The sequence below is a fragment of the Atopomonas sediminilitoris genome (genome assembly GCF_022601735.1).
In the GTDB taxonomy this organism is placed as follows: domain Bacteria; phylum Pseudomonadota; class Gammaproteobacteria; order Pseudomonadales; family Pseudomonadaceae; genus Atopomonas; species Atopomonas sediminilitoris.
Genome location: NZ_JAKUMM010000001.1, coordinates 413,161 through 469,540, shown reverse-complemented (window position 1 = coordinate 469,540; position 56,380 = coordinate 413,161). Strand labels below are relative to the sequence as shown.

Genomic DNA, 56,380 nt, shown 5'->3' with positions numbered 1-56,380 from the left:
GACATTGTGCTCGGCGTGGGTGCTGCCCAGCGCCTGCGGGTCGCTCGGCTCGCCGACTAGGCGAATGGTCTGGCGTGGCACGCCCAAACCGATGCCGACTTCTGGGCAGACCGGCTCGTAGTCGAAGTATTCACTCAGCTCACGGCTGCACAGGCGCGACTCTTTATGACCACCGTTAAAGCGCACTTCTTGGCCGAGCAAGCAGCCGCTGATGGCGACTTTGATCTTGCCCAATTGCTCAAAACTGTCTTGGAAGCTGTTTTGCTGGCGGGTGGTCATCATGGTTGCTCCTTTGGGTGTACGGAAAGTTAATCTTGTACAACCTTGAGGGTTAAATTAGCCGAATAAGTGCTCCATGTAAAACTTTTTGTATAACTTATTGAGCGATAACGTAGAGGTTTTTTATTGCCAGCCTTGTCGCCAAGCCTGCTCGTCGAGCAAGTCCTGCCAGTGCTTAGTCAGCTGGCGCTTGCTCAGCACGGCCTCTAGCACCACTTGTCGCACGGGCGGCTTTTGCGCTGGGTTGGGGGTGTTTGCGGCCTGATCGTCGCGCAGTAGCTGCACCACCAAGAAGTGCTTTTCGCGGTTAATCACCGGCTGAGCTGTCCATTTGCTGAGCAGCAGTTTTTCCGGATTCAGTTGTCTGGCCATGTTTAATGACCTTGCTCAAGCAGTAAGCGCGCCGCTTCACGCCCAGATAACCAAGCGCCTTCGACCCGACCGCCGTTGCACCAGTCACCGCAGGCATACAGGCCCATAGCGGGGTCAGCCAAGGCGCCGTGATCGTGGCTATGTTCTGGGCGGGCATACAGCCAGCGGTGCGCAAGCTGCCAAGTGGGGGCGGGCACCGTGCAGCCTAAGACCTCGGCCAGTGCGCCGCGCAGGTGCTCGCAAATCTCGTCAGGGCTGAGCTCAAGGTGCGCGGCGCTCCACGCACTGCTGCCATGCCCTATCCACACATCACCGCTGTGCTCGCGCCCGGGCTTACTTTGACTGCGCGCGATCCAGTCCAGCGGATTGTGTTGCACAAAGCACGCTTCAACCGGCGTGGCCAGCGGCGCGGCAAACTGCAGTGCCACGGCCCACGTGGGGAGCATGGCGACGGCCGCCGCGGCTTGGCTCAAGCTTTGGCTGGCGGCCAGTAGCGGTACTGCTTGCGGGGCGGGGGTGGCGACGATGACATGACTGAACGGGCCATGCGGCTGGCCTTCGCTGTCATGCAATAACCAGCCTTGTGGGGTGTTTTCTAGGGTGCTGATGCGGGTGGCAAATTGACAGTCGATGCCGGCGCACAGGCTGCGGGTGAGAGCGCTCATGCGTGGTGTGCCAACAAAGCGCTGCTGTTCATCGGCGGAGTAACTGAGTACGCCGTGACGACTTTGGTACAGATGCGGCTGCCAGCTGTCGACTAAGCCGAGTTCGCGCCAAACCTGGACTTGCGTGCTGAAGTGGCGTTCGCGGGCGGTGAAGTACTGCGCACCCAAGTCTAGGTTGCCCACTTCGCTGCGTTTGCTGGATAGGCGGCCGCCACTGCCGCGGCTCTTATCAAACACGATCACCTTGCGGCGTGAGGCGCGCAGTGCTTGCGCGGCGGCGAGGCCGGCTATTCCGGCGCCAATAATGGCAATGGTCTTAGGCATGGGCCACAATCCTTCTGCTACTGATTAATAACGTTAGCACCGATAAAAACTTGTACATGCGGCCCATTGTGTACACTATGGCTTTCTTGTACAAGTTTAAGGGAGTGTGAACATGCATATTCTCATCACCGGCGGCACAGGCTTGATCGGTCGTGCCTTGTGTCAGCACTGGTTAGACGCAGGCCATGAGGTGTATGTGCTGTCCCGTCGTCCCCATGACGTGCCTGAGCTGTGCGGTGAAAGCGTGCACGGCCTGTCTCGGCTCAGCGATTACCCCGCAGAGTTGGCGTTGGATGCCGTGGTTAATCTGGCGGGCGAACCAATAGCCGATAAACCCTGGACGGCCGCGCGGCGCAAAGTGCTGTGGGACAGTCGTGTGAGCTTGACGGAGCAATTAATTGATTGGCTGGCCACGCGTGAGCAGAAGCCCGAAGTGCTGATCAGTGGTTCCGCCGTGGGTTGGTACGGTGACACCGGCGACGCGCAGGTGGATGAAAAAAGCGCCCCCCACAGCGAAGATTTCGCTCAGCAGCTGTGTACCGCGTGGGAGCTGGCCGCCAGTCGTGCGCAAACGCTGGGTATGCGCGTGGTGTTGCTGCGCACCGGCTTAGTGTTGGCGCCTCATGGCGGGGTTTTAGCCCGTTTGTTGCTGCCCTTTAAATTGGGCTTGGGCGGGCCAATCGGCTCGGGTCAGCAGTACATGCCGTGGATCCATCTTGACGATGAAGTGGCGCTGATTGACACCCTGATCAATAAAACCGACGCTCACGGCCCTTACAATGCCTGTGCGCCCAATCCAGTGACCAATCAAGTGTTCAGTCGCAGCTTGGCACGCGTGCTGGGGCGACCGGCCTTTTTACGGGTGCCGGCTTTTGCCTTACGCACCTTGCTGGGTGAGCTCAGCGTATTAATGCTCGGTGGTCAGCGTGTGCAGCCAGCTAAAGCGCAAGCGTTGGGCTACACCTTTAAACATACCGATTGTGAGCAAGCGTTAAAGCAGCTGCTTACCTGATAGGCAACTATCCCTTGTTGGATTAAGAGAGAAAGCATGACACGACGCGCCCTGTTGCTGGTCAACCTGGGTTCGCCCGCCTCGCCGGAAGTGGCCGATGTGCGCCGTTACCTCAATGAATTCCTGATGGACCCGCACGTGGTCGATCTGCCTTGGCCGCTGCGCCGCTTGCTGGTGTCGCTGATATTGATCAAGCGGCCAGAGGCCAGCGCGCATGCCTATAAAAGTATCTGGTGGCCGCAAGGCTCACCCTTGGTGGAAATCACCCGTCGCCTGCAACAAGCGGTGGTGCCCGCTTGGCCGCATGGGCCGGTGGAAATGGCCATGCGCTACGGCGAGCCGAGCGTCGCCAGCGCCTTGCGCCGCTTGGCCGAGCAGAAAGTGCGTGAAGTGGTGTTTGTGCCTTTGTATCCGCAGTTTGCCGACAGCACAGTGACCACCTGCATCGAGCAAGCGCAGCGCCTGATTACCGAGCAAGGCTTACCGCTTAGCCTAAACGTGGTACCGCCGTTCTTTAATCAGCCGGCTTACCACCATGCCTTGGCCAGTACCGTGCAGCCGCATGTGGCCGAAGGCTTTGACCATTTGCTGTTCAGCTATCACGGCTTGCCCGAGCGCCATCTGCATAAAACCGACCCGAGCAAAACGCACTGTCTCAAAGGGGCTGACTGTTGCCAGCAAGCCTCAGGGCCCGTGCTCGACAGCTGTTACCGCGCGCAGTGCTACGCCACGACGGAAGCGTTGGCCAAGCGCTTGGGGTTAGCGAAAGAATTTTACTCCGTGGCCTTTCAGTCGCGCTTGGGGCGCGCCAAGTGGATCGAGCCTTACACGGAGGAGGCCATCGACGCGTTGGCCAAGCGTGGCGTCAAGCGCTTGCTGGTGATGTGCCCTGCGTTTGTGGCCGATTGCTTGGAGACCTTAGAGGAAATCGGCGACCGCGCCCGAGAGCAATTCCTCGCCGCCGGCGGCGAAGAGTTCCGCCTGATTCCCTGTCTCAATGACCACCCGGCTTGGGTTGATGCCTTGGTCAAAATTGCCGGCTACCGCGTCGAATAAGCGATGCGATAGGCCGTTAAAAACCTTCTGCAGGATGACCGCCGTCATCGGCAGAAGGTTTTTTATTGACCGTCGGCAAGGTTGGCTATGCAGCGGCTGGTTAGTCTGTGTTGGGCTTTTCTGCGTGGACTTCCCCTTGCGGGTTTGGGGCTAAACCGCTGGTCAGATCGAGCGGTAAATGGCCCGCCAAATACAGGATCAATCTAGAAGCTAAAGCCTATATAGGGTTAGCATTGCCCAGCATTTGACTATATCTAGTGTTTTTCGGGTTGTGAGCGGCATTTATGCGCCGCGCAACCCCCTCGCGGCAGCATCGTTCTGCCACCGAGTAACTAATCATCAGGAGTGAGGCATGAATCAACCGGCCAACGTAAAGCCGCTGCGCGAGGGCGTGGACCAAATACCGCTGCAATCGGCATCGGAGGATATTTGGGACAAAAAGTACCGGTTGAAAAGCAAAGACGGCCAGCCGATTGATCAAGACGTTGATAGCACCTATCAGCGCGTGGCCCGTGCCTTGGCAGACGTTGAAAACAAAAAGCAGCGCGAACATTGGTACGAGCAGTTTTTGTGGGCTTTGCGCCATGGCGCGATCCCTGCTGGGCGAATCACTTCCAACGCGGGCGCGTGGGAACACAAGCCGGCAACCTCGACCATCAACTGCACCGTCTCGGCGACCATCGGCGATTCGATGGACGACATCCTCGCCAAGTTGCATGAGGCCGGCCTGACCTTAAAAGCCGGTTGCGGCATCGGCTACGAGTTCTCCACGCTGCGCCCTAAGGGCGCGTATGTCTCGGGCGCGGGGGCCTATACCTCTGGCCCGCTGTCGTTCATGGATATCTACGACAAGATGTGCTTCACCGTGTCATCCGCCGGTGGTCGTCGTGGCGCACAAATGGCGACGTTCGATGTCGGCCATCCCGATGTGTTGGACTTTATTCGCGCCAAACGCGAAGGCGGCCGTCTGCGTCAGTTCAACCTGTCGCTGCTGATCACCGAAGGCTTTATGCAAGCGGTGGAAGCCGATGGCGACTGGCCGCTGGTCTTCCCGCTGACTGCCGAAGAAGCCGCGGCGGACATGATCGACGTCAACGACCCTGCGCAAGTGCTGTGGCGCGACTGGGCCGAACGTGATGGCTATCTGAGTCGTGAAGACGGCATGGTCGCCTGCCGTATCTTCCGTACGGTTAAAGCGCGTCGGGTGTGGGATGTGATCATGTCCTCGACCTATGATTTTGCCGAGCCCGGTTTCATCCTCATCGATCGCGTCAATGCGATGAACAACAACTGGTTCTGCGAAGAAATCCGCGCCACCAACCCCTGTGGCGAGCAGCCGCTGCCACCGCACGGTGCGTGCTTGCTGGGATCAGTGAACCTGACCTTGTTTGTGCGTGACCCGTTCACCGAGAAGGCGCGCTTTGATTGGGACGCCTACCGCAAGGTGGTCGCGATCTTCACCCGCATGTTGGACAACGTGGTGGAAATCAACGGTCTGCCGCTGGAAGAGCAGCGCCAAGAGATTTACCGCAAGCGCCGCCATGGCATGGGCTTCTTGGGCTTAGGCTCGACCATGACCATGCTGTGCATGAAGTACGGCGAAGCGCAGTCGCTGGCCTTTACCGAGCAAGTTTCGCAAGAAATGGCGCTGCAAGGTTGGCGCACCGGCCTTGAGCTGGCGGCCGAAAAAGGCGCCGCGCCGATCATGCTCGAAGAGTTCGAAGTCAGCGAAAAGATGCTCGCTCAGCGCCCCGCCATGCGCGCCGATGGCTACAAGGTGGGCGATAAAGTGGCCGGCCGCGTGCTGTGGGCACGTTACAGCCACTACATGCAGCAAGTGGCTGAAATTGAGCCAGAGCTGGTCGCACAACTGGCCGAGCAGGGCGCTCGTTTTACTCACCACACCTCGATTGCGCCGACCGGCACCATCTCACTGTCGCTGGCCAATAATGCCTCCAACGGCATTGAGCCAAGCTTTGCTCATCACTATTTCCGCAATGTGATTCGCGAAGGCAAAAAGAGTAAAGAAAAAGTCGATGTCTTCAGTTTTGAACTGCTGGCCTACCGTCAGCTGATCAATGCGGAGGCTTTGCCGAGCATGGATGCCGCTAAGCGCAACCTGCCCGACTACTTCATCGCCGCCGATGACGTGACCCCCATGCAGCACGTTGATGTGCAAGCGGCGGCGCAAAAGTGGGTCGACTCGTCGATCTCCAAAACCGCCAACGTGCCGACTGACTACGCCTATGACAGCTTTAAAGACATCTACATGTACGCGTGGAAGCAAGGGCTAAAAGGCTGCACCACCTTCCGCTTTAACCCCGAGGCGTTCCAAGGTGTGCTGGTCAAAGAAGAAGACTTGGCCAACACCACGTACCGCTTCAAGCTGGATGATGGCAGCGTGATCGAAGCCAAAGGCGGTGATGAGATTGAATACGACGGTGAACTGCACACCGCAGCCAATCTCTACGACGCCTTGAAAGAAGGTTATTACGGCAAGTTTTAACGCCCCCTTATTGATGCGGCGGCGCACGGCGCGGCCAGCAGCTAATGTTTTAGGACACAGATATGGCTATCAAAATCGCGAGCAAAATTGTCGGCTATGAAGTTGCCAAGCCCGATGCTCCCGCGCCTGTAGAGGCGCCCACCACCCAAGCGGTGGAAGAAATGCACGAAAAAATTAAGCGCCCGGAAAACCTCGAAGGCGCAACGTACAAGATCAAAACCCCGCATTCCGAGCATGCGCTGTACGTCACGATCAATGACGTGGTGCTTAACCCCGGTAGCGACCATGAGGTGCGCCGGCCGTTCGAGATTTTCATTAACTCCAAGAACATGGAGCACTACCAGTGGATTTCAGCCCTGACGCTGATTATCTCGGCGGTGTTTCGTAAGGGCGGCGATTGCACCTTCTTGGTCGAAGAGCTGCGCAGCGTGTTCGACCCCAAGGGCGGTTACATGAAACGCGGCGGTCGCTGGATGCCGTCATTGGTCGCCGAAATCGGCGACGTGCTGGAATTGCACATGAAAAAGATCGGTTTGCTCAAGGATGAAATCGACGAGCACCAAAAAGCCTATCTGGCGCAAAAACGCGCTGAGTTTGTGCAAAACACCCAGCCAGCCCCTGCACCCGAAGCCGACGCCCAGTGCGACGACAGCACCCAGCAATACCCAGAAGGCGCGCAACTGTGCGGCAAGTGCCATACCAAAGCGATGATCCAAATGGATGGCTGCTTGACCTGTCTCAGCTGTGGCGACAGTAAGTGCGGCTAACGCAGGCGTGACGCAATAAAAACCAGCACAGACGCTGGTTTTTTATTGCGCTAAAACGGGCTTATACCTCGACCACCACTTTGCCGATGGCTTGGCCGCTGCTGAGGCGCTGGTAGGCGTCGCCGACGTTATCGAGGCTGAAGCGCTGTGTGTCCAGTAGTGGCTTAAGCGCGCCGGCTTCGGCGATTTTGCTCAGTTCGGTCAATATGGCGCCGTGAGCTTCGCGCTGATGGTTGTGCAGCATGGGGATCAACATAAACACCACATGCAGTGACAGACCTTTGAAATGCGCCGGAGTTAAGTCGATATTCAGCATGGCCACCGTGCTGGCCACCTGACCATTTAAGGCGGCGGCAGTGAAAGAGTGGCTCATGTTGGCGCCGCCTACTGAGTCAAAAACCACCTCAAAACCTGCGCCTTGGGTGTGTTGGGCGACGTAGTCAGCCACGCTTTCGCGCTGATAATCGATGGCCGTGGCGCCATAGCCTTCCACAATGTTGCGCGCCGCGTCGCCGCTGCAGGTGCTAAAAACCTCTGCGCCGAAATGCTTTGCTAGTTGCACCGCGACATGGCCAACACCGCCGGTACCGCCGTGCACGAGCACGCGTTGTCCCGCTTTGACTTGGGCACGCTGCAATCCTTCGTAGGCGGTGATCCCCACTAAGGGCAGGGCGGCGGCTTCGCGCATGCTGAGGTTGCGCGGTTTGTGCGCGAGTAAGCGTGCATCGGCCAGCATGTACTCCGCCAGCGCACCTTGCAGATCAGCCAAACCACCGGCGCAGCCAAAAACCTCATCGCCGACGGCAAAGGCCGTCACGCCATCACCCACCGCAGCTACGGTGCCGGCAAAGTCCATCCCTAAAACCGCAGGTAAGTTGGGAGCGAGCGGGAGCTGTTCTTGGCCCATGCGACGAATCATGGTGTCGACGGTATTGACGCTGCTGGCGGCAACACGAACCAAGACGTGCCCAGCGCTGACCGCCGGTTTGGCCAGTTCAGTGGACTGAAACTCGGCGTTGTCGCCGTAGCGGTTGAGAATCATGGCTTTCATCGGGCATACCCTGTGTTTGAAGAAGTCAGCTTGCACCTTAGCTTGTTTAAAAACCGTATAAAGCCAGTAGAAATTGATTCAGTTTATTGTCTGTAAAGATAATTCGGTTGGGGTCCGCGCTTTAACGCGTCCAGCTGGGCGAGCTGCCGATTTTTTCCAGTAGGAAGTCGATAAACACCCGCACTTTAGCGGTGAGGACGTTGGACTTGGGGTACACCAGCCAAATTGCGGATTGGTCTTCGATTTCGTAGTCGGGCAGCACTCGCACGAGGGAGCCGCGATCCAGCTCTTCCTGCACACTCCAGCACGAGTTCATCGAAATACCGACGCCGGCCTGGGTGGCAATGCGCATGCTGGCGCCGTCATCGCATACCACGCGCTTTTTGGCCCCGGGCGGCGGAAAGCTGCTGCTGGGGCGCTCATCGTTGGCGCGCAAGGTGCGCGCGCCGCTGCCGTGAAAGACCAACAGCTGGTGTTGGCTCAGCTCTTCAGGCGTTTTCGGTACGCCATGTTGGGCGAGATACGCCGGCGCGGCGCACAGGATGCGTTGATCATCGGCCAGCTTGCGTGCGCGTAAGCTGCTGTCTTCGATGGCGTAGTTGCGCAAGGCCAGATCAAAGCCGCCTTCGATCAGATCCACCAAAGTGTCGGACAGGCGCAGCTCAAGGTTCACTGCCGGAAACCGCTGCAAAAATTCGGGCAGGATTGGCGCAATATAACGTTGGGCAAAGGTGCTAGATGCGGAAAACCGCAGCGTGCCTGAAACCTCTTTGCTGGCGTGGCCAAGGGCTGCCAAGGCGGCGTCTTGTTGCGCCAGTATCTCGCGGGCAAAGGGTAGAAACTCAGCCCCTTCCATCGAGAGCGACACTTTGCGTGTCGAGCGGTGCAGTAAATCGGCGCCTACTTGCTGCTCTAATTTGGCCAGACGCGCACTGGCCACTGCCGGGGCTAAGTCCAGCTGTCGGCCTGCCGCGCTGATATTGAGTAAATCAGCGGCGATGACAAATAAACGGATGGCGTCGGTGTCCATGGGCGCGGCTCACGAGGTCTTTTGTATTGATAATCAAAAAACTGTAGCGCTTTTTGATGGCTTTAACTTGTGTTTGATAAAAATAAAGTGAGTTCTCAACGATCGCCAAACGCTGGATGCGCACGGGTTCGACCCGTTAGTACGGGCTTTGCTTGGGCTGATGAGCAGGGCGCGCAATGGGATATCAACAATCAGCGTCGTTGGCCTGACCTGTTGGTGAGCATTCAAGACATCAACGACTAAAGCCGAAGGCTAGACACAACAAACCCGGCACTGGGCCGGGTTTGTTGTGAGCACGCTAAGCGGTGGGCTTAGCGGCGGCGGAACAGTGGCTGCGGTTGGTCGACCGCGCTTTGATAGACCTCGCTGAAATCATTCAGGCTGGCCAGGGCATCTTCAGTGTCACGGTCAGCGCGAATCACAAAGCTGTTAAAGCCGCAGCGCTGATAGAAAAACAGCTGGTCACGCAGCACATCGCCAATGGCGCGCAACTCGCCTTGATAGCCAAAACGCTCGCGCAGCAGGCGGGCGTTGGAGTAGTTGCGGCCATCGTTGAAGTTGGGGAAGTTCAGCGCGATGACGGCAAAGTGCTGAAGATCGTCGGCGATGTCTTCGGCTTGTTCGTCGCTATCGAGCCAGACACCCAGTTTGCCGTCACGTGCCTTCAGCGCATGCGCGTGCTCGGCCCACAGGGCGTAGGGCACTATCAAGTCGTCGCTGTTGGGCAGGCCGTCGAGGGTGGCGTCTTTAGCGAGCAGGTGCCAATTGTCTTCGCACACTGCGCCGTTTTTAATGATTCGCTGCATATACGCGCTCCTTAAAGGGGGCCATGCCGATGCGGCGGAAGGTGTCGATAAACATCTCGTCTTCGCTGCGCTGCTCGACAAACACGTCGATGATTTTGCTGATCACATCGGGCATGTCGTCCTGAGCGAACGAGGGGCCGAGGATCTGGCCAAGGCTGGCGTCACGGCTGGCCGAGCCGCCGAGGGACACCTGATAGAACTCCTGACCTTTCTTGTCCACACCCAAAATGCCGATGTGGCCGACGTGGTGGTGGCCACAGGCGTTCATGCAGCCGGAAATGTTGAGGTCGATATCGCCGAGGTCGAACAGGTAGTCCAAGTCGGCAAAGCGACGCTGTATGGCGTCGGCCACCGGAATTGATTTCGCGTTGGCCAGCGAGCAGAAGTCGCCGCCGGGGCAGCAAATCATATCGGTCAGCAGGCCAATGTTGGGCGTGGCAAAGCCCAGTTCACGCAGCTCAGCCCACAGGCTCAGCAGTTGTGCTTGTTCGACATCAGCCAGAATCAAGTTTTGCTCGTGCGATGAGCGCACTTCGCCAAAGCTGTAGCGATCGGCCAAGTCGGCCACGGCGTCGAGCTGCTTGTCGGTGATATCCCCTGGGGCGTAGCCCGAGGCTTTCAGCGACAGTGTGACGGCGGCATAGCCGGTTTTCTTGTGGGCTACCACGTTGCGCGCCAACCAACGGGCAAAGCCCGGATGCTCAGCTTGTTGCGCCTCAAGCAAGGCGCTTTGGTCTTGCAGGGTTTGATAGGCTGGATCGACAAAGTGGTTGGCGATGCGGTGCACTTCGGCTTCGGTCAGCGTGCTGGTGCCATCTTTCAGGTGCGCCCACTCAGCGTCGACTTTTTCTGCGAACACGGAGGGGGTGAGGGCCTTAACCAGAATTTTGATGCGCGCTTTGTACTTGTTGTCGCGACGACCATAGCGGTTGTACACCCGCAGGATCGCTTCCAGGTAGCTCAGCAGGTGCTGCCACGGCAGGAATTCGTTAATGAATGCGCCGACGATCGGCGTACGGCCTAGTCCGCCGCCAACCAAAATGCGGAAACCCAGTTCGCCAGCCGCGTTTTTCACCGGCTCAACGCCGATATCGTGCACTTCAATGGCAGCACGGTCGCTTTGAGCGCCGTTGACGGCAAACTTAAACTTACGCGGCAAGTAGGCGAATTCCGGATGGAAGGTCGCCCACTGACGAATAATTTCGCACCACGGGCGTGGGTCGATCAGCTCGTCCACCGCCACACCAGCGAACTGGTCGGTGGTGACGTTACGAATACAGTTGCCGCTGGTTTGAATGGCGTGCATCTGTACTTCGGCCAGCTCGGCCAAGATGTCCGGCACTTCTTCAAGGGCTGGCCAGTTGAACTGTACGTTTTGACGAGTACTGATGTGCGCGTAGCCTTTGTCGTAATGACGGGCGACGTGTGCCAGCTTGCGCAGCTGCCGTGATGACATCAAGCCATAGGGCACGCACACGCGCAGCATGGGCGCGTAGCGCTGCACGTACAGGCCATTTTGCAGGCGCAGCGGGCGGAACTCTTCTTCGCTGAGTTCACCGGCCAAATAGCGGCGGGTCTGATCGCGGTACTGCTTGACGCGGTCCTCGATGATCCGTTGATCGTACTCGTCGTAAACGTACATGTAGGGTCCTGTCTCGGGCTAATCAAAGACTGCGCCCACGGCGGCGCACTCCCTTTTAGAGTGGGTGGGGAAGATAGCAGCTCGCAGTTATGCGCAAAAGTAATGTTTGATCATATATTGATAAGTATTTGATCTAAAAAATACGTTTTCCATAACCCATTCTGGCAAGCTTTGCCGGTCTCGACTTAACTCATAGGGCAAGCTTGCCTGATCAGGTGAGCCATTCAATCGATATAAGATGAGTGGGGGCGATATGTCAGAAGTGACCACGGGTGATTCGAAAATAGATGCTTTGGCTGCGGTAGGCCTGATTTTGTTGGTTGTAGCGACAGCCATTTTTTGGGTCAGTGGCCAATAGCGCTACACAGCCCATCAGCGTGCTCGTTTGGAGGTTGTCGTGCTGAGTGTATTCAACAGGCTGCAAGGATTGCTTTGCGGCCTGTGTTTTTTATGCGCCGTTGCGCTGCCGGCGGCGGCTGCGCCGATCAAGGTCAGCTTTCTTAATCCGGGGGCTAGCCATGAGCTGTTTTGGCTCAGTGTTAGTCAGTTTATGCAGGCAGCGGCCGATGATTTAGACCTGAGCTTGACGGTGCATTACGCCGAGCGTGACCATGCGCGCATGATTGCTCAGGCGCGTGAGGTGCTCGCGCAAGCGGATCCGCCGGATTATCTGGTGATCGTCAATGAGGCGTTTGCCGGCCCAGAGTTGCTGCGTTTGAGTCAGGAGCGTGGGGTTAAGGTGTTCATGTTGCTCAACAGCCTGACCGACACGCAACGCCAGCAATTGGGCACTGCCCGTGAGCGTTTTCCTAACTGGATTGGTGCCTTAGTGCCGGACAACGTCGTGGCTGGGCGCTTAATGGCCACGCGCTTAATCGAACAAGCACGCGCCAGGGGTTGGCCTGCGCCGATTGAGTTATTGGCGCTAGGCGGTGATAACCGCACCCCGGCGGCGCTGGAGCGTGAGCAAGGCTTGCATGAGGCGTTGGCGCAGGCGGCGGATGTTCGCTTGAAGCAATTGGTCTACGCCCGCTGGGATCGCGGCATGGCCAAGCGTAAAACCCTGTTATTGCTCAAGCGACACCCAGATGCGCGGCTCATCTGGGCGGCGAACGATCAGATGGCTTTCGGTGCGTTGGATGCCATTGATCAATGGCCGAGCACCGAGCGTGGGCAGTTTTTGGTGTCGGCGTTGAATAACTCCGACGAGGCGTTTACCGCGCGCATTGACGATGACTTTGCCGTGCTGCTGGGCGGGCATTTCACCGCCGGCGGCTGGGCCATGGTGATGCTGTATGACTACGCCCATGGCCATGACTTTGCTGAGCGCGGCGGTGTCGAGCAACGGCATGCCTTATTCAGTGAGATCAGCCCCGACATGGCGCGCCAGTTAAAAGGGCAGCTGAAGCCGCAAGGCTTTGCCGCGGTTGATTTTAAGGTGCTGACAGCGACGCAAAATCCTGCACTTAAGGCGTATGACTTCAGCTTAAAGCACCTATTGCCTTAGCTCACACCCGCTAAGGCGAGCACGCCTTTGACCACGGCGATCAGTAATAAGACGAACAGTACGGTGGCAAGCAAGCCGACGATGATGAATTGCTTGGGACTGCCTTGGCGAAAGTCGCGTTGCCGTGTTTTATCGCTTTGCACGCCAAAGGCTGCCGCCAGTACGCTCAAGATCACTTGCCATAGGCTGAGTTTGTTATCGCTCATGCTGCCTCCTTGCGGTTGGGCCGTTGGGCCGTGCTCAGCGGGCACGGGTAAGCACTCGCTTGAGCATCACTATAGTCGGATATGCACCCACTGCCGGCGCTGCCACAAGATGCTAAACGCCAGCGAGGCCACCACGCGCTGCACAATCTGCATGCACCAGATGGCTAATAAGCCGCCGCCTAACAGCGGCCCTACCAAATAGGCGCTGGGCAAGAAGAACAGCCATTGGTTGCTCAGCGTCACCAGCATTACCGTGCGGCTGGCGCCGGCGCCAAGCAAGGCTTGGGTCAGCACAATGGCGGTGGCATCCAGCGCCATGCCAAGGCCGGTTAAGCGCAGTGGTAATTCGCCAAGCGCCAATAGCGTGGCGTCGTGAATAAATAAGCCCAACACCCAATGCGGGACAAGCCAGAACGGCATGCCCAGCACGAACAAGCCGAGTGCGGCGACACGAACCACCTCCCAGCCCCAGCGATGAGCTTCTACCGGGTTTTGTGCGCCCAGACTTTGGCTGACCAAGGTGGTGGCGGCCATGCCCATGCCAATGCCGGGCAAAATCAAAAACAGCGCAAGGTTGATCAGTACGTGGGCTACCGCCAGTTCAGCGGTGCCGACTTGGCCGATGATCCAGAACAGCGTGGTGATGCCCAAGGCAAAGAAAAATTGCTGCAACGAGTTGGCCATCGACAAACGCATCAGCGGTTGCAAACCGTCGACGATATTCAGCTTGTGCAGGAAGCCTTGTGGCCGCGCCACCCGCCATGTCTGCACGCCATACATCAGCGTGCCGAACCACAACGCTAAAGAGGTGCCTAAACCGGTGCCCGCCGCGCCCATGGCGGGCAAGCCGAACAGGCCGTGAATCAAGCAGTAACTCAGCGGCACGTTGAGCACATGCATCACAACTAAGGTGCGCATGTAGACGCCCGAGCGATGGGTGCCATTCCAGTAACCGCGAAATGAGAAGTTGGCTCCCACGGCGACCACCGCTAGGCAGCGCCAGAAGAAATAATCCACCCCCGTGCTTTGTACGGCAGGGTCGTCACTTAAGAAGGCGATAATCGGCTCGGCTAACGCCCAACACAGCAGGGTGATTGGCAGCCCCAGCGCCAATGACAACAGCAAACCAGCGTTCAGCGGGGCGGCAAGTTGATCACTACGGCCTTCGCCACGCCGACGCGCCACCAACGCCTGCACGCCAGCGCCCAAGCCCATCACCAGCGACACCGCGACAAAGTTGGCGTAACTGCCTACGCCCACGCCAGCCAGCGCCGTGGCGCCTAGCTCGCCGACCATCGCGGCATCCACCAGATTGAGCAGGCTTTGACTGAGCATGCCGCCAATAATCGGCAGGCCCAGCAGAAGGATTTGTTGGAGACGCTGACGCTCGACCATGCTCACTCGCGTTCGGATAACAGTGAGCGGCTAGGGTAAGCGTCGGCATACCGTTAGGTAAACCGGTGCGTTTATTATTTGCGCGCGATCAGCCGATGGTTTGCTTTAGATCAGCTCGCGGCGCAGCGGCTTGATGCGCTCGGGCTTGTCGGCGCGGGCGCGCAGTTGACCGCAGCCGCCGTCGATGTCTTGCCCGGCGCTGTTACGTACTTTGGTGAGTACGCCGCGGCTGTGCAGGTAGCGCACGATCTGCACGATCCGTTCACCGCTAGGGCGCTGATATTCGTCGTTGGGCAAGCTGTTGTAGGGGATCAGGTTCAGCACGGCGTACTTGCCCTTAAACAGCGCTAACAGGCGGTCGATCTCGTGCTGGCCATCGTTGATTCCAGCCAGCAAGGTGTACTGGTATTGAATCGGATAGCCGGTGGCACGGGCATACACTTCACCCAGGGCCATTAACTCGGCCGGGTCATAGTGCGGCGCACGCGGCAGCAGTTGCGCGCGCAAGGCGGCGTCGGTGGTGTGCAGGGATAAGGCCAGTGCCGGTTTCACCCGTGATTGCGGTAAGCGCTCGAACACCCGTGGGTCGCCCACCGTGGAGAACACCAAGTTCTTGTGGCCAATGCCGCCCTCGGTGCCCAGTAGGTCGATGGCATCGAGTACGTTGTCGAGGTTGTGCGCCGGTTCGCCCATGCCCATAAACACGACTTTCTTGACCGCGCGCTCGCGGCGGGCGAGGGCCACTTGGGCGACGATCTCGGCGCTGCCGACTTGGCGAATCAGCCCGCTTTTACCGGTCATGCAGAACACACAGCCGACCGCGCAGCCGACTTGGGTGGAAACGCATAACCCATCGCGCGGCAGCAGCACGCTCTCTACCAGTTGGCCGTCGTGCAGCTTGACCAGCAGTCGGGCCGAGCCGTCGGCGGCGGGGTGGCGCTCGGTCACCACGGCGAGTTGTTCTAGCTCATCGCTCAGCTGCGGCAAGGCGTGACGCACGCTCAGCGGTAAAAAGTCTTCAGTCTTTTGATGCCGCGTGCCGGTATCCAATGGCTTGCCGTTAAGCCACGCACGCACGACCCGGCCGCTATGGACAGGCTTGGCGCCGAATTCGGCAAGGCGAGTGTGCAGGTCGGAGATACGCATGGGGCGCGGATGCTACCACTGCCCTTCGGTGCAAGCTACGCCCAGCAGATGACCTGTGTCGCGCCTGCTGTCGGTCGCCGCGATGCTGTGGATAAAGCCCGTCTGATCATCAAGGCGGCGCATTATCAAAATATTTTTGAAAGACCATCTTCTGCTGGCGGGTTTTTCAATCATTGGCGCACAGTAATAATGCGGCCACAGCATTGAGACGGCGCGGATGTAACCCGCACCTCGCTAAGCCAGTGCTGGCCTTACCTAGGCTGATGTGTGCCACCCTACTTTGCCCCGCCCGCGTTTGCTCTGATAACAGCGTGCGCTAGGAGATGTGATGAAAGCCGTTGCTTATTACCAGTCCCTGCCAATTGATCATGCCGATGCCTTGCAGGACATCACCCTGCCCGTGCCTGAGGTGGGCGCGCATGACCTGTTAGTGGCCGTGCGGGCGATTTCGGTCAACCCAGTCGATACCAAAATACGCGCCAACGTGGCCCCTGAGTCGGGTCAAGCCAAGGTGCTGGGCTGGGATGTGGCCGGTGTGGTGCAACAGGTTGGCAGTGCGGTCAGCTTGTTTAAGCCCGGTGATGAAGTGTTTTACGCCGGCGCCATCAACCGTGCTGGTGCCAACAGCGAGCTGCACGTGGTGGATGAGCGCATTGTTGGGCGTAAACCGGCGAGCTTGAGCTTTGCCGAAGCGGCGGCGCTGCCGCTGACCGCGATCACCGCGTGGGAGCTACTGTTCGATCGGCTAAAAGTGGCGCAAGGGCAGGCCGCTGACGGCCATCTGTTAATTGTCGGGGCGGGCGGTGGCGTGGGTTCGATCCTCACCCAGTTGGCGCGTCAGCTCAGTGGCGTGCAGGTGATTGGCACCGCGTCGCGCGCGGAAACCCGTGACTGGGTGAGCGCGCTGGGGGCGCATGCGGTGATTGACCACAGCCAACCGCTGTTGGCGCAACTCAAGGCGCAGGGTATCGAGGCGGTGCAACGTGTCGCCAGTCTGACGCACACCGATCAGCATGTGCCGCAGTTGGTCGAGGTGCTCGCCCCGCAAGGGCAGCTGGCGCTGATTGATGACCCGGTGCAGCTGGATATCCGCGCGCTCAAGCAAAAGAGCCTGTCGCTGCACTGGGAGTTTATGTATACCCGCTCGTTGTTTGGCACCGCCGATATGATCGAGCAGCACCACTTGCTCAATCGCGTCGCGGAGCTGATCGACGCCGGCACCTTGCGCACCACCCTTGGCGAGCACTTCGGCCAGATCAATGCGGCCAATCTGCGCAAGGCCCATGCGCTGCTGGAAAGTGGCAAGTCGCGCGGCAAGATTGTCTTAGAAGGCTTTTAACTCAGGCGGCGCTTTGCCCTGAGTGCAGGCGCGTTTGCGGGGGCAGGGGAATAGGCAGCGCGTGGCTTTCGCGTGTTGCCGGCTAACTTGCTACCCTGTGCGCGTTTTGCAGCCGCATGTAGCCAAAGAGTTGTGTATGAAGTTTATTCACCAGCGCGAGCATCTCAGTCAGGGTGACTGGGTCATCATCGAAAGCTCGCAGGCGTGCAACATCCGCCTGATGACCGATGGCAACTTCCGCAGCTTTAAAAACGGCGGCCGGCATACCTACCACGGCGGCGCGTTTGATCGCTTTCCCGCCAAAATCCAAGTGCCCAGTACCGGCTATTGGAATATCACCCTCGATACGGTAACCCGCCGCGCCATCAGCGTGACGCGTAAGCCAAGCATGCAGTATTCGATTCGCTTTAAGCGCGGTTAACAACACCGAGGCCCGTCATCGCGGGCCTCGGTGTATAGCGTGCTTAGGCTTTAGTTGTCATAGCCCAAGTTGGGTGACAGCCAGCGCTCGCTGATGCTGACTTCTTGGCCCTTACGCTTGCTGTACACCTCGATCTGGTCGCGGTCGACTTTGCCAACGGCAAAGTATTGCGCTTCAGGATGCGCGAAGTACCAGCCAGAGACCGCCGCGGCGGGGAACATGGCGAAGTGCTCGGTGAGGAACACGCCGCTGTTGCCGGCCTTGCCGATGTCAGCTGCGGGGTCGAGCAAGTCAAACAGGGTGGCTTTCTCGGTGTGGTCGGGGCAGGCGGGGTAGCCAGGCGCTGGGCGAATCCCTTGGTATTGCTCTTTGATCAGGGCGTCGTTATCCAGTGCTTCGTCTTTGTCGTAACCCCAGTACTCTTTACGCACACGCTCGTGCAGCCATTCGGCGCACGCTTCGGCCAAGCGATCAGCAAGGGCCTTGACCATGATGGCGTTGTAGTCGTCGCCTTTGGCTTCGTACTGCTTGGCCAGCTCTTCAGCGCCGATGCCGGCGGTGGTGATAAAGCCGCCGACGTAGTCGGTGATGCCGGTTTCTTTGGGTGCGACAAAGTCGGCCAAGCACAGGTTCGGCTTGCTGTCCGGTTTGATGGTTTGCTGGCGCAGGTGGTGCAGGGTGGCGAGGGGCTTGCCGTTGTCGCCGTACACTTCAATGTCATCAAATTTGACTTGGTTGGCCGGCCAGAAGCCAAACACCGCGCGGGCTTGGATTTGCCGCTGCGCAATCATCTGCGTGAGCAGCGCTTGCGCATCGTTGAACAGGCTGGTTGCTGCTTCGCCGACGACCTCATCGCTGAGAATGCGCGGGTATTTGCCGGCTAAGTCCCAGCTGATGAAGAACGGTGTCCAGTCGATGTAGGGCACCAACTCGTTGAGGTCGATGTCTTCGAGCACTTTGACGCCAGTGAAACTGGGCTTGGGGGGCTGGTAGCCTTGCCAGTCAAAATCCAACTTATTGGCGATGGCGTCGCTGTAGGGCAAGCGTTCGGTGCGTGCGCTGCGGTTGGCCGTGCGCTCGCGCACGATGGCGTATTCGTCGCGGGTTTTGTCGACAAACGCAGGCTTTAATTCTTTCGACAGCAAGCTGGTGGCCACGCCGACCGCGCGTGAGGCGTCGGTGACGTAGACCACGGCATCGTTGCTGTACTGCGGGTCAATTTTGACCGCCGTATGCGCCTTAGAGGTGGTGGCGCCGCCAATCATCAGGGGCAGGTTAAAGCCTTGGCGCTGCATCTCTTTGGCCACGTGGACCATTTCATCCAGCGACGGGGTGATCAGGCCGGACAAGCCGATGATGTCGCATTTTTCATCTTTGGCGGTTTGCAGGATTTTCTCTGCCGGCACCATCACGCCCATGTCGACGATGTCGTAGCCGTTACAGCCGAGCACCACGCCGACGATGTTTTTACCGATGTCGTGCACGTCGCCTTTGACCGTGGCCATAAGGATTTTGCCCTTGGCCTCGGGCTTGTCGCCTTTTTCCGCCTCAATAAAGGGGATCAGGTGCGCCACGGCTTGCTTCATCACACGGGCGGATTTGACCACCTGCGGGAGGAACATTTTGCCGGCGCCGAACAAGTCGCCGACGATGTTCATGCCGCTCATCAAGGGGCCTTCGATCACCTCAATCGGGCGTGCGCATTGCTGGCGGCACTCTTCGGTGTCCTCCACGATAAAGGCGGTGATGCCTTTGACCAGCGCATGCTCCAAGCGCTTATCCACGGGATAACTGCGCCACTCTTCGCTTTCGGCTTCTTTTACCGTGCCGTCGCCACGGTAGTTGTCGGCAATCGCCAGCAGCGCTTCGGTGCCGCCGGCGTTCTTGTTCAAGACAACGTCTTCAACCTTGTCGCGCAGCGCCTTGGGGATTTGGTCGTAAATCTCCAACTGGCCGGCGTTGACGATACCCATGCTGAGGCCGTTTTGAATGGCGTAGTAGAGGAATACCGAGTGAATCGCCTCGCGCACGGGGTTGTTGCCGCGGAACGAGAACGACACGTTGGAGACCCCGCCCGACGTCAGGGCATAGGGCAGGTTGTCGCGGATGTAAGCACACGCGTTGATGAAATCGACGGCGTAGTTGTTGTGTTCTTCGATGCCGGTGGCCACGGCAAAGATGTTGGGGTCGAAGATGATGTCTTCCGGCGGGAAGCCCACTTCGTTGACCAGAATGTTGTAGCTGCGCTGACAAATTTCTTCTTTGCGCGCTTGGGTGTCGGCTTGGCCTTGTTCGTCAAAGGCCATCACCACCACGGCGGCGCCATAGCGTTTGCACAGGTGTGCATGGTGTTTGAACTGCTCGACGCCTTCTTTCATCGAGATCGAGTTGACGATGCCCTTGCCCTGAATGCACTTCAGACCGGCTTCGATGACCTCCCACTTGGACGAGTCGATCATGATCGGTACGCGCGAGATATCCGGCTCGCCTGCAATCAGATTGAGGAAGGTCACCATGGCCTTCTTCGAGTCCAACATGCCCTCGTCCATGTTGATGTCGATCACCTGCGCGCCGGCCTCAACCTGCTGCAGGGCGACCTCAAGGGCCTCGGTGTAGTTGTCTTCGCGAATCAGGCGCGCGAACTTGGCGCTACCGGTGATGTTGGTGCGCTCGCCGACGTTCACAAACAGTGAGCTGCGGTCGATGGTGAACGGCTCAAGCCCTGAGAGGCGGCAGGCGCGCGGGATTTCTGGGATCACGCGGGGTGGGTACTTACTCACCGCCTCGGCAATCGCTTGAATGTGCCCAGGCGTGGTGCCACAACAGCCGCCGATGATGTTTAAGAAGCCTGCGGCGGCGAACTCTTCCACCACAGCGGCCATTTCTGCCGGCGTTTCATCGTATTCGCCAAAGGCATTGGGCAGGCCGGCGTTGGGGTGCGCGGAGACGTGCGTTTCGGCCTTGTTGGACAGCTCTTCCAGATACGGGCGCAAGTCTTTAGCGCCGAGGGCGCAGTTGAGACCGACGGAGATCGGTTTGGCGTGGCGGATCGAGTTCCAGAATGCCTCGGTGGTTTGTCCCGACAGGGTGCGGCCAGAGGCGTCAGTGATGGTGCCGGAGATCATGATCGGCAGCTCAATGCCCATCTGCTCAAACACCTCTTGCACGGCAAAGATGGCGGCTTTGGCGTTTAAGGTGTCGAAGATGGTTTCGATCAGGATCAGGTCCGAGCCGCCTTCAATCAAGGCGCGGGTGGCTTCAACGTAGTTTTCTACCAGCTCATCGAAGCTGACATTGCGGTAGCCCGGGTTGTTAACGTCAGGGCTGATCGAGCAGGTGCGGCTGGTCGGGCCAAGCACACCGGCAACAAAGCGTGGGCGGTCTGGGGTTTCTAAAGTTTTGGCATCGGCCACCTGACGCGCCAAGCGTGCGCCTTCGTAGTTCAGCTCGTAAACCAAGGACTCCATGCCGTAGTCGGCTTGCGACACTTGGGTGGCGTTGAAGGTGTTGGTTTCAAGGATGTCCGCGCCGGCGTCTAGGTAGGCCTTTTCAATCGCGCCGATCACATCCGGGCGCGAGAGGATCAGTAGGTCGTTATTGCCCTTAACGTCTTGCGGCCAATCGGCAAAACGTTCGCCGCGGTAGTCTTCTTCTTCCAGCTTGTAACTTTGGATCATGGTGCCCATGCCGCCATCCAAAATCAGGATGCGTTGTTGTAAAGCATGGGTGAGGGCCTGTTGGCGGGCAGCACGATCAGTCATGACAAATCCTAGACAGCAACTACTTAAAGGTGCGCGATGATAGCAAAAACGCGCCTTCTGGCACGCAAAAGCCCTGCTTTATGCCTTTACAGGGGCATGATTAGTGCCTTTTATTAATAAAAGACCAAGTGGTTGCGTTGTGGTGAACTTTTGCCATTGCTGGCCGATACCCTATAAACCCTGCATTAAGTGAGATAACCGCGTGAGCGCCATTCCGTTAGTGGTCTGTGATGATTCGGGCATGGCTCGTAAGCAACTGATCCGCGCGCTGCCGCCGGAGTGGCCGGTGTCGATTACGCAGGCGGCCAATGGTCGTGAAGGGTTAAAAGCCATCATGGATGGCTTGGGGCAGGTGGTGTTGCTTGACCTGACTATGCCGGAAATGGATGGCTATCAGGTGCTGCAGATGCTCAAAGCGCAAGCGATCAGCGCCAAGGTGATTGTGGTCTCAGGCGATGTGCAAGAAGAAGCCGTGCGCCGGGTCAAGGAGCTGGGCGCTTTGGCCTTTTTGCAAAAGCCAGCCTCACCGGAGCTTGTTCGAGCCACGCTAGAAGACTTGGGATTGCTGGCCAGTGTGCCGCCTCAGGCTTCGGAGCAAGCGCCCCCGGTGCCGGAGATCGAACGCCCAGACTTTAAAGTGGGCTTTCGTGATGCCTTTCGCGAGATCAATAACGTGGCCATGGGCCAAGCAGCGGCGCTGCTGGCCAAGGCGTTGGGCGTGTTTGTGCAGCTGCCTATCCCCAATGTGAATATCTTTGAGGTCGGCGAGCTGTCTATGGCGCTGGCTGATGTCGATCAAGGGCAGCGCTTAAGCGCGGTATGCCAAGGCTATATTGGCGACGGTATCGCTGGCGAGGCGCTGTTGATTTTTCATGACTCTGAAATCAACGACATTGCCGGTTTGCTCGGCATCGAAAAGCTCAATAGCGAGCTGCAAGAACAAGAGCTGCTGATGGATTTGGGCAGTATTTTGATCGGTGCGTGTTTGTCCGGTATCGCCAAGCAGCTGGATGTACGCTTTTCGCAAGGTCATCCGCAGATGCTCGGGCAACATTGTGCGATCAGCGATTTGATGCACGTGAATAAACAGCGCTGGAAGAAAACCTTGGGCGTTGAGATTAGTTATGGCTTGGAGGGGATGCGCGTTCACTTCGATCTGCTGTTGCTGTTCACCGAAGATTCGGTGAAGCGCCTGACCGACAAAATCACCCACTTGATGGATTGAGCATGACAGTCACCGATGAGTTGAAGTCGTTTCACTGGTTACTGGAGATCATCCACAGCGTTGATGTGGGTGTGATGGTGCTTGATCGGTCGTATCAAGTGGATGTGTGGAACGGTTTTATGGAAAACCACTCCGGCCTTGCACCGGATGAGGTGCAAGGCAAAACCATTTTTGAACTGTTCTCTGAAGTGGATGAGGCATGGTTGCGGCGCAAAGTGGAGAACGTGGCCTTGTTAGGCACGCCGGCCTTCAGTATTTGGGAGCAGCGCCCCTATTTACTGCGCTTTAAGAGTTATCAGCCCATCACTGGCATGGCGGATCACATGTTTCAAAACGTCACCATGCTACCGCTGAAGTCCACCACCGGTGTGGTCGATCATGTGGGCTTGGTCATCTATGACGTGACCGACGTGGCGGTCAACAAGCAGCAGTTGCAAGAGGCCAACCTCAAGCTAGAGCGCTTATCGCGCACCGATAGGCTCACCCAGCTCTTCAATCGTGGTTATTGGGAAGAGTGCTTAAACACCGAGTACCAGCGCTTTATGCGCTATCAGCAGCCTTTGAGCTTGCTGATTTTTGATATCGACCACTTTAAAAAAGTTAACGACACCTATGGCCATCCCGCAGGCGATGAGGTGATTCGCCAAGTGGCAGATACCTTGCGCAGCTTGGTGCGCAATACCGATATCGCCGGGCGTTACGGTGGTGAAGAGTTTGTTTGCCTGATGCCAGACACGCCGGGTGAGGGGGGCATGGTGTTGGCCGAGCGCATTCGGCAGCGCATCGAGCAGCTGTTGGTGGTGCATGAAGGGCGTGAGATTCGCTTCACTGTCAGCTTGGGTGTGGCGGAGTTGACTCCAGAGGTGCCTTCGCCCAGTGCTTGGCTGGAGCAGGCCGACAAGATGCTTTATCAGTCTAAGCATGGCGGGCGTAACCAAAGCAGTCTGTTGCCCAAGTAGAGCCACTGGTTTTTATAGGGTGATAATAAAGACCTACTAAATTGGTAAGGCTTTTGTATCCAGGTGTGATCCCTTACACTGCACCTATAGCATCGTAAGGAGTTGCCATGAGCAATATCACCATCACTGAAGCGGCCCAAGCCTACTTGGCTGACTTGCTCAGTAAGCAGAATGTTGAAGGTATTGGGATTCGTGTGTTTATCACCCAGCCTGGTACGCAATATGCTGAAACTTGCATCGCTTATTGCAAGCCTGCCGAGCAGAAAGCAGAAGACACAGCGCTGGCGCTGAAAGACTTCACCGCGTGGATCGATGCAGTCAGTGAACCCTTCCTAGATGACGCTGTGGTCGACTACGCCACCGATCGCATGGGCGGCCAGCTGACCATTAAGGCGCCTAACGCCAAAGTGCCGCAGGTGAATGAAGAAAGCCCCATTACCGAACGCATCAACTATTACCTGCAGACTGAAGTGAACCCCGGCTTGGCTAGCCACGGTGGGCAAGTGAGCTTGGTCGATATCGATGACGGCGTGGCGATTTTGCAGTTTGGCGGCGGTTGCCAAGGCTGTGGCATGGTGGACGTCACCCTCAAAGATGGCGTTGAGAAAACGCTGATGGAACGTATTCCCGAGCTAAAAGGTGTGCGTGACGTGACTGACCACACCAATAAAGAGAACGCCTACTACTGAGTTTAGAGCTTGCTAGTGCTGCTAACGCCCCATTCGTGGGGCGTTTTGCTGTCAGCGGGAGTTTCGGCATAAGTTAAAAAAACTCAAACAAATGATTGACTTGCGTGCGCAGCATGCGTAAATTGCGCGCTCTCGAGACGCGGGGGTGGTTAGCTCAGCTGGGAGAGCAGCTGCCTTACAAGCAGCGGGTCGGCGGTTCGATCCCGTCACCACCCACCAATCGAGAAATGCGCAGCGGTAGTTCAGTCGGTTAGAATACCGGCCTGTCACGCCGGGGGTCGCGGGTTCGAGTCCCGTCCGCTGCGCCACGCATAAAAGCCCTGAGCTTAATCGCTCAGGGCTTTTTTATTGGCGTTGATACTTGTCATGCTTTTGTCACTGAACTAGGGTTACTCTGTATTCGCACATAAGAGAAGACGTTTAGGAAACAAAGAGATGGACGATTATCTAGAAGAATTACTCGAAGGCCATGCCGACGATTGGGACGATTCAGAAGGCGTAGAAGACGCCACTGAGATGTAAGGTACCAAGGTTAAAGCCTGAGAAGTAAAGCGTTAAAAAGCCGCGACATGATCGCGGCTTTTGTGTTTTTGGCGAATGCGCTTATGCCTCGCCGCGCAGCTTAGCTAAGATTTTTACCTCGCCAGCGAGAATGCCTTGCACGAAGGGCAGGGCCTTGATGCGCTCAACCAGCGCGTGCAACTTCGGCCAGCGCTGTGCGTCCAGTGCTTCTTTGCCGTGTTCCATGTTGATGATCTGACTGAAAAAAGCGAAGTCTGCCACGCTCAATTTGTCACCAAGAAAAAACAGGGTGTCGCCGAGGGTGCGTTCTAGATAATCAAAGTGCTTGGGCAGCTTCTCGATCAGCGTCGCGCTGATGGCGGCTTCATCGGGCGTGCCGCCGCTCATGGGCTTGAGTATGCGGTTGCGGAAGATGACAAATGTGGTCAGCGGGGCAAGCTCGTAGTTTGCGTATTTCTCCAGCCAGCGCACGCGCGCACGCTCTGCGGCGGTGCTGCCATACAGCTCGGCGCCAGGGTAGTGCTCTTCAAGGTATTGGCAAATGACGCTGGAGTCGGCTAGGTCGAGATCGCCGTCTTTTAGTGCAGGGATGCGTCCGAGCGGGCTGATGTCGTAATACCAAGCAGGCTGGCCGAAGGGCATGACCATTTCCAGTTGGTAGTCCATGTTGCGCTGGCCAAGGTATAGGCGTGCTTTACGAACGAACGGCGACAGGGGTGCGCCAAACAGGGTAAGGCTCATTGCAGCTCCGGCGTTAGGGTTAAAAGCCGGTTATAACATGGCGCGTCGGCGCTATTGAGGGCATAAGCGGCAAAGGTGAGGCCTTTGTGGGAAAGGCGTGCTGCGAGTGAGTGCTTACCGAACGCTGGGTTAGAAGGTTTTCTTCTTCCACTCTTGCTCTTGCTCAAGGTCTTCTACGGCCTCGCCGAGCGCGCTGTTTTCTTCAGCGCTGACCTTGTCTTGATCCATGACCATGGCATTGGCTTTGGCGAGGCGTGCCTCGAACTCGGCCAAGGCGGGCTGGTGTTGGTCAATGTCGGGTTGTTTCTTTAAAAAAGTCACTCCGCGCTCAAACGCTAAGCGGGCTTGGCGGGGCTGTTCTTTTTGTAAGCACACTTCACCTTGGGTGGAGAATAGCTGGATGTGCAGCTTAACCAGCATGTTGCGGATTTCTTTGGCCCAGTGTTTGGCTTCTTTTTGCGCGACGAGGCCTTCTTGTGTGGCGCGTTGAATCTGGTGCATGAGCACTTCGAGTAGTTGTTTGACTTTTTTGGCTTTGGCTTCCGTGTCGATGCGAACTTTGGCGTTATTGACCGCAATCTCGTTGGGTTTTTCGAGAATTTTGCTCAGCTCGGCAATGCGACTGTTTTGCGAGCCTTTATCGACTTCGTTAAGTTTTTGCGCAAAGTGCAGCTCAAGGCGAATGAGCATGGCCTTGAGCTCGGGTGTCATAAATTGGCCGGGAAAAAGCTCGGAGAGCTCCATCAAGCGACGAATGCGGTCAGTGCACTCGGCCTTTAAGCGCATGCGCTGCAAGCGCGCCTGCTCCATCGAGTGATTGATGAAGGCAATAACGGCGAGCACCACAACGGCGGCAGTAATAAGTAGCACAATGATCAATGGGGACACTGACAGGCTCCAGCTAAGGCAACGTCTTTCAAGGAGTGTAGTGCTTTGTCGGCTGGAGGCCCAGCGAGTTGAGGAAATGACGGCAACACGTTGATTTCTAAAAATTTCCCGAAATAGGGCTTGACGCTATGGGAGGCGCTCCATAGAATGCGCGCCACTTCCGTTGCTCAGTATGAACGGAAGCCTGGGAAGATCCAGGGCCACGTCCCCTTCGTCTAGTGGCCTAGGACACCGCCCTTTCACGGCGGTAACAGGGGTTCGAGTCCCCTAGGGGACGCCATTGCGGGAATAGCTCAGTTGGTAGAGCACGACCTTGCCAAGGTCGGGGTCGCGAGTTCGAGTCTCGTTTCCCGCTCCAAATTTTCTCAGATTTTTTGAAAATCTGAATTGTCCTAGTGGCGTCTGCTGGTTTGTCCAGTTTGCGTCCCCTTCGTCTAGTGGCCTAGGACACCGCCCTTTCACGGCGGTAACAGGGGTTCGAGTCCCCTAGGGGACGCCATTGCGGGAATAGCTCAGTTGGTAGAGCACGACCTTGCCAAGGTCGGGGTCGCGAGTTCGAGTCTCGTTTCCCGCTCCAAATACGAAAAAACGCCATCCTTCGGGGTGGCGTTTTTTTATGGCTGCGATTTTATGCTGGCGCAGCGTTGAGCTGCGCCATGCGTTGGCTTAGTGCGTCGAGCCGTTGGGCAGGCTTTGCAGTTGGCGTGCTTTAGCCCAGTCAAACACCTCGCCGGCTTGTTCGGCGGCATGGCGCTGATCTTCCAGCATTTGAAAGGCCTCGATTTCTTCGTCGGGCATGAAGTGCAAGCAATCACCACCGAAAAACCACAGCAAGTCGCGGGGGATTAAATGTGCCACCTGCGCGTAGCGGCTGAATACTTTGCAGAGTAAATCTTGGCCGATAAACCAGTCGTTATTCTCGCCTTGGCTCATTTCGGTGATCAGTTGTTGCAGCTCATCAAGCAGTTCTTGATGGGCATCTTGGGACCAATGGTCGATGTCGGTGAGGGCGTTGAGCAGCGTGTGTAGCTGCTTTAAAAGGTCGAGGTGGTAGCTGAGGTGGGCGTCGAGCGTCATAACCAATATCTCACTGAATGAGCGAGCAGTATAAAAGGTGCGCGCTTAAGCCCCAAACTTTGTCGATTATCACGTGTGCCGTAGTGAATATCCCTGTGAGAGCAGCATCGAGTGCTTCAATTCAGTAAAACCTTGTCGGCATTTGGTAATTTCCACCAAGCCTTTGCGGCTACCATCCCGTGCTCCCATAAGTCCAACAATGCGTGCTTGCCAAAAGCGAAGCGCAAACCACAAGCAAGGGGATCCATCCATGCAAGACCTGGTCAATACCTTAAATGGCCTGGTCTGGAGTCCAGCACTGATTTATCTGTGTCTGGGCGCAGGCCTGTTCTACTCCATCGTTACCCGTTTCGTGCAGGTTCGTCATTTTGGCGAAATGTGCCGTCTGTTGTTCTCCGGCAAAAAGTCGGAAAAGGGTATTTCGTCTTTCCAGGCCTTGGCGGTATCGCTGTCGGGTCGTGTGGGTACCGGTAACATTGCCGGTGTGGCTGCGGCTATCGGTTTTGGTGGCCCTGGTGCGGTGTTCTGGATGTGGATGGTGGCCTTCTTGGGCGCCGCTACTGCTTATGCCGAATCCACCTTGGCGCAAATCTACAAAGAAGAAGACGAAGGCCAGTATCGCGGCGGCCCGGCTTACTACATCGAAAAGGCCATGGGCCAGAAGTGGTATGCGTGGATTTTCGCCATTGCCACCATTCTTGCGTGCGGCCTGTTGTTGCCGGGTGTGCAGTCCAACAGTATCGGTAATGCGGTAGAAACCGCCTTTGGTGCCGGCACTATGATCAGCACCGGCATGGGTGATATCAGCTCAGCCAAGTTGCTGACCGGTACCGTGTTGGTGATGATCCTTGGCTTTATCATCTTTGGTGGTGTGAAGCGTATTTCGCGTTTTGCTGAGATCGTGGTGCCGTTTATGGCGCTGGGCTACATCATTGTGGCCAGTGTGATCGTGGCGATGAACATCGAACAAGTGCCGGGCATCATCGCGTTGATTGTTGGCGATGCTTTCTCACCGATGGCTGGTGTGGGTGCGGCTATCGGTTGGGGTGTTAAGCGTGGCGTTTACTCCAACGAAGCCGGTCAGGGTACTGGCCCGCACGCGGCGGCGGCGGCTGAAGTTGAACACCCTGCGCAGCAAGGTTTGGTGCAGGCATTCTCGATCTACATCGATACCTTGTTCGTGTGTTCGGCAACTGCCTTTATGATTTTGATCACCGGCATGTACAACGTGCAAGGTGCCGGCGAAGGCGTGTTCTTGGTACAGAACATGGCCGCCGATGTGGCCGCTAACAGCCCTGCCTTTACCCAGTCGGCGATCGAAAGCATGATGCCGGGCGTCGGTAAGCCGTTTGTCGCAGTGGCGCTGTTCTTCTTCTCGTTCACCACGATTTTGGCTTACTACTACATCGCCGAAACTAACGTGGCGTACATCCGTCGCACCATTAAGATTCCCGGTGCCATGTTCTTGCTGAAAGTTGGCATCATGGCGGCGACCCTGTACGGCGCAGTCAAGACAGCTGATCTGGCGTGGGGCTTAGGTGACTTAGGTGTTGGCCTGATGGCCTGGCTGAACATCATTGGTATTTTGATCATCTTCTTCGCGGTTCGCCCTGCGATGGCGTCCTTGAAGGACTACGAAGACCAGCAGAAGGCCGGTGTCAGTGAGTACGTGTTTAATCCGGAAAAGCTTGGCATCAAGAATGCTGACTACTGGGTGAAGCGCTTGAAGCGTCGCCAAGCAGCTGAGCAAAGCAAGCTTGATGATGTGAAAGGTGCGCTGCCAAGCGCCGACTAAAACACACCTGTGTTGCCAACAAAGCCGCCTTTGGGCGGTTTTGTTGTTTTTACAGGCGCTGATCGACATGCTTAGAACCTGCCGGCTTAAGGCTGGTTCTAAGCGCTGTGCACTTTAAAGCTGACTGCACGGTGTATGGCTAAATTGCTGTCGTACCTTGTAAAGCTTAGGCATTACCCCCATAACTGAGCGTCTACCCGCTACCACAATGGCTGCTCCATGACTCAGGCGCTGCGCATTCGCCAATTGCAAAAAACCTATGGCAACGGCTTCTCTGCCCTCAAGGGGATCGACCTTGAAGTGCAGGAGGGTGACTTCTTTGCTTTGCTCGGCCCAAACGGCGCGGGTAAGTCCACCACCATTGGCATTCTGTCGTCGTTGGTGACCAAAACCTCAGGGCAGGTGGAGGTGTTTGGGCATGATCTCGATACCGACCTGATTGGGGTTAAGCGCTGCTTGGGCGTGGTGCCGCAAGAGTTCAACTTTAACCAGTTCGAAAAAACCTTCGATATTCTGGTCACCCAAGCCGGTTACTACGGTATTGCGCGCAAATTGGCCGCCGAACGTGCTGAAAAGTACCTCAAGCAATTGGGCTTGTGGGATAAGCGCGATGTGGCCACGCGGATGTTGTCCGGCGGGATGAAGCGGCGCTTGATGATTGCCCGAGCGTTGATTCACGAACCGCGCTTGCTGATTTTGGATGAGCCGACCGCCGGGGTGGATATTGAGTTGCGCCGCTCAATGTGGAGCTTTTTGAGCGAGTTGAACGCGCAAGGGGTGACCATTATTTTGACCACCCACTACTTAGAAGAAGCGGAACAGCTGTGCCGCAATATCGCGATCATCGATCACGGCAAGATTGCTGAGCACACCAGCATGCGCGAGTTGTTGAAAACCCTGCACCTCGAGACCTTCGTGCTCGACTTAAAAGAGCCGCAAACCGTTGCGCCTGATTTGCAGGGCTATCCGGTCAAGCTGTTGGATAGCCACAACCTAGAAGTGCAAGTGGAGAAGGCGCAGGGCATGACCGCCTTATTTGCCCAGTTACAGGCGCAGGGCATTGAGGTGTTAAGCCTGCGCAATAAAACCAATCGCCTTGAGGAGTTGTTTGTCTCCTTGGTTGAGAAAAACCTTGAGGAGACCTCCGCATGAGTGAGCACCTAAGCGCGGCGCGAGTCGCGCTGTACACCATTGTGCAAAAAGAAGTGCGCCGCTTTATGCGCATTTGGCCGCAAACCCTGCTGCCGCCAGCCATCACCATGGCGCTGTATTTTGTGATTTTTGGCAACCTGATCGGCAGCCGTATCGGCGAAATGGGTGGCTTCGATTACATGCAGTACATCGTGCCGGGTTTGATCATGATGTCGGTGATCACCAACGCCTACAGCAACGTGGTGTCGAGTTTCTTTAGCACCAAGTTTCAACGCTCGGTGGAGGAGCTGATGGTGGCGCCGGTTTCGGCGCATGTGATTTTGTTGGGTTATGTCGCTGGTGGCGTGCTGCGTGGCTTGATGGTCGGCTTTATTGTCACGCTGCTGTCGTTGTTCTTTACCGATTTAAGCGTGCATCACTTGGGTTTAACCGTGTTGGTAGTGCTGCTCACGGCCACAGTGTTTGCCTTGGGTGGGTTTATTAACGCGGTGTATGCGCGCAGCTTTGATGATATTTCCATCATTCCGACCTTTGTGCTCACGCCGCTGACCTATCTTGGCGGCGTGTTTTATTCGATCAATTTGCTGCCCGAGTTTTGGCAGCAGGTTTCCATGGTCAACCCGATCCTGCATATGGTGAACGCCTTCCGTTATGGCATTTTGGGCGTGTCCGATATTTCGATTGGCGTGGCGTTGGCCATGATGATAGTAGCGGTGGCTGTGCTGTACGGCGTGGCGTGGCGCTTACTGGTCAATGGCACGGGCATGCGTCAGTAATTCAGAACGAGAGCCAATCATGCACAACGATGTCCTGCACTCGCCGCTGGGTAAATCCAGCGAGTATCGCGATCATTACAGTCCTGAGCTGCTGTACCCCATTCCACGCGCGCCCAAATGGGCTGAGCTGGGTTTAGACAGCGCCGCGCTGCCGTTTGTTGGGGTGGATGTATGGACTTGCTACGAGTTGTCGTGGCTGTTGCCATCAGGAAAGCCGGTGGTGGCAATTGCTGAGTTCAGCATTGCCGCCGACTCGCCCAATATCATCGAGTCAAAGTCGTTCAAGCTATACCTCAACTCGCTGAACCAGACGGTGTACGCCGACGCTGAGCAGGTGCGCGAGGTGTTGCAACGAGACTTAAGCGCGGCGGCCGGTAAGCCGGTGCACGTGCAGTTGTATGGATTGAACAGCGCGCCACTGGCGCAGCCGCTGCAGGGCGTGTGTTTGGATGATCTGGATGTGCCGCTATCGCAGTATCAGCTCGATGCGGGCTTGCTTAAGCTGGATGAGGCCGGGCATAGCGTGGTGGAGCATCTGTACAGTCACTTGCTTAAATCCAACTGCCCCGTCACCGGGCAGCCGGACTGGGGCAGCGTGGTGATTAATTACCGTGGCCCGCAATTGGATCACGCCAGTGTGCTGGCGTATCTGGTGTCGTTTCGTCAGCATGCGGACTTTCATGAGCAATGCGTAGAGCGCATTTTTTGTGATCTGCGCGCGCTGCTGGGCGAGGCCGCTGAGCTCACCGTTTACGCGCGTTATGTGCGTCGTGGCGGCTTGGATATTAATCCGTACCGTTCGACCTCTAGCGCGGCGCCGGTGTGGTCGCGACTGGCTCGTCAGTAAAGTTTAAATGCCCATGCTGGCCAGCGCTTGCAGCACGTTGCGCAAGGTGCCGGTCAGTGCGGGAAACTCCGCCTCAAAGCGCTCCACCGCCAAGTTAACGCCGTCAACCAAGTTGTCATCGGGCATGGTAGCTTCGTCTTGCTCGCTAAAGCGCTCGATGTCCTTGGCCAGTTCCAGCAGTGCATGGCGGTCGTCATCACTGAGTTGCGCGGGCTCGGCGAGCTGCTGACGCAGGGTGTCGAGTTGTTGCTGCAAAGTCTTACGCGGCATGGCTTGCTCCCTGAAATAAGGCTTACTTTCAGGGTAATGCAAAAGCGCCGTAGCTGCCTGATTTACATCAAGGGCGTTCGCCGTGGCTGAGGCGCTGGGCAATGTCGTCCAGGCATACCGGCAACTCACTGACGCTATCCACCACCGAATGTACGCCGAGCTTAAACAGGCTCAACGTGGCTTGGGCGCGCAGAGCATCTTGCTGATTGGCCGGTAATGCTTGCCATTGCTCTTCACTCAGGCCGATCTGTTGGCTGCTGACGGCGAGGCCCACGCACCAAAGCCCTGCGTTGAGGCCGGCTTGCAGGGTGGCGGGGTCGCTGGAAACCAATACGCTGCCTTGCAGTGCCGGTGCTTCGATGTGGCTTAATGCTTGCCATAGGCGATCTGGCGCGGGCCACGGGCGGGTATCTGGGTTGGCTTGCGGCGCGGCTAACTGAGGGGCAATGTCGCTCAAGGGCTGTTGCAGCACGCGACACGCAGCGCTCGGTAAGTCGTCTACCCAGGCATAACGAACGTCGTGTTGATGCAGGTGCTGCAGGCAGGTGGCCGCCCCGGCGATCAGCTGCTTGGATTGTGTTTCGGCCACGCCCAGCAGGGCGGAATGATCCGCGTGGCGTTGCCAGTGGCTGCGGCAATGGCTGCCGAAATCCACCAAACTGCCGCATAGGCTAAACAGCACAGAGTGCAGGGCGTAGGGTGTGGGCATAGGCACCTCATCAGTGGCCGAGGCAACACACTAAGGTGTTTTTGTGACGACAGGATGACGTGGCAAGTGTCTTGCGCTGTCATGGACTTGTTATATGGGCTGTGCACACTGCCGCCACTTCAACCGATGCGGAGTGTGGCAATGAAATATGCAAAGTACAGCGTGCTGACCAGCGCGTTGCTGATGAGCCTGCAAGTGACTGCCGCCGAGTTAGTCCCAAAGGATATGTGGGCCTCGGGATTTGCCAAGGGCACGGAGATTGTCAGCATTCAAGCGCAATCCCAGCGTGTCGCGGTGTCCAACAGTGAAGAAGGCTTAGTCGATGTACTGGGGATTAGCGCCAAGGGCTTGCACGCGCAGTCGCGCTTTGCTGATTTAGTCGAAGAGGGCGAAGAAATAACCGCCGTCGCTTTTCATCCCAAGCACGACTATTTAGCGATAGCCGTGCGACATGCCGATGCTTTGCAGCGTGGCCGCGTGCTGGTGCTCGATGCAACTAAAGGGGCGCCCTTGGCCAGTTTGCCGATTGGCGTATGGCCAGATAGCTTGGCTTTCAGCCCAGACGGTCAGCACTTGTTGGTCGCCAATGAGGGCGAAGGTTATGTGCCGCTGGGTAAGGGCTTCGTCACCGCACGGGGCTCGCTGAGCTTGTTGAAGACGGCTGGCGAGCCTGCGCAGTGGCAACATCAAGAAATTAGCCTGCCGGCGCTGCATGGTCACCCCGATATGGTTGCGCCGCAGCACGGGCGCAAATTAGAGCGCGAAATTAACGGTGCAGAAATCACCTTGCCCTTCGACAACAGCCCGGAGCACTTGGAGCCTGAGTACGTGGCGTTTAGCCCTGATGGGCGTTTTGCCTACGTCAGCCTGCAGGAAAATAACGCCGTGTTACAGCTCGATATCGCCAAGGGCAGCATCGCGCAGGTGTGGGGTATGGGGATGACGCAGCACGCGGCAGACGCCAAGGAAGACGGCCAATACCAAGCAGACTTTGCCCTGACAGCACTGCGTGAGCCCGACGGCATTGCGTTGACCCCAGATGGCGCATATTTGCTGACGGCCGATGAGGGCGATACCGAGCCTAAAGTGAAAAAGCTCAAAGCAGGTCAGCCCGCTGGCGGTGGCCGTACGTTGAGCATCTTTAATGCCGCCACCGGAGCGTTTGTGGCCGATACCGGCGCGCAATTGGATGACATGGCCAGCGCTGCGGGCGTGTATCCCGATGCGCGAAGCCCCGCCAAAGGTAGCGAGCCTGAGAACGTGGTGAGCTTTGTGGCTGATGAGCAGTTATGGGCCGTCGTGGCGCTGGAGCGTGCCGATGCGCTGGCCTTGGTAAGTCTAGAAAACATTGCCGAGCCAAAGGTGGTGCAGGTTTTGCCCTTGGGCGAAGGCGCCGGCAGCGGTGAAATTGCGCCCGAAGGCTTAGCGCATGTGGTGATCGAAGGCCGTCACTATGTAGTGACTGGGCTGGAAGAAAGCGGTCAGGTCGCTTTGTTAGAGCTGGTTCTGTAAGCACGACAGGCGCGTTGGCGCAGGTGGTGTGCGGCCTGCGCCAACGCCGTGTTACATGCCGTTGGTAAAGCGTTTGTCGCTCATGTCAGCGGCTGCGCGCACGCTGGTCAGGGCGCTGCTGTATAAGCCCAGTAAGCCCAAGGTGTAATCAATGCGCTCGCGCAAGTACTGATCCGCTTCGCTGCTGGGCTCGGGCAGATTCAAGACGTGCTCAACGTCGCGCACGATCAAGTGTTCGGGCAGGTAGCACAGGCGGCAATTTTTGTAGCTAGAGGCGCGTAATTCGCTGATGGGATAAGCACCGCCCACGCCTGCAGATACACCGACCAATAGCCCAGGCTTATGGGCCAATTGCGCTTTGCTGGCATAGATAAAGAAGTTTTTGATCGCCGGCGCGGCCATGCCATTCCACTCTGGGCTGATGATCACCACGGCATCCGCGGCGGCCAGCTGCTGCGCGAACAGTGCCCACGGGCCTTCATCTTCGGCTGGCCATAACGGCAGTGGCACGAGACCTAAGTCGATCACGCTGCTGTTGGCGTCGTCACACAGACCGAGGGCTATGGCGCGTTGACGCAGAAAGCGGGCGACTTTGCTGCTTTGGCTGTTAGCGCGGCTGGAGCCTGCGACGAAGGCAATGTTAGCCATGAGGGTGTCCTTAGTATTGCTTCAAGAATGCCTCAGGCTAGAGCAGGTACGCTGCCGTCACAAGGCGGCAGCGTACCGTTGTGATGAGCTTTTACGGCCAACTAGGTGCGAAATTGCTCCATCAGTTGTTGTTGGTGGCTGGCTAGGTCGTTCAGCGCCTGACTGATACGCGCCGACTCATCCGCCTGCCCTGAGAGCGATTCGGTGACATCGCGAATGCCGGCCACATTGCGGGTGACCTCTTCAGCCACGGCGCTTTGCTCTTCAGCGGCACTGGCGATTTGCAGGTTCATGTCGTTGATCACGCTGACCGACTGGCGGATTTTATCCAGCGCCTCCACGGCTTTTTGCACTTGGCTGACGCTGCCTTGGGCGTGTTGGTGGCTGGACTGCATGGCCCCGACCACCTCAACCGTGCCTTTTTGCAGGTCTTCGATGACCTGGCGGATTTCTTCCACCGAGTCTTGCGTGCGTTTGGCTAAGTTGCGCACTTCGTCGGCGACGACGGCAAACCCGCGGCCTTGCTCGCCGGCGCGGGCCGCTTCGATGGCGGCATTGAGGGCCAGCAGGTTGGTTTGCTCGGCAATCGCGCGGATGACCTCCAGCACTGAGCCGATTTGCTCGCTGTTGTCGGCGAGTTTTTCTACGCGGGCCATCGCCGTGCTCATGTCGCGGGCGAGGGTGTCGATGCTGCCGGTCGTGGCATTGATAACTTGCATGCCTTGGCTGCTGGCACCCTCGGCACTGCGCGCGGCTTCAGCGGCTTGCGCTGCGCTGGAGGTGACTTCGTGCGCGGTGTGGGACATCTCTTGAGAGGCCGTGGCCACTTGCTCGATTTCGCGAAACTGCTGCTGCATGCCATTGCTGGTTTGGCCGGCGATATTGGCGGCGCTGTCAGCGGTGGCGCGGGCGTCGACCACGGATGTTTTTACATCGGCGATGATCGGCTGCAACTTGTCGAGGAAGCGGTTAAACCAGCCGGACAACTCGCCCAGTTCGTCTGGATTGTTGTAGCGCAGGCGTTGGGTCAGGTCGCCGTCGCCGGTGGCGATCTCCTTCAAGCGTGCGGAAACCTGTTGCAACGGCGTGACCACGCTGCGCGCATTCAGCCACGCCAACAGCAAGCCAATCACGCTCATCACCAAGCCGCTGATGAGCGCGAGGTTGGTGCTGACAAGGTTTTGGCTGTCCATTTGCTCGGCAAGCTCTAAGGCGGGGCGCAGCAAGACTTTTTCCGGCACTTGCAGTAATAGGCCCCACGGTTTGGCGCCGGGAATCGGCACGATGGGGCTGTAAAAGCTCAGCATGTCGTTGCTGTTGAAGCCTTTGGCCGCCGTGCTGCCAAGCAGATCGCCCATGGCTTGGTGCAGTTCTGGTAGCTCGGCTTTAACCGGCTTGCCGAGCAAGGTGGCGTGGTTGCTGCTGCCGGCGATTAAGCCACTAGGGCTGAAGATGCTGATCTCGCCGTGGCCCTCAAACAGCACATCGCTGCCGTGGCTGGCGGTGCTTTGAAAGTTCTTCAGTGAAATATCGAGGCCGACCACGCCCACAATCCGCTCACCGGCGTGCAGTGGATAGGCGATGCTGGTCATTAACGTGTCTTGGCCGGCGACTTGATCGACATAAGGCTCCAGTACGCACGTTTGTTTGGTTTGCAGCGGGCAGGTGTACCACGCGTTGTAGGGCGCACCGCTGGGGCCTGGGGTGGTATCGCCGAGGTTTTCTTCGCTCATCACTTCAAGGCTTGGTTGGCGGCTGTCGTCCCAGCTCCAGTACACCGAAAAGCGCCCTTTGTCGTTGCTGCCTAGCGCCTGTTGGTTGGCGAACATGTAGTCTTTTCTGTCGAGGCCGTCCGGCTCGAAGGCCACGTAGACACCGATGAGATCTGGGAAGTCCTCCAGTGCGCCACGGATTTGCGCGGTCATGTCTTCACGCAGGCCAGAGGCGGCAAGCATGCGTTTTTGCTGCTGCGAGCGTAAAAATTCCACTTGCGCGGCTAAGCCACGGCCATAGTTGAAGGCGTCGCGGAACTCGCTTTGCAGGGTTAATGCCCACTCGCGGCCGCGGGCGTCGATGCGCTTCTTGGCCCAGTCATCCAGCAAGGCTTGCGAGGCATCTTTAATCCCGTCACGCATTTCGCCTGCACGGTAGATCGATAGTCCGACCAAGACGCTGACCACCATCAATAGGCTGATGGCGCTCAACAGTAGAATGCGCCACTGAATGGATAACCGCTTTAACAGCATGGTTCGGCTTCCTTGTTGATTGGTTTTATACCGGCTTTGTATCGACCAGCACGCGGTGGGCTTGAGTGCTGTTGCTGCTATCCAGTTTAGAAGCCAAGGCGCAAACCTACCGGCGAGAACAAGTTTTTTTGACTCTAGGGGCCAGCGTGCGCACAGTGCCCCCCCTTTTTTTGTCACAGGCTTTGCACGAGAGGAAAGCATGAATGCTGTCGTGGCCGCTGTCGCGGTGATGTTGTTGTTGAGTTTAGTGCGCGTGCACGTAGTGGTGGCGCTGATCGTTGGCGCGTTATGCGCTGGCGGATAAAGCGCTTGGCTTAATTGGGCAGGCGCCGACGGCGCGTGCTGCCGGCGTGGTGCGTTGGTTGTTGTTGGCGGTGTTGCTGCTGGTGGCGGTGGCTTCGCAAAACGTGCTGCCAATCCATATCGCGTTTATCCCGCTGTTGGTGCCGCCGTTGCTGTATGTGATGGCTAAGCTGCGCCTTGATCGGCGCTTGCTGGCGTGTGTGATCACCTTCGGTTTGGTCACGCCGTATATGTTTTTGCCGACAGGGTTTGGGGCGATTTACCTCAATGAGATCCTGCTGGCCAACTTGGCGAAAAGCGGCTTGGCCATCGAAGGCTTGTCGGTGATGCAGGCCATGGCTTTGCCGGCGTTAGGCATGTTGCTGGGTTTGTTGCTGGCGGTGCTGGTGAGCTACCGCAAGCCGCGTGACTACGACGTGGCTAAAATCGCCAAGGTTGAGTCAGTCAAAGCAGACTACAACCCGCTGAGCCTATGGGTTGCCGGTGCGGCGGTGTTGTTGGCATTTGCCGTCCAGCTGTGGCTCGACTCGATGATTATTGGCGCGCTGTCAGGCTTTGTGTTGTTTTCCCTCTCTGGCGTGGTGCGCTGGCGTGAGGCCGACGGCCTGTTTACCGAAGGCATGAAGATGATGGCCATGATCGGTTTCATCATGATCGCGGCCTCGGGCTTTGCCGAAGTGATGCGCAGTACCGGCGAGATTGAGTCGTTGGTCAGCAGTGCGGCAGGCGTGATGGGTGATAGCAAACTGTTGGCGGCGCTGTTGATGCTGCTGGTCGGGTTGCTGATCACCATGGGGATTGGTTCGTCGTTCTCTACCGTGCCGATTATTGCGGCAATCTATGTGCCGTTGGCCCTGCAGCTGGGCTTTAGTCCCTTAGCCATCGTGTGTTTGGTGGGGACGGCTGGAGCACTGGGCGATGCCGGCTCGCCGGCGTCTGACTCAACCTTAGGCCCGACTGCGGGGCTCAATGTGGACGGTCAACACCATCATATTTGGGATAGCGTGGTGCCTACCTTTGTGCACTACAACGTGCCTTTGCTGGTGTTTGGCACCTTGGCCGCGGTGCTGCTGTAAGGCCGCTTGGCTTGAAAGCGTCACGACGCACTGTCAGTCTTAAGGCTGGCGGTGAGTGGAGGTCGGTATGCGTTTCTTAGGGATTTTGCTGTTGCTTGGCGTGTGCAGCGGCGCGCTACACGCGGCAGACTTGATCAGTGCTGAGCAGTTAAGCACCAAGCCGGCGGCGCTGTTGTTGGATGTGCGCAGCCCGAATGAATACGCCGCAGGGCATATCCCGGGCGCGCACAACATCAGCCATGAACAACTCGCGGCGCGACTCAATGAACTCAGTGCTTATCAGCAGCAGCCGGTGGTGGTGTATTGCCACAGCGGCGCGCGGACTCGCATGGCCATCAGCCAGCTAGAGGCCGCAGGCTTCTCGCAGGTATTGCACTTACAAGGCGACTTTATCGAGTGGCGCGGTGCGGGTCGCCCGGTGGTGATGGGCGACGCGCCTTAATCTGTGCCCGTGCAGGTCGGCTTAGCGCTTCTTACTGATCCACGCCCACAGCATTTCGCATTGAATCGGCTCGATGCCGGCTTCGTCGACGACCTTGATATTGACCTGCACTTCGCCCTTGTCTTGGGTATGAATCGCATGGATTTGCTCAGGCGTCAGCGTCGCCGTGGCGGTTAGAGCGCCGGTGGCACGCTTTAAATAATCCACTTTCAGGGTTTTGATCACCGGTAGCTTGTCGTCCGGTACGTTCATGCCGACCGAAAAGCCGGTGGCAGATTCGGCAACCAAGGCCATGGCCGCTGCGTGTACACCTTTGATGTGGTTTTGCACTTTGCGGCGGTTGCCGATCGACATCACAGAGCGCTCGTGGGTCAGCTCATGGATTTTGATCTTGGCGGTGCCGGCAAACTTCACATTGCTGCCAAACACCCAAGTAATCAGCGGGCTGTACCAGCTGGTAGGGAGTTTGTGCAGGATGTTGACGATGCGGGTGAGGCGGTTGGGTTTGTACTGGCTGGTCATGGCGTTTCTCGGGTGGGGCGCAGGCAAACGCAGTGGCCTGACAACGATCAAAGGGGCGCTGAGTCTGGCAGAGCGTATGGCGTTGGCCTAGTGCCGAAATGGCCGAGGCGGCTGGCGCTTTAGCCAAGTGCGCGGCTTATTAAAAGCGGCAGATAAACAAAAGCCCCGCCGAAGCAGGGCTTTTGTTGCGCTAGCAAGCTAGCGCAGTGCGCGCAGATTTAGACTTGAACAGCCGGAATCTGAGCGTTTTTAGCCGCGTCTTTGAACTCGGCGATCTGGTCGAATGACAGGTAGCGGTAAACGTCGGCAGCCATGCTGTCGATGTTCTTCGCGTATTCCATGTATTCGGCTACCGTCGGCAGCTTGCCGATGATCGAGGCCACAGCCGCTAGCTCAGCCGACGCCAAGAAGACGTTGGTGGCATCGCCCAGACGGTTGGGGAAGTTACGAGTCGAGGTGGAAACCACGGTCGAACCCGTCTTCACGCGCGCTTGGTTACCCATGCACAGCGAGCAGCCCGGCATTTCCATGCGTGCGCCAGCCTTGCCGTAGATGCCGTAGTAGCCTTCTTCAACCAGCTGGTGTTGGTCCATCTTGGTTGGCGGAGCCAGCCACAGGGTGGTCGGAATGCCGCCCTTGACCTTCTCCAGCAGCTTACCGGCAGCGCGGAAGTGACCGATGTTGGTCATGCACGAACCGATGAACACTTCGTCGATCTTCTCACCGGCAACGGTGGACAGCAGACGGGCGTCGTCCGGATCGTTCGGGGCGCACAGAACAGGCTCGTTGACGTCGGCCAGATCGATTTCGATCACGGCGGCGTACTCGGCGTCTTTGTCCGCTTCCATCAGTTCTGGGTTGGCCAGCCAGGCTTCCATCGCCTGAGCACGACGCTCCAGAGTACGTGGATCACCGTAGCCTTCGCTGATCATCCAACGCAGCAGGGTGATGTTGGACTTGAGGTATTCAGCAATGGCGTTTTCTGGCAGCTTGATGGTGCAGCCAGCAGCAGAACGCTCAGCCGAGGCGTCAGACAGCTCGAAGGCTTGTTCAACGGTCAGCTCGTTCAGGCCTTCGATTTCCAGCACGCGGCCAGAGAAGATGTTCTTCTTGCCTTTCTTCTCAACGGTCAGCAGGCCTTGCTGAATCGCGTAGTAAGGAATCGCGTGAACCAGGTCGCGCAGGGTGATGCCAGGCTGCATCTTACCCTTGAAGCGCACCAGTACCGACTCAGGCATGTCCAGCGGCATCACGCCGGTAGCGGCGGCGAAGGCCACCAAGCCAGAACCGGCTGGGAACGAAATGCCCATCGGGAAGCGGGTGTGCGAGTCACCACCAGTACCCACGGTGTCCGGCAGCAGCATACGGTTCAGCCAGCTGTGGATGATGCCGTCGCCCGGACGCAGGGAAACGCCGCCACGGGTCATGATGAAGTCAGGCAGGGTGTGGTGAGTGGTCACGTCGATCGGCTTGGGGTAAGCCGCGGTGTGACAGAAAGACTGCATGGTCAGGTCGGCAGAGAAGCCCAAGCAAGCCAAGTCTTTCAGCTCGTCACGGGTCATCGGGCCGGTGGTGTCTTGCGAGCCCACGGTGGTCATCTTCGGCTCACAGTAAGTGCCCGGACGAACGCCTTGACCTTCTGGCAGGCCGCACGCACGGCCAACCATCTTCTGCGCCAGGGTGAAGCCCTTGCCGCTGTCAGCCGGAGCAACCGGCTTTTTGAAGTCGGTAGAGGCAGCCAAGCCCAATTCAGCGCGGGCTTTTTCAGTCAGACCGCGACCGATGATCAGCGGAATACGGCCGCCGGCACGGACTTCGTCCAGCAGTACGTCAGTCTTCAGCTCGAAGGTGGTGACCAGCTCGTCGCTACCGTGACGGCGAACTTCGCCTTTCATCGGGTAAACGTCGATTACGTCGCCCATGGCGAGGTCGGTGCAGTCGAATTCGATGGGCAGAGCGCCGGCATCTTCCATGGTGTTGTAGAAGATGGGGGCAATCTTGGTGCCGAAGCAGTAGCCGCCAGCACGCTTGTTCGGTACGTAGGGAATATCGTCGCCGAAGAACCACAGCACCGAGTTGGTGGCTGATTTGCGCGAAGAACCGGTACCGACCACGTCGCCGACGTAGGCGACGGGGAAGCCCTTGGCTTTAACGGCTTCGATTTGCTTGAGCGGGCCAACTGAACCGGGCTGCTCAGGCTCGATGCCGTCGCGGGCCATTTTCAGCATGGCTACGGCGTGCAGTGGGATGTCTGGACGGGACCACGCGTCAGGCGCTGGGGACAGGTCGTCGGTGTTGGTTTCGCCAGGCACCTTGAACACGGTCAGGGTGACTTTCTCGGCGATCGCAGGACGCGACTTAAACCACTCAGCATCGGCCCAAGACTGCATCACTGCTTTGGCTTGTGCGTTACCGGCTTTGGCTTTTTCAGCCACGTCGTGGAAGGCATCAAACATCAGCAGGGTGTGCTTGAGCTGCGTAGCGGCGACGTCGGCCAGCTCGGCGCTGTCGAGCAGTTCAACCATGGTGGCGATGTTGTAGCCGCCTTGCATGGTGCCCAGCAGTTCTACCGCGCGCTTTTTGTCCAGCAGCGGGGAAGTGGCTTCGCCTTTGGCGACGGCAGACAGGAAGCCCGCCTTCACGTAGGCAGCCTCGTCCACGCCCGGTGGTACGCGGTTGGTGATCAGGTCGACCAGGAAGGCTTCTTCACCAGCCGGGGGATTCTTCAGCAGTTCCACCAGCGCAGCGGTCTGCTCGGCGTTCAGCGGCTGAGGTACGACGCCTTGGGCGGCGCGTTCTTCTACGTGTTTGCGATAGGCTTCAAGCACAGTTTTACCCTCATCAGTGGTCCCAACAGGCGGTGTGGGACTTATATCTAGCGTTCCGTCACCTGATTGCGCTCGCCGCTTTGTGAGCGACCCTGCCAATCAGTGCAACGGCTTAAGCGAAGCTGCTTTCAAAGTTTTACGCCGCCAAGATGACAATGGGCGCGCAGGGAGGGGTGTCTGCGCGAAACCCTAGGCGGATCGCCAAAGCGCGTGACGCTTTGAAAACAGCTTCGTTTGGGCTAAGGCCAGTGTAGAAAAGCGCGAGATTAAGGGAGCCTTAAGTCGAGGCGCTTCCTACAAAGCGGCCTAATTCTACTGGAATGCGGCATTAAAGTTAAGCAGAGCGACGGCCTCTGTGCAGGGTGAAGTGGCCTAGACAAAGGGCTAACATAGCCGCCGTGGCAATGAATGAGTGAAGTGGCGGTATGAGTGTCGAGCGGGTCAAAACACCGTGTGTGGGGTTGTGTTCAACGGTGTATGGCGATCTGGTGTGTCGTGGCTGTAAGCGCTTCCACCACGAGGTGGTGGGCTGGAATGGCTATGACGACGTCGCGCGGCTGGCGGTGTGGCGGCGCTTAGAGACTTTATTAGTGCAGGTGGTTAGCGCGCGCTTGCAAGTTTTTGATCTGCCGCTGCTGAAACAACAACTGCATATTCGCAGCATGCTGCCCAAAGACAGCGACAACCCGTATTACTTGGCTTACCGTCTGATTCAGCGCGGAGCGGGGCAGATCACCCAATTGGATCAGTACGGTGTGGTGGTCACGGCGGCGTTTCGCGAATATTCGTTGCCAGCTCTGCGCGATGCGATTGAGCATGAGTATTTCGTGCTTTCGGAAGCGCATTACCAGCGTTATATCCAGCCTGGGCTGTTTTAAGCCCGCAATAAAACCTCGACGCATTAACACTTCGCGGGCTCGTTCGTGACTGGTCGTAGCCGCTCGCTGAAGGCCAAGGCATGATGGCCACTGGTTATTGAAGTGTTGCTGCGCTTATGTCGAATGCCAATTCGCCCGCCTATTTAGAGTACTGCGCGCACAGCGTGGTCGGTTTAGTGCGCGAGCATAATGAAGATGCGTTGTTGTCGGTGCCCGAGCTTGGCTTGTGGGCCGTGGCCGATGGCATGGGCGGTTACCAAAAAGGTGAGCTAGCCAGTGCGCTCGTGCTGCAAAGCCTAGAAAGCGCATTGCGCGCCGGGCACAGCTTGGAGCAAGCCATCCAACAAGCTAACGCGTGGGTGCTGGAACAAGCGCAAGGTCATGCTGATCGCGTTGGTATGGGCTCGACCGTGGTGGCGGTGGTTTTTCAGGGTTACCACTACGAGCTGGCGTGGGTGGGCGATAGTCGCGCCTATGCCTGTGATGCCAATGGGCTGCGCCAACTCAGTCGTGACCACAGCTGGGTGCAGGCGATGCTGGATGCCGGACAGCTGGCACCTGAGCAGGCGCGCAGTCACCCGCGGCGACACGTGATTACCCAATGCCTGGGTCGCGAGGCTGGACCGTTGGATGTCGGGGTTTACCGTGGCGAATTAGCCGCCGGTGAAAGCCTGCTGCTGTGCAGTGATGGTTTAAGTGCTGAGGTTGACGATGCGGCTTTAGCGCAGCTCTGTCAGAATCGCGCGCCGCTTGAGAGCCAAGTGCTGCAACTGATCGCCGCGGCAGAAGCCGCCGGCGGGCATGACAATATTTCTTGTGTACTGATTGCAAGGCCGCACGCCGCACCGACTGAGCCCGCCCAGCGCGCTTGGTGGTTGCGCTGGCTGCCGCGGGGACGAGGTTAAGGTGGCGATGAGCGACGTGCTGATCGAGATTCCTGGGTATCAAGTGCATGGCCGCTTGGGTAAAGGCGGCATGGCGGAAGTCTATTTGGCGACCCAGTTGTCACTTAAACGCAAAGTGGCGATCAAGGTGTTGCTCAAGGCCGACGCCGAGTTTAGCGAGCGCTTTGTGCGCGAAGGGCATATTTTGGCCTCGCTGCACCACCCGGCCATTATCACCATTTACGACATCGGCCAGTTAAGCGATGGGCGGCATTTCATTGCTATGGAATTTGTCGCTGGCGGCGATTTGACTCAGTTTAAAGGGCAAATGTTGGCGCCGGCGCGTGCGCTGGAAATACTGCGCCAATTGGCCAGTGGCCTGCGCGTTGTGCATGAGCGTGGCTTGGTACATCGCGATATCAAGCCGGCGAATATTTTATTTCGCGCTGACGGCAGTGCGGTGATCAGTGATTTTGGTATCGCCAAAGAGCTGGCCGTGGACAGCGAGCTGACGCAGTTTGGCATTGCCGTTGGCAGCCCTGCCTACATCAGTCCAGAACAAGCGCGCGGCGAGCAGATTGATGCGCGCTGTGACTTGTACAGCTTGGGCGTGATCTGGCTAGAAATGCTCACGGGCAATAACCCCTTTCGTGGCGATAACTACACGCAAACGGTGCTTAAACATGTGCAGTTGCCGGTACCGCGCTTGTCGGATGGGCTGGCGCTGTATCAGCCGTTACTGGATGCGCTGTTGGCAAAAGACCCGGCGCAGCGCTTGGACAGTGCCGCCACGCTACTGGGCCGCCTAAGCGCCTTAGTAGACGATGACGAAGCGTTGGAGGCCACACAGCTGCGCCCAGCGTTGCCGCTGGATGTGTCACAACAGGCCGCTGTGTCGCGCGCTCACGCCTCATCGGGCACGGCGCCACAGGCGTCGGCGACAGCGCAGACGCCATCACAACAACCGCGCAGCGTATTGGGCTGGACCCTGCTGACGTTAGGCGGCGGTTTGCTGATTGCGGTGTTGGGTTTGTTATGGCTGCGTTCGGTAAAAATGGATCAGCACTTGGCGCAAGCCGAGACGTATCTGGCGCTGGGTCAGCTTATCTCGCCCAAGGGTGAAAACGCACAAGCGAGCTTTAACGCGGTGTTGCGCTTAGACAGCGATAATACGGCCGCGCTGGCAGGGCTTGAGCGGGTCAAGCAGGCGCGGGTCGCGGAGCTATTGGTGCTGGCCGAGCAGCGTCTGAGTGAGGGGCAATTGCGCACCCCTGAGCAAGACAATGCCGAGCATTACTTTGAGCAAGCCTTGCTACTCATTCCCGAGCACCCCGAGGCCAGCCAAGGCTTGCTGCGGGTGCAGCAAGCCTATATTGCGCTGTTGTTGCAGCAGGGCCAGCAGCGTCTGCAGCAAGATCAGCTGCTCAAACCTGAGCACGACAGTGCGGTGTACTACTTTAATCAGGTGTTAACCCAAGCGCCGGATAATGCGCCGGCACAATCAGGCTTGCAGCAGGTGGCGCAGCGTTATGCCCAGAAGGCGCGTAGTGCCTACCAGCAATTGAACTTTCCTGCGGCGCTGGCCTTTATCGAGGCGGGATTAAGCGTAGAGCCGTTGAATGAAGATTTGCTGCGTCTTAAGCGCGAGCACCAAAGCTTGCTCAAGGGCGCGCGTGCGGCAAAGCAAAGTCGTCAACAGGAGGCTCGCCCGGCGCCTAATACGGCCCCCAATGCCAGTACTCCTGAGTCCAGCAATCCGTTACGCCGGTTGTGGAATCGAGTGTTTGATTAAGCCGCACGCATTGGCGTGACGGTCATCCATCTCTTTTGTTGTGAGGTTATGTGTCACCATGTTGAAACTGCATTTTTGTGACCAGTCCCAGCCTGAACGCTGGCTAACCGAAGACAGCCTGACCTTAGGCAGCGCGGCGGATGCAGCCTTGCGGGTACAAGGCGGTGGGGTCAGTGCGGAGCATGCGCGTATCGAGCAGGAAGGTGGCCATTATTACCTGAGCGATTGCGGTAGCGAAAAAGGCACCTACGTTAACGGCGAGCGCATTGGCAGTCGCTATCAGCTGCGCGCGGGTGATGTGTTGCGCTTAGGCATGGTGGAACTGGCGCTGAGTGATCCGAATAAGCGCGAACAACCGATCAAGCAGCCCGCTTTGTGGAGTCTGCAAGTGATGAAGGGAGCCGAGCAGGGCAAGAAGTTCCCGCTCAAAGGCTCACTTACCTTTGGTCGCTCGGTAAAGTGCGACATGAGCTTTGATGATCCGCAGTTGTCGCGTCGGCATGCGGAGTTTTTCCTGCGTGACGGGCTGTTGGAAGTGAAAGACTTGGGTTCAGCGAACGGCATTTTGCTCAACCAAAAAAAGGTCGCGACGGCGGCGCTGCAATCCGGTGACTTGGTGCAGATGGGTGAAGTGCTGCTGTTGGTCATTGGGCCCAAGACGCAAGCGCAGCAGGCGGTGGATGAAGATGCCACGCTGTTTATGAAGGCGTCCGAGCTGCCCAAGCCGATTGCTAAGCCGGTCACGGCAGGGCGCGTCGAAGTGGCGCAGCCTCAAACAGTCGCAGAGCCTCAGGCGGGCTTGCCATTGTTGCCGCTCGTCTTGGCGGTGGTGGGTGTCGGCGCACTGCTCGCGTGGTGGCTGCTGGCGGCCTAACGTGTAATGCGTAATAAAAAAGCCCCACCTCAGCGTTGCTGGGGTGGGGCTTTTGCTTGGCGGGTCAGACTCAGCTGTTGCCGGCCAACAAGGTTTCCAGATGCTCCATCACATCTTCGGGCTTAAGCACCAAGATGTCGGTTTCCAGCGCGTCCAACACCACTTCGGCGGTGTTGCCAATCAGGGCGCCGGCGATGCCTGAGCGCGCCACCGTCCCCATGACGGTGACGCTAGCGCCTAAGTCGTGGGCAATTTTCGGGATCAGCGCATCGGCTGGGCCTTCCGCTAAGTGCAGCTGGCCTTCGTTCAGCTGGTGCTCTTGCATAAACCCTTTGCAAGCGTCGCGGTAGCGCGCTTCGATGGTTTCTTGCAGCTGGAAGGTGGGATCAGCGGCTGACAGCATGGGCGCCGGGTAGGCGGTGAAAACATGCACTTGGCCTTGGGCCAGGCCGGCAATGTCGACCGCGTGTTTTACCAAGCTGGCGTGCATGGTTTTGTGTTCGCTGTCGCTGTTGCCAACGTCGACGGCAGCGAGGATTTTGCCGCCGGTCCACGGAGCTTCGGTTTTGACCATCAAGACCGGGGCTGGACAGTGACGCAGCAGCTTCCAGTCTTCCGGGGTGAGCAGGGCTTTTTTCAGTGGGTTGTCCGGCAGATGTTGCTTAACCACCAAGCCACAGCCTTCGGCTTGCTGAGCCATGATGATGGTTTCGTGCTCGCTCTTATGCCAAGCGGTTTGCGCGCTAACGCTAAAGCCATCAGCGGCAAGGCCTGCACTTAAACCCGCCAGAAAGCTGTCTTGTGGCTCTTTGCTGCAGGCTAATAGGTGGAGGTGCGATTTAGTGACGTTAGCAATCAGCTGTGCGCGCTTGAGGGCTAAGCCGTCGGATAGTTTGGCGTCAACTACCACCAGAATGCTGCGAATAGCTTGCATAAGTGTCTCCCGGGATCGTTTTAGTTATCACTGCAAGTAATGTAGCCCGACTGCATTCTGGGCCGTTGACGTATATCAACTCGATGTGTGGCGCAGAAAATCTGGCCTCTTATAATGTGCCGCTTGTGCTCAAGCCTGCCACAACTTAGTCGCGAAGGCGAAGGGGCGTTGCGCCAAATAATGCGTGATTGAAAAGGTAATTGGATGAACGCACCGAGCGAAATACTCGCACCGATATTGCAGTTTTTGGGCGGCTTGGCCACACCGAAGGTTTGGATTGAGCGTGCCTTGCAAGAGCAAGAGACGCTGCTACTCGATCATCGGGTCTTGGAATACAAGGCCGCGCAAAGCGCTTTAAGCCTGTTGGGGCGGCATATCAATCGCCCAGAGCTCACGGCAAAAATGTCACGACTGGTGCGCGAGGAGTTAGTGCACTTTGAGCAAGTGACGCGCCTGATAAAAAAACGCGGTATCGCCTTGAAGGGCTTAAGCGCTTCGCGTTACGCGGCCGGCTTGCGTCAGCTGGTGCGCGCGCAGGAGCCGCACAAGCTGATCGACACGCTTATCGCGGGGGCTTTTATCGAGGCGCGCTCGTGCGAGCGCTTTGCAGCGCTGGTGCCGTATTTGGATGCGGATTTGGCCAAGTTCTATGCCGGTCTATTAGAAAGCGAAGGACGGCACTTTCTCGGTTACATCGAGTTGGCGCGCCTGTACGGCGGTGAGGATGACGTTGAGGCACGTATCGAGCTGTTTCGTGCTGAAGAAAACCGCTTGATCGCCAGCCCAGATGAGCAATTTCGCTTTCACAGCGGCGTGCCGGTCACCCTTTAAAGCGCTTGTTGCTGCAAGGTGAGCGCGTCGTTGTGTGCTTCGAGGTACCACAGGTGTTGATCCCAATCGCCGAGCACAATCCGCTCGGCACTGGCGTTAGGCAGTGTTAGCGGGTGCCGCGCCGGGCGATGCGTGTGGCCGTGGATCATGCGCGTGCAGCCATATTGTTGCAGGTAGGCGGTCACCGCGCTGGGGGTGACATCCATGATCGCCGCCGCCTTCATTTGCGTGCTGTTTTTGCTTTGGTTGCGCAGCTTGCGCGCCAACTGTTGGCGTTTGCTTAATGGCAAGTGTCGCAGCAGCCACAGGCTGACGGGGTTGCGCAGCAAACGGCGCATTTTTTGATAGCCAAGGTCTTCGGTGCACAACAGGTCGCCATGGGTGAGCAGGGTGCGCTCGCCGGCGAGGGTGATCACCGTTGGATCGGCCAGCAAGGTGGCGCCGGCTTGGCGGCAAAAAGCCTTGCCCAGCATAAAGTCGCGATTGCCGTGCATCAGATAAATCACAGTGCCGACGGCACTTAGCGCCTTCAGCCGTGTTGCGATGTCGCGCTGAAAAGGCGCTTGGGCGTCGTCGCCGATCCACACTTCAAAGAAGTCGCCCAAGATGTACAGCGCGGCGCAGCCTTGGGCTTCTTGGTCGAGAAAGCGCAGAAACGCCCGGGTGATATCCGGGCGCTCGGCTTCTAAGTGCAGGTCGGAAATAAAGAGTGTGCGCACTCGTTACTCGACGATCTCAGCCCGCTCGATGACCACGTCTTCGACGGGCACGTCTTGGTGGCCCATACGACCGGTGGTGGCCACTTGCTTGATGCTGTTGACCACGTCCATGCCTTCGACCACTTCGGCAAACACGGCGTAGCCCCAGCCTTGGGTGTTCTTGCCCGAGTGGTTGAGGAAATCGTTGTCGGCGACGTTGATGAAAAACTGTGCGCTGGCAGAGTGCGGATCAGAAGTGCGCGCCATGGCCAAGGTGCCAACTTTGTTGCTTAAGCCGTTGTCAGCCTCGTTTTCAATCGGTGCGCGGGTGCTTTTTTGCTGCATGCCTTGAGCAAAGCCGCCGCCTTGGATCATGAAGTTATTGATCACGCGGTGAAACACGGTGCCGTCGTAATGCCCGCTGGCGACGTACTCTTTGAAGTTGGCGCAGGTCTTGGGGGCTTTGTCTTCAAACAGGTTGATGGCGATAACGCCGTAGTTGGTGTGCAGCTTGATCATGCGTAAATGCTCGTCAATAAGGGAATCGGGTCGGCCCTGTCAGGGAGTTGGCCGGTTCGGGTATGATACGGCCTTTGATTTTTCCGGCCTACCCCGGCCGCATAGCACAGCGAACAAGCATTTATGAGCAAGCCTGAAACGCCCGCCGCCGCTAACTTTTTGCGCACCATCGTGCAGGATGATCTGGAGAGTGGCAAACACGCCAAGATTGTCACGCGCTTTCCGCCTGAGCCTAACGGCTATCTGCACATTGGTCATGCCAAGTCGATTTGTCTGAACTTTGGCTTAGCGCAAGAGTTTGGCGGTCAGTGTCATTTGCGCTTTGATGACACCAATCCGGCCAAGGAAGATCAGGAATACATCGATGCCATCAAGAGCGATGTGCGGTGGCTGGGCTTTCAGTGGGCGGGCGAGGCGCGTTATGCCTCCAACTACTTTGAGCAGTTGCACGCCTGGGCGCTTGAGCTGATCAAAGCCGGTAAGGCGTTTGTCTGCGACTTAAATGGCGAAGAAATGCGTGCCTACCGTGGCAGCTTGACGGAGCCGGGCAAAAACAGCCCGTTCCGTGAGCGCAGCGTTGAAGAGAACCTCGACCTGTTTGCGCGCATGAAAGCCGGTGAGTTCGCCGATGGCACGCGCTCGCTCAGGGCCAAGATTGATATGGCTTCGCCCAACATCAATTTGCGCGACCCGATTCTGTACCGCATTCGTCATGCCCATCACCACCAGACCGGTGACAAGTGGTGCATCTACCCCAGCTACGACTTTACCCACGGTCAGTCGGATGCGCTGGAAGGCATCACCCACTCCATTTGTACGCTGGAGTTCGAAGACCATCGCCCGCTGTACGAGTGGTTCTTGGCCAACTTGCCGGTGCCGGCGCAACCGCGTCAGTACGAATTTGCCCGTCTTAACCTGAACTACACCATCACCAGTAAGCGCAAGCTCAAGCAATTAGTGGATGAGCAGCACGTTAGCGGTTGGGATGACCCGCGCATGTCGACGCTGTCGGGCTACCGCCGCCGTGGTTATACCCCCGCTTCGATTCGCACCTTCTGCGACATGATCGGCGTTAACCGCGCCGGTGGCGTGGTGGATATCGGCATGCTTGAGTTCGCCATTCGTGACGACCTCGATGCCAACGCACCGCGCGCCATGTGCGTGCTGAAACCGCTGAAAGTGGTGATCAGCAATTACCCCGAAGGCCAAGTCGAGAATCTGCAGCTGCCCTGCCACCCCAAGCAAGACATGGGCGTGCGTGAGCTGCCGTTCTCACGTGAGATTTACATCGACGCCAGCGACTTTGAAGAAGTGCCGCCAGCAGGCTTTAAGCGCCTAGTCCCCGGTGGCGAAGTGCGCCTGCGTGGCAGCTACGTGATTCGCGCCGACGAGGCGATCAAAGATGCCGACGGCAACATTGTTGAATTGCGTTGCAGCTACGACGAAAACACCTTGGGTAAGAACCCCGAGGGCCGCAAGGTCAAGGGTGTGATTCATTGGGTGCCGGCCGCGGAGAGCGTCGAGTGCGAAGTGCGCTTGTACGACCGCTTGTTCAAGTCGGCCAACCCAGAAAAAGCCGAAGGCGATGCCGAGGGCAACTTCCTCGATAACATCAATCCAGAGTCCTTGGTGGTGCTCAGCGGTTGCCGCGCCGAGCCATCCTTGGCCAAGGCGGTGGCGGAAGACCGCTTCCAGTTTGAGCGCGAAGGCTACTTCTGCGTCGACTCAAAAGACTCTAAGCCCGGCGCGCCGGTGTTTAACCGCACCGTCACCCTGCGCGATTCATGGGGGCAGTGATGGCACTGACGATCTACAGCACGTTAAGCAAAACCAAAGAAGCGCTAAAGCCGCTCGAAGGTAACCACGTGCGCCTGTACGTGTGCGGCATGACGGTGTACGACTTCTGCCACATTGGCCATGCCCGTGTGATGGTGGCCTTTGACGTGGTCACCCGCTGGCTGCGCGCGCGCGGCTATGACGTGACCTACGTGCGTAATATCACCGACATCGACGACAAGATCATCAAGCGGGCCAATGAGAATGGTGAGCCGTTCGAAGCACTGGTCGAGCGCATGATCGCCGCCATGCATGAAGACGAAGCACGCCTTAACGTGTTGCGCCCAGATATCGAGCCGCGCGCCACCGCGCACATCGATGGCATGCACACGATGATCCAGACCCTGATCGACAAAGGCTTTGCCTACGCTGCCAGCAATGGCGATGTGTACTACCGCGTGGCCAAGTTTGTGGGCTACGGCAAGCTGTCGCGGCGCAAGATCGAAGACTTAAAGATCGGTGCGCGCATCGAGGTCGATGAGTCCAAAGAAGATCCGCTGGATTTTGTCCTGTGGAAAGCCGCCAAGCCCGGTGAGCCAAGTTGGGCTTCACCGTGGGGGCAGGGGCGTCCCGGTTGGCACATCGAGTGCTCGGTGATGTCCACCTGCTGCTTGGGCGATACCTTTGATATTCACGGCGGCGGCCCGGACTTGGTGTTCCCCCACCACGAAAACGAAATCGCTCAGAGCGAAGCGGCCACCGGCAAGCAGTACGCCAATGCGTGGATGCACGCCGGCGCGGTGCGCGTGGATGGCGAGAAGATGTCCAAGAGCTTGGGCAACTTCTTCACCATCCGCGAAGTGCTGGAAAAGTATCACCCCGAAGTGGTGCGCTACCTGTTGGTATCCAGCCACTACCGCAGCCCAATCAACTACGCCGAAGACAGCTTGAAAGAAGCTAAGTCGGCGCTGGAGCGCTTCTACAACGCCCTTAAAGGTTTGCCCGACGTCGCCCCCACTGGCGGCGAGGCGTATGCCGAGCGTTTTGCCGCGGCGATGGACGATGACTTCAACAGCCCCGAGGCCTGTGCGGTGCTGTTTGAGCTGGCACGTGAAGTCAACCGCTTGCGCGACAGTGATCCGCAAGCGGCGGCTGGCTTGGCGGCACGTTTAAAGGCACTGGCTGAGGTGCTCGGCGTGCTGCAACTGGCGCCGGAAGAGTTCCTCCAAGCCGGTGCTGCCGGCAAAGTCGATGCTGCCGAAGTCGACGCCTTGATCGCGGCGCGCTTACAAGCGCGTGCCGATAAGAACTGGGCCGAAAGCGACCGCATCCGCGATCAACTCACCGCCATGGGCGTGGTGTTGGAAGATGCCAAAGGCGGCACCACGTGGCGCTTGGCTGACTAGTCAGCGTTGGTAGATTAGGCGCGTTAGAAAAGCCCAGCAGACCTCGCGTTTGCTGGGCTTTTGCGTGTCTGGGAGACGGCCTTATTCCTTAAGACCTTGCTCGCGCAGGCGTTTGTACAGGGTGTTGCGGCTGACGCCAAGTTGCCGTGCCAGCGCGGAGACATTGCCTTCACAGGCAACTAATTGCTCGGCCAGCTGTGCTTCTGTATCGAGTGCGCTAACACGGGATGGCGGCGTGATTGCGCTCGGGCTGGTCGCCGCGCCGCAGCGTTGACTGGCTGGCAGATCGGCAAAAAAGTCATCCGGTAAATGTTCAGGCTTAATCGGCCGATCATCGGCCATGGCCAGCGCAATCTGCATCACGCTGCTGAGCTGGCGCAGGTTGCCGGGCCACGGATGTTGTTGGAATAGCGCAAGCACCTCTTGGCTTAAACCGGCCTGTTGCTGTGGTTCGCGGTGATGTAGCCAGATGCGCTGAAACATGGCCAAGCGGTCGCTGCGCTCGCGCAAGGGCGGCAGTTCGAGGTTTAGGCCGCTGATGCGGTAGTACAGGTCTTGGCGGAACAGTTGTTGCTCTACGTCTAAGCGCAGTGGGCGGTTGGTGGCCGAGATCAGGCGGATATCCACTGGGTACAACTCGCTACTGCCCAGCGGTTGCACGCAGCGCTCTTGCAGTACCCGCAGCAGGCGCGCTTGCACGCGCAGCGGCATGTCGCCGACCTCATCCAAAAACAACGTGCCTTTGTGGGCCTTGCGGATGAGCCCGACGCTGCCTTTTTGGTTGGCGCCGGTGAAGGCCCCTTTTTCATAGCCAAATAACTCGGACTCGACCAGCTCGGCGGGAATGGCGGCGCAATTCACCGCCACTAGGTTTTGCTTGGCGCGCGAGCTGGCGTGGTGCAGCGCTTTGACGAACACCTCTTTACCGACCCCGGTTTCACCTTGCACCAGAATGGGAATGTCTTTTTCCAGCAGGCGCACGGCTTGGCGTACGGCCTTGTCGACGCGTGGATCGCCTAGGTTGATGGCTTCGAGGGTGAGTAGTGCTGGCGCGCTTGCCGGCTCAGGCTTGGCTTCGGCAGCCACGGCGGTGCTGCGAAAGTCACGCGCTTTGATCGGTGGCGGGGTTTGCGGGTGCTCAAGGCGGGCATGAAAACGAAAGCGGCCTTGCGCACGCAGGGTAAAGGACAGGCCGTCGGGCTGATTGAGCAGGCGGGTCAGCGGTATATCAAACAGCTTGTCCAAGCTTAAGCGGGTGAGCTGGATGCCGAGCAAACTGTCGGCGCGCCGGTTGGCGGAGACGATAAAGCCGTCCTCATCAAAGATCAGCAGCCCCGACCACGGGCTTTCGAGGTTGTTCAGGCTGGTGTTAAAGGTCAGTTGAAAGTAGCGCTGACGGAATAAATTGAGGATCAGGCGGTTTTCCACCGACTGACTCATCATCTTCACCATGCCCAAGGTGTGGGCTGGCGGCAGGTAACTGTCGCTGGAGACATCCAGCACCGCGATCATCTCGCGTTGTTCGTTGAAAATCGGTGACGCCGAGCCGGTCATAAAGCGGTTGGCTTTAAGAAAGTGCTCGTCGTGCTGAATGTGCACGGCGTGCCCGCAAGATAGCGCGGTGCCGATGGCATTGGTGCCGGTGCCGCGCTCAAGCCAGTTGGCGCCGGGTGTAAAGCCGGCAGCGTAGGACGGCTCAATAAAGCGCTGATCGCCCCACGATTGCAGCAGTTGGCCTTGGTTGTCCGCCAGCATGATCAAGCATTTGGAGTTGGCCAAGATGTTGCCGTAGTAGGGCAGTACTTCTTGCTGGGTGGTTTGCACCAAGGCGTGTTGGCTGTCGAGCAGCTCGGACACAGCGCTCTTGCCGGGCAGACCAAAATGCGGGTGGCTGTTGTGGTCTAGGCCAAACGCACGGCAGCGTGACCAAGAATCTTGGATGACCGCTTCGTGAGAGGCGGCGGGTGTGGTCTCAGTCATGGGAGTCCCTTGCCGGTTCCGCAGTTATTGTTATGGCGGTGTGCTGACTGCTTGCACTGTGCACAGGGTGGTGTTCAGGGTTGTTCAGTGTCAACCGGCGCGGGTGTTCAGTTGTTCAAAACGAACAGCTGTGGTGAGGATGTGCGATGACGGCTAACAGGTGGCGTTGTTTTTAAAGTGCTTATAAAACAATGGATTGTTGATTTGTTGCAGTGATATGGCAGGGCTTGGCATGGCCTTGGCAAGGCGGGATATCAATGCGCTGATGCGCAAGGCATAAACAATAATAAGGGCCTGCTATGTCACTGACCCTCGAGCACGTCAGCCGTGTCGTGGACAACCAGCTGTATATCGATGATGCGTGTTTAACCTTCGAGCCTGGCTCGTTCAATGTGCTGTTGGGGCGTACGTTAGCGGGTAAAACCAGCCTGATGCGCTTGATGGCAGGGTTGGATCGACCGACCTCAGGGCGTGTGTTAATGAGCGGCGCGGATGTCACGGGTGTGCCCGTGCGCCAGCGCAATGTGTCGATGGTGTATCAGCAGTTCATCAACTACCCGACCATGACGGTGTTCGACAACATCGCCTCGCCGCTGCGCCAAGCGCGGATGGCCGCCGATGAGATTGAACAACGCGTGCGTGACACCGCGCGCATGCTGCATATCGAACCCTTGTTGGCGCGTTACCCACTGGAGCTGTCTGGCGGACAGCAACAGCGCACGGCGATGGCGCGCGCGCTAGTCAAGGACGCGGATCTGGTGTTGTTTGACGAGCCCTTGGTTAACTTGGACTACAAGCTGCGTGAAGAGCTGCGCCAAGAGATGCGCGAGCTGTTCAAAACCCGCCACACCATTGCTGTGTACGCCACCACCGAACCCAATGAGGCGCTGGCGCTGGGCGGCACCACCACCGTGCTGCACGAAGGGCGCGTGATTCAAAGCGGTAAAACCGCCGAGGTCTATCACCGTCCGCAGCAAGTGCTGGCGGCAGAGTTGTTTTCTGAGCCGCCGATTAACCTCCTGCATGGCCAGATCAGCGAGACCGAGGTCAGCTTCAGCGATGCGGTGCACTTTCCGCTGAATAACGATCTGCAAGAGCTGCCGATGGGGACTTATCGTTTTGGGGTGCGGCCCAGTCATATCGGCTTGGTGCCCTCCAATGATGATGATCTGGAGCTGGCCGTGCAGGTGGATTTGGCCGAGATCAGCGGCTCGGAAACCTTCTTGCATGTGCGCAACGAGCATTTTGCTTTGGTGCTGCACCTGCCAGGCGTGCATGAGTACGCCGTTGACAGCC

At 57.8% G+C, this 56,380-nt stretch carries 49 protein-coding genes, 6 tRNA genes and 1 pseudogene (2 of these 56 running past the window's edge); 32 read left to right on the top strand and 24 right to left on the bottom strand.

What is annotated here, in order from left to right; genetic code table 11:
• From MKI83_RS02265 to MKI83_RS02255, 3 genes are all read right to left on the bottom strand, one after another.
• Positions 1-279, bottom strand: partial view of a YbgA family protein gene (locus MKI83_RS02265; protein WP_241583152.1) — the beginning only. It extends 714 nt beyond the left edge of the window; the window shows 279 of its 993 coding nt (coding positions 1-279); the start codon lies at positions 277-279; its stop codon lies off the left edge, out of view.
• 123 nt (positions 280-402) lie between these two features.
• Positions 403-651, bottom strand: a complete 249-nt coding sequence (locus MKI83_RS02260; protein WP_241583086.1) for a TIGR02450 family Trp-rich protein — start codon at positions 649-651, stop codon at positions 403-405.
• 2 nt (positions 652-653) lie between these two features.
• On the bottom strand, positions 654-1,640 hold the full coding sequence (locus MKI83_RS02255; RefSeq protein WP_241583085.1) for an NAD(P)/FAD-dependent oxidoreductase: 987 nt from the start codon (positions 1,638-1,640) through the stop codon (positions 654-656).
• A gap of 112 nt (positions 1,641-1,752) precedes the next feature.
• Between MKI83_RS02255 and MKI83_RS02250 the strand changes: the two genes are divergently transcribed.
• From MKI83_RS02250 to MKI83_RS02235, 4 genes are all read left to right on the top strand, one after another.
• The gene (locus MKI83_RS02250) at positions 1,753-2,652 is read left to right on the top strand and encodes a TIGR01777 family oxidoreductase (RefSeq protein WP_241583084.1); all 900 of its coding nucleotides are present in this window, start codon (positions 1,753-1,755) and stop codon (positions 2,650-2,652) included.
• Positions 2,653-2,688: 36 nt separating this feature from the next.
• Positions 2,689-3,708 (top strand): ferrochelatase, encoded by a 1,020-nt coding sequence (hemH, locus tag MKI83_RS02245; protein WP_241583083.1) that lies wholly within the window; start codon positions 2,689-2,691, stop codon positions 3,706-3,708.
• A 352-nt stretch (positions 3,709-4,060) separates the two neighbouring features.
• Positions 4,061-6,214, top strand: a complete 2,154-nt coding sequence (locus tag MKI83_RS02240; protein ID WP_241583082.1) for an adenosylcobalamin-dependent ribonucleoside-diphosphate reductase — start codon at positions 4,061-4,063, stop codon at positions 6,212-6,214.
• A gap of 62 nt (positions 6,215-6,276) precedes the next feature.
• Positions 6,277-6,981: a TSCPD domain-containing protein gene (locus MKI83_RS02235; protein ID WP_241583081.1), complete on the top strand. Its 705-nt coding sequence runs from the start codon at positions 6,277-6,279 to the stop codon at positions 6,979-6,981.
• Positions 6,982-7,042: 61 nt separating this feature from the next.
• Here MKI83_RS02235 and MKI83_RS02230 read toward each other — a convergent pair whose 3' ends face one another.
• The 4 genes from MKI83_RS02230 to MKI83_RS02215 all read right to left on the bottom strand — a co-directional run bounded on the left by MKI83_RS02230 (position 7,043) and on the right by MKI83_RS02215 (position 11,510).
• Entirely contained in the window at positions 7,043-8,032 is a 990-nt protein-coding gene (locus MKI83_RS02230; RefSeq protein ID WP_241583080.1) for a zinc-dependent alcohol dehydrogenase family protein, read from the bottom strand.
• Positions 8,033-8,153: 121 nt separating this feature from the next.
• Positions 8,154-9,062, bottom strand: a complete 909-nt coding sequence (locus tag MKI83_RS02225; RefSeq protein ID WP_241583078.1) for a LysR family transcriptional regulator — start codon at positions 9,060-9,062, stop codon at positions 8,154-8,156.
• Between the two features lie 311 nt (positions 9,063-9,373).
• Positions 9,374-9,868: a DUF934 domain-containing protein gene (locus tag MKI83_RS02220; protein WP_241583076.1), complete on the bottom strand. Its 495-nt coding sequence runs from the start codon at positions 9,866-9,868 to the stop codon at positions 9,374-9,376.
• A complete protein-coding gene (locus MKI83_RS02215; protein ID WP_241583074.1) occupies positions 9,852-11,510 on the bottom strand; it encodes a nitrite/sulfite reductase in 1,659 nt (552 codons plus the stop codon). The genes MKI83_RS02220 and MKI83_RS02215 overlap by 17 nt, the downstream gene beginning before the upstream one ends.
• Positions 11,511-11,907: 397 nt before the next feature.
• Here MKI83_RS02215 and MKI83_RS02205 point away from each other — a divergent pair, with 397 nt between their 5' ends.
• Positions 11,908-13,017: an ABC transporter substrate-binding protein gene (locus MKI83_RS02205; RefSeq protein WP_241583070.1), complete on the top strand. Its 1,110-nt coding sequence runs from the start codon at positions 11,908-11,910 to the stop codon at positions 13,015-13,017.
• Here MKI83_RS02205 and MKI83_RS02200 read toward each other — a convergent pair.
• The 3 genes from MKI83_RS02200 to MKI83_RS02190 all read right to left on the bottom strand — a co-directional run bounded on the left by MKI83_RS02200 (position 13,014) and on the right by MKI83_RS02190 (position 15,764).
• Complete coding sequence (locus MKI83_RS02200; RefSeq protein WP_241583069.1) at positions 13,014-13,223, bottom strand: DUF2970 domain-containing protein; 210 nt, start codon at positions 13,221-13,223, stop codon at positions 13,014-13,016. The two genes, MKI83_RS02205 and MKI83_RS02200, sit on opposite strands and share 4 nt — an antisense overlap.
• A 69-nt stretch (positions 13,224-13,292) precedes the next feature.
• The gene (locus MKI83_RS02195; RefSeq protein WP_241583068.1) at positions 13,293-14,618 is read right to left on the bottom strand and encodes an MATE family efflux transporter; all 1,326 of its coding nucleotides are present in this window, start codon (positions 14,616-14,618) and stop codon (positions 13,293-13,295) included.
• A gap of 105 nt (positions 14,619-14,723) precedes the next feature.
• Positions 14,724-15,764, bottom strand: a complete 1,041-nt coding sequence (locus MKI83_RS02190) for an RNA methyltransferase (RefSeq protein WP_241583067.1) — start codon at positions 15,762-15,764, stop codon at positions 14,724-14,726.
• A gap of 9 nt (positions 15,765-15,773) precedes the next feature.
• Here MKI83_RS02190 and MKI83_RS02185 point away from each other — a divergent pair, with 9 nt between their 5' ends.
• The 3 genes from MKI83_RS02185 to MKI83_RS02175 all read left to right on the top strand — a co-directional run bounded on the left by MKI83_RS02185 (position 15,774) and on the right by MKI83_RS02175 (position 17,524).
• A complete protein-coding gene (locus MKI83_RS02185; RefSeq protein ID WP_241583066.1) occupies positions 15,774-15,971 on the top strand; it encodes a hypothetical protein in 198 nt (65 codons plus the stop codon).
• A 121-nt stretch (positions 15,972-16,092) separates the two neighbouring features.
• Positions 16,093-17,103, top strand: a complete 1,011-nt coding sequence (locus tag MKI83_RS02180; protein ID WP_241583065.1) for a zinc-binding alcohol dehydrogenase family protein — start codon at positions 16,093-16,095, stop codon at positions 17,101-17,103.
• A 136-nt stretch (positions 17,104-17,239) separates the two neighbouring features.
• Positions 17,240-17,524, top strand: a complete 285-nt coding sequence (locus MKI83_RS02175; protein ID WP_241583064.1) for a DUF1883 domain-containing protein — start codon at positions 17,240-17,242, stop codon at positions 17,522-17,524.
• Positions 17,525-17,574: 50 nt separating this feature from the next.
• On the opposite strand, the gene metH is transcribed toward MKI83_RS02175, so the two are convergent.
• Positions 17,575-21,285 carry a methionine synthase gene (gene metH / locus MKI83_RS02170; protein ID WP_241583063.1) on the bottom strand — a complete coding sequence of 1,237 codons (3,711 nt, stop codon included), beginning with the start codon at positions 21,283-21,285 and terminating at the stop codon, positions 17,575-17,577.
• A 202-nt stretch (positions 21,286-21,487) separates the two neighbouring features.
• Between metH and MKI83_RS02165 the strand changes: the two genes are divergently transcribed.
• The 5 genes from MKI83_RS02165 to MKI83_RS02145 all read left to right on the top strand — a co-directional run bounded on the left by MKI83_RS02165 (position 21,488) and on the right by MKI83_RS02145 (position 24,466).
• A complete protein-coding gene (locus MKI83_RS02165) occupies positions 21,488-22,510 on the top strand; it encodes a response regulator (protein WP_370867325.1) in 1,023 nt (340 codons plus the stop codon).
• A 2-nt stretch (positions 22,511-22,512) separates the two neighbouring features.
• Positions 22,513-23,469, top strand: coding sequence for a sensor domain-containing diguanylate cyclase (locus tag MKI83_RS02160; RefSeq protein ID WP_241583060.1), 957 nt, complete (start codon positions 22,513-22,515; stop codon positions 23,467-23,469).
• Positions 23,470-23,576: 107 nt separating this feature from the next.
• Positions 23,577-24,158: a Fe-S biogenesis protein NfuA gene (gene nfuA / locus MKI83_RS02155; protein WP_241583058.1), complete on the top strand. Its 582-nt coding sequence runs from the start codon at positions 23,577-23,579 to the stop codon at positions 24,156-24,158.
• 143 nt (positions 24,159-24,301) lie between these two features.
• A tRNA-Val gene (locus MKI83_RS02150) sits at positions 24,302-24,377 on the top strand.
• A 12-nt stretch (positions 24,378-24,389) separates the two neighbouring features.
• Positions 24,390-24,466, top strand: a tRNA-Asp gene (locus MKI83_RS02145).
• Positions 24,467-24,761: 295 nt separating this feature from the next.
• On the opposite strand, the gene MKI83_RS02140 is transcribed toward MKI83_RS02145, so the two are convergent.
• Together MKI83_RS02140 and MKI83_RS02135 are read right to left on the bottom strand one after the other, a co-directional pair.
• The gene (locus MKI83_RS02140; protein ID WP_241583056.1) at positions 24,762-25,421 is read right to left on the bottom strand and encodes a glutathione S-transferase family protein; all 660 of its coding nucleotides are present in this window, start codon (positions 25,419-25,421) and stop codon (positions 24,762-24,764) included.
• A 129-nt stretch (positions 25,422-25,550) separates the two neighbouring features.
• Positions 25,551-26,309 carry a hypothetical protein gene (locus MKI83_RS02135; protein ID WP_241583055.1) on the bottom strand — a complete coding sequence of 253 codons (759 nt, stop codon included), beginning with the start codon at positions 26,307-26,309 and terminating at the stop codon, positions 25,551-25,553.
• 204 nt (positions 26,310-26,513) lie between these two features.
• Between MKI83_RS02135 and MKI83_RS02130 the strand changes: the two genes are divergently transcribed.
• The 4 genes from MKI83_RS02130 to MKI83_RS02115 all read left to right on the top strand — a co-directional run bounded on the left by MKI83_RS02130 (position 26,514) and on the right by MKI83_RS02115 (position 26,886).
• Positions 26,514-26,589: transfer RNA gene (locus MKI83_RS02130), tRNA-Glu, on the top strand.
• A 2-nt stretch (positions 26,590-26,591) separates the two neighbouring features.
• Positions 26,592-26,667, top strand: a tRNA-Gly gene (locus MKI83_RS02125).
• 65 nt (positions 26,668-26,732) lie between these two features.
• A tRNA-Glu gene (locus MKI83_RS02120) sits at positions 26,733-26,808 on the top strand.
• Between the two features lie 2 nt (positions 26,809-26,810).
• Positions 26,811-26,886: transfer RNA gene (locus MKI83_RS02115), tRNA-Gly, on the top strand.
• 89 nt (positions 26,887-26,975) lie between these two features.
• Here MKI83_RS02115 and MKI83_RS02110 read toward each other — a convergent pair.
• Entirely contained in the window at positions 26,976-27,386 is a 411-nt protein-coding gene (locus MKI83_RS02110; protein ID WP_241583054.1) for a PA2817 family protein, read from the bottom strand.
• Positions 27,387-27,636: 250 nt separating this feature from the next.
• Between MKI83_RS02110 and MKI83_RS02105 the strand changes: the two genes are divergently transcribed.
• The 4 genes from MKI83_RS02105 to queF all read left to right on the top strand — a co-directional run bounded on the left by MKI83_RS02105 (position 27,637) and on the right by queF (position 31,956).
• Positions 27,637-29,181, top strand: coding sequence for an alanine/glycine:cation symporter family protein (locus MKI83_RS02105; protein WP_241583053.1), 1,545 nt, complete (start codon positions 27,637-27,639; stop codon positions 29,179-29,181).
• A 219-nt stretch (positions 29,182-29,400) separates the two neighbouring features.
• Complete coding sequence (locus tag MKI83_RS02100; RefSeq protein WP_241583052.1) at positions 29,401-30,333, top strand: ABC transporter ATP-binding protein; 933 nt, start codon at positions 29,401-29,403, stop codon at positions 30,331-30,333.
• A complete protein-coding gene (locus tag MKI83_RS02095) occupies positions 30,330-31,109 on the top strand; it encodes an ABC transporter permease (RefSeq protein ID WP_241583051.1) in 780 nt (259 codons plus the stop codon). The genes MKI83_RS02100 and MKI83_RS02095 overlap by 4 nt, the downstream gene beginning before the upstream one ends.
• A 19-nt stretch (positions 31,110-31,128) precedes the next feature.
• On the top strand, positions 31,129-31,956 hold the full coding sequence (queF, locus tag MKI83_RS02090; RefSeq protein WP_241583050.1) for an NADPH-dependent 7-cyano-7-deazaguanine reductase QueF: 828 nt from the start codon (positions 31,129-31,131) through the stop codon (positions 31,954-31,956).
• 3 nt (positions 31,957-31,959) lie between these two features.
• Here queF and MKI83_RS02085 read toward each other — a convergent pair whose 3' ends face one another.
• Both MKI83_RS02085 and MKI83_RS02080 read right to left on the bottom strand, forming a co-directional pair.
• Entirely contained in the window at positions 31,960-32,226 is a 267-nt protein-coding gene (locus tag MKI83_RS02085) for a DUF4404 family protein (RefSeq protein WP_241583049.1), read from the bottom strand.
• A gap of 67 nt (positions 32,227-32,293) precedes the next feature.
• The gene (locus MKI83_RS02080; protein WP_241583047.1) at positions 32,294-32,935 is read right to left on the bottom strand and encodes a hypothetical protein; all 642 of its coding nucleotides are present in this window, start codon (positions 32,933-32,935) and stop codon (positions 32,294-32,296) included.
• Between the two features lie 141 nt (positions 32,936-33,076).
• On the opposite strand from MKI83_RS02080, the gene MKI83_RS02075 reads away from it, so the two are divergent.
• Positions 33,077-34,447, top strand: a complete 1,371-nt coding sequence (locus MKI83_RS02075; RefSeq protein ID WP_241583045.1) for a choice-of-anchor I domain-containing protein — start codon at positions 33,077-33,079, stop codon at positions 34,445-34,447.
• Between the two features lie 51 nt (positions 34,448-34,498).
• Here MKI83_RS02075 and MKI83_RS02070 read toward each other — a convergent pair whose 3' ends face one another.
• Entirely contained in the window at positions 34,499-35,095 is a 597-nt protein-coding gene (locus MKI83_RS02070) for an NADPH-dependent FMN reductase (RefSeq protein ID WP_241583043.1), read from the bottom strand.
• Positions 35,096-35,196: 101 nt separating this feature from the next.
• Positions 35,197-37,341: a methyl-accepting chemotaxis protein gene (locus MKI83_RS02065; RefSeq protein WP_241583041.1), complete on the bottom strand. Its 2,145-nt coding sequence runs from the start codon at positions 37,339-37,341 to the stop codon at positions 35,197-35,199.
• Positions 37,342-37,540: 199 nt separating this feature from the next.
• On the opposite strand from MKI83_RS02065, the pseudogene MKI83_RS02060 reads away from it, so the two are divergent.
• Positions 37,541-38,720 (top strand): annotated as a pseudogene (locus MKI83_RS02060) (Na+/H+ antiporter NhaC family protein).
• Positions 38,721-38,787: 67 nt separating this feature from the next.
• Positions 38,788-39,162: a rhodanese-like domain-containing protein gene (locus MKI83_RS02055; RefSeq protein ID WP_241583039.1), complete on the top strand. Its 375-nt coding sequence runs from the start codon at positions 38,788-38,790 to the stop codon at positions 39,160-39,162.
• A 21-nt stretch (positions 39,163-39,183) separates the two neighbouring features.
• Here the strand turns inward: MKI83_RS02055 and MKI83_RS02050 are convergent, their stop codons facing one another.
• Both MKI83_RS02050 and acnB read right to left on the bottom strand, forming a co-directional pair.
• A complete protein-coding gene (locus MKI83_RS02050; RefSeq protein ID WP_241583037.1) occupies positions 39,184-39,684 on the bottom strand; it encodes a DUF4442 domain-containing protein in 501 nt (166 codons plus the stop codon).
• 218 nt (positions 39,685-39,902) lie between these two features.
• Positions 39,903-42,512 (bottom strand): bifunctional aconitate hydratase 2/2-methylisocitrate dehydratase, encoded by a 2,610-nt coding sequence (gene acnB / locus MKI83_RS02045; protein ID WP_241583035.1) that lies wholly within the window; start codon positions 42,510-42,512, stop codon positions 39,903-39,905.
• 425 nt (positions 42,513-42,937) lie between these two features.
• On the opposite strand from acnB, the gene MKI83_RS02040 reads away from it, so the two are divergent.
• The 4 genes from MKI83_RS02040 (at position 42,938) to MKI83_RS02025 (ending at position 46,940) form a co-directional block, all read left to right on the top strand.
• On the top strand, positions 42,938-43,390 hold the full coding sequence (locus MKI83_RS02040) for a DUF1289 domain-containing protein (RefSeq protein WP_241583034.1): 453 nt from the start codon (positions 42,938-42,940) through the stop codon (positions 43,388-43,390).
• Positions 43,391-43,506: 116 nt separating this feature from the next.
• A complete protein-coding gene (locus tag MKI83_RS02035; protein ID WP_241583033.1) occupies positions 43,507-44,295 on the top strand; it encodes a PP2C family protein-serine/threonine phosphatase in 789 nt (262 codons plus the stop codon).
• Positions 44,296-44,302: 7 nt separating this feature from the next.
• The gene (locus MKI83_RS02030; protein ID WP_241583032.1) at positions 44,303-46,066 is read left to right on the top strand and encodes a serine/threonine-protein kinase; all 1,764 of its coding nucleotides are present in this window, start codon (positions 44,303-44,305) and stop codon (positions 46,064-46,066) included.
• A 58-nt stretch (positions 46,067-46,124) separates the two neighbouring features.
• Positions 46,125-46,940, top strand: coding sequence for an FHA domain-containing protein (locus MKI83_RS02025; RefSeq protein WP_241583031.1), 816 nt, complete (start codon positions 46,125-46,127; stop codon positions 46,938-46,940).
• A 70-nt stretch (positions 46,941-47,010) separates the two neighbouring features.
• On the opposite strand, the gene MKI83_RS02020 is transcribed toward MKI83_RS02025, so the two are convergent.
• A complete protein-coding gene (locus MKI83_RS02020; protein WP_241583030.1) occupies positions 47,011-47,874 on the bottom strand; it encodes a universal stress protein in 864 nt (287 codons plus the stop codon).
• 204 nt (positions 47,875-48,078) lie between these two features.
• Here MKI83_RS02020 and MKI83_RS02015 point away from each other — a divergent pair, with 204 nt between their 5' ends.
• Positions 48,079-48,705: a MiaE family protein gene (locus MKI83_RS02015; protein WP_241583029.1), complete on the top strand. Its 627-nt coding sequence runs from the start codon at positions 48,079-48,081 to the stop codon at positions 48,703-48,705.
• On the opposite strand, the gene MKI83_RS02010 is transcribed toward MKI83_RS02015, so the two are convergent.
• Complete coding sequence (locus tag MKI83_RS02010) at positions 48,702-49,424, bottom strand: UDP-2,3-diacylglucosamine diphosphatase (protein ID WP_241583028.1); 723 nt, start codon at positions 49,422-49,424, stop codon at positions 48,702-48,704. The genes MKI83_RS02015 and MKI83_RS02010 overlap by 4 nt on opposite strands.
• A gap of 3 nt (positions 49,425-49,427) precedes the next feature.
• Entirely contained in the window at positions 49,428-49,922 is a 495-nt protein-coding gene (locus tag MKI83_RS02005) for a peptidylprolyl isomerase (RefSeq protein WP_241583027.1), read from the bottom strand.
• 123 nt (positions 49,923-50,045) lie between these two features.
• Between MKI83_RS02005 and MKI83_RS02000 the strand changes: the two genes are divergently transcribed.
• Positions 50,046-51,719: a glutamine--tRNA ligase/YqeY domain fusion protein gene (locus MKI83_RS02000; protein ID WP_241583026.1), complete on the top strand. Its 1,674-nt coding sequence runs from the start codon at positions 50,046-50,048 to the stop codon at positions 51,717-51,719.
• Positions 51,719-53,104 (top strand): cysteine--tRNA ligase, encoded by a 1,386-nt coding sequence (gene cysS / locus MKI83_RS01995; RefSeq protein ID WP_241583025.1) that lies wholly within the window; start codon positions 51,719-51,721, stop codon positions 53,102-53,104. Before MKI83_RS02000 ends, cysS begins: the two co-directional genes overlap by 1 nt.
• An 81-nt stretch (positions 53,105-53,185) precedes the next feature.
• Here the strand turns inward: cysS and MKI83_RS01990 are convergent, their stop codons facing one another.
• Complete coding sequence (locus tag MKI83_RS01990; protein ID WP_241583024.1) at positions 53,186-55,084, bottom strand: sigma-54-dependent Fis family transcriptional regulator; 1,899 nt, start codon at positions 55,082-55,084, stop codon at positions 53,186-53,188.
• Between the two features lie 299 nt (positions 55,085-55,383).
• Between MKI83_RS01990 and MKI83_RS01985 the strand changes: the two genes are divergently transcribed.
• A protein-coding gene (locus tag MKI83_RS01985; RefSeq protein ID WP_241583023.1) for an ABC transporter ATP-binding protein crosses the window boundary here: on the top strand, positions 55,384-56,380 show its 5' portion. Its footprint extends 98 nt past the window's final position; 997 of the gene's 1,095 nt are visible here — the first part of the coding sequence; its start codon is at positions 55,384-55,386; its stop codon lies off the right edge, out of view.

Bases quoted from the DNA above. Each gene is read 5' to 3' on its own strand.
- MKI83_RS02260 (WP_241583086.1), bottom strand. From the start codon at position 651: ATGGCCAGACAACTGAATCCGGAAAAACTGCTGCTCAGCAAATGGACA.
- MKI83_RS02255 (WP_241583085.1), bottom strand. From the start codon at position 1,640: ATGCCTAAGACCATTGCCATTATTGGCGCCGGAATAGCCGGCCTCGCC.
- MKI83_RS02250 (WP_241583084.1), top strand. From the start codon at position 1,753: ATGCATATTCTCATCACCGGCGGCACAGGCTTGATCGGTCGTGCCTTG.
- hemH (WP_241583083.1), top strand. From the start codon at position 2,689: ATGACACGACGCGCCCTGTTGCTGGTCAACCTGGGTTCGCCCGCCTCG.
- MKI83_RS02240 (WP_241583082.1), top strand. From the start codon at position 4,061: ATGAATCAACCGGCCAACGTAAAGCCGCTGCGCGAGGGCGTGGACCAA.
- MKI83_RS02235 (WP_241583081.1), top strand. From the start codon at position 6,277: ATGGCTATCAAAATCGCGAGCAAAATTGTCGGCTATGAAGTTGCCAAG.
- MKI83_RS02230 (WP_241583080.1), bottom strand. From the start codon at position 8,032: ATGAAAGCCATGATTCTCAACCGCTACGGCGACAACGCCGAGTTTCAG.
- MKI83_RS02225 (WP_241583078.1), bottom strand. From the start codon at position 9,062: ATGGACACCGACGCCATCCGTTTATTTGTCATCGCCGCTGATTTACTC.
- MKI83_RS02220 (WP_241583076.1), bottom strand. From the start codon at position 9,868: ATGCAGCGAATCATTAAAAACGGCGCAGTGTGCGAAGACAATTGGCAC.
- MKI83_RS02215 (WP_241583074.1), bottom strand. From the start codon at position 11,510: ATGTACGTTTACGACGAGTACGATCAACGGATCATCGAGGACCGCGTC.
- MKI83_RS02200 (WP_241583069.1), bottom strand. From the start codon at position 13,223: ATGAGCGATAACAAACTCAGCCTATGGCAAGTGATCTTGAGCGTACTG.
- MKI83_RS02195 (WP_241583068.1), bottom strand. From the start codon at position 14,618: ATGGTCGAGCGTCAGCGTCTCCAACAAATCCTTCTGCTGGGCCTGCCG.
- MKI83_RS02190 (WP_241583067.1), bottom strand. From the start codon at position 15,764: ATGCGTATCTCCGACCTGCACACTCGCCTTGCCGAATTCGGCGCCAAG.
- MKI83_RS02185 (WP_241583066.1), top strand. From the start codon at position 15,774: ATGCTACCACTGCCCTTCGGTGCAAGCTACGCCCAGCAGATGACCTGT.
- MKI83_RS02180 (WP_241583065.1), top strand. From the start codon at position 16,093: ATGAAAGCCGTTGCTTATTACCAGTCCCTGCCAATTGATCATGCCGAT.
- MKI83_RS02175 (WP_241583064.1), top strand. From the start codon at position 17,240: ATGAAGTTTATTCACCAGCGCGAGCATCTCAGTCAGGGTGACTGGGTC.
- metH (WP_241583063.1), bottom strand. From the start codon at position 21,285: ATGACTGATCGTGCTGCCCGCCAACAGGCCCTCACCCATGCTTTACAA.
- MKI83_RS02160 (WP_241583060.1), top strand. From the start codon at position 22,513: ATGACAGTCACCGATGAGTTGAAGTCGTTTCACTGGTTACTGGAGATC.
- nfuA (WP_241583058.1), top strand. From the start codon at position 23,577: ATGAGCAATATCACCATCACTGAAGCGGCCCAAGCCTACTTGGCTGAC.
- MKI83_RS02140 (WP_241583056.1), bottom strand. From the start codon at position 25,421: ATGAGCCTTACCCTGTTTGGCGCACCCCTGTCGCCGTTCGTTCGTAAA.
- MKI83_RS02110 (WP_241583054.1), bottom strand. From the start codon at position 27,386: ATGACGCTCGACGCCCACCTCAGCTACCACCTCGACCTTTTAAAGCAG.
- MKI83_RS02105 (WP_241583053.1), top strand. From the start codon at position 27,637: ATGCAAGACCTGGTCAATACCTTAAATGGCCTGGTCTGGAGTCCAGCA.
- MKI83_RS02100 (WP_241583052.1), top strand. From the start codon at position 29,401: ATGACTCAGGCGCTGCGCATTCGCCAATTGCAAAAAACCTATGGCAAC.
- MKI83_RS02095 (WP_241583051.1), top strand. From the start codon at position 30,330: ATGAGTGAGCACCTAAGCGCGGCGCGAGTCGCGCTGTACACCATTGTG.
- queF (WP_241583050.1), top strand. From the start codon at position 31,129: ATGCACAACGATGTCCTGCACTCGCCGCTGGGTAAATCCAGCGAGTAT.
- MKI83_RS02085 (WP_241583049.1), bottom strand. From the start codon at position 32,226: ATGCCGCGTAAGACTTTGCAGCAACAACTCGACACCCTGCGTCAGCAG.
- MKI83_RS02080 (WP_241583047.1), bottom strand. From the start codon at position 32,935: ATGCCCACACCCTACGCCCTGCACTCTGTGCTGTTTAGCCTATGCGGC.
- MKI83_RS02075 (WP_241583045.1), top strand. From the start codon at position 33,077: ATGAAATATGCAAAGTACAGCGTGCTGACCAGCGCGTTGCTGATGAGC.
- MKI83_RS02070 (WP_241583043.1), bottom strand. From the start codon at position 35,095: ATGGCTAACATTGCCTTCGTCGCAGGCTCCAGCCGCGCTAACAGCCAA.
- MKI83_RS02065 (WP_241583041.1), bottom strand. From the start codon at position 37,341: ATGCTGTTAAAGCGGTTATCCATTCAGTGGCGCATTCTACTGTTGAGC.
- MKI83_RS02055 (WP_241583039.1), top strand. From the start codon at position 38,788: ATGCGTTTCTTAGGGATTTTGCTGTTGCTTGGCGTGTGCAGCGGCGCG.
- MKI83_RS02050 (WP_241583037.1), bottom strand. From the start codon at position 39,684: ATGACCAGCCAGTACAAACCCAACCGCCTCACCCGCATCGTCAACATC.
- MKI83_RS02040 (WP_241583034.1), top strand. From the start codon at position 42,938: ATGAGTGTCGAGCGGGTCAAAACACCGTGTGTGGGGTTGTGTTCAACG.
- MKI83_RS02035 (WP_241583033.1), top strand. From the start codon at position 43,507: ATGTCGAATGCCAATTCGCCCGCCTATTTAGAGTACTGCGCGCACAGC.
- MKI83_RS02030 (WP_241583032.1), top strand. From the start codon at position 44,303: ATGAGCGACGTGCTGATCGAGATTCCTGGGTATCAAGTGCATGGCCGC.
- MKI83_RS02025 (WP_241583031.1), top strand. From the start codon at position 46,125: ATGTTGAAACTGCATTTTTGTGACCAGTCCCAGCCTGAACGCTGGCTA.
- MKI83_RS02020 (WP_241583030.1), bottom strand. From the start codon at position 47,874: ATGCAAGCTATTCGCAGCATTCTGGTGGTAGTTGACGCCAAACTATCC.
- MKI83_RS02015 (WP_241583029.1), top strand. From the start codon at position 48,079: ATGAACGCACCGAGCGAAATACTCGCACCGATATTGCAGTTTTTGGGC.
- MKI83_RS02005 (WP_241583027.1), bottom strand. From the start codon at position 49,922: ATGATCAAGCTGCACACCAACTACGGCGTTATCGCCATCAACCTGTTT.
- MKI83_RS02000 (WP_241583026.1), top strand. From the start codon at position 50,046: ATGAGCAAGCCTGAAACGCCCGCCGCCGCTAACTTTTTGCGCACCATC.
- cysS (WP_241583025.1), top strand. From the start codon at position 51,719: ATGGCACTGACGATCTACAGCACGTTAAGCAAAACCAAAGAAGCGCTA.
- MKI83_RS01990 (WP_241583024.1), bottom strand. From the start codon at position 55,084: ATGACTGAGACCACACCCGCCGCCTCTCACGAAGCGGTCATCCAAGAT.